The organism is Nocardia altamirensis NBRC 108246 (assembly GCF_001612685.1).
Classification (GTDB): Bacteria; Actinomycetota; Actinomycetes; order Mycobacteriales; family Mycobacteriaceae; genus Nocardia; species Nocardia altamirensis.
In genome coordinates, this window is the sequence record NZ_BDAY01000007.1 from 173,015 (window position 1) to 226,338 (window position 53,324).

The 53,324-nt window shown below is 66.6% G+C and carries 47 protein-coding genes, 1 pseudogene and 1 riboswitch (1 of these 49 cut by a window edge); of the genes and pseudogenes, 29 read left to right on the top strand and 19 right to left on the bottom strand.

Annotated elements, in window-relative coordinates:
• The 8 genes and pseudogenes from NA11_RS04220 to NA11_RS04255 form a co-directional block, all read left to right on the top strand.
• A pseudogene (locus tag NA11_RS04220) lies at positions 1-1,860 on the top strand (amino acid adenylation domain-containing protein); its annotated part reaches 8,946 nt to the left of the window's first position; the annotation flags it as partial.
• 56 nt (positions 1,861-1,916) lie between these two features.
• Positions 1,917-2,035: riboswitch (SAM riboswitch) on the top strand.
• A 121-nt stretch (positions 2,036-2,156) separates the two neighbouring features.
• Entirely contained in the window at positions 2,157-2,963 is an 807-nt protein-coding gene (locus NA11_RS04225) for a 2OG-Fe(II) oxygenase (protein WP_167837561.1), read from the top strand.
• Complete coding sequence (locus NA11_RS04230) at positions 2,963-3,682, top strand: tRNA-dependent cyclodipeptide synthase (protein WP_069160449.1); 720 nt, start codon at positions 2,963-2,965, stop codon at positions 3,680-3,682. The genes NA11_RS04225 and NA11_RS04230 overlap by 1 nt, the downstream gene beginning before the upstream one ends.
• Positions 3,679-5,118 (top strand): MFS transporter, encoded by a 1,440-nt coding sequence (locus tag NA11_RS04235; protein ID WP_069160383.1) that lies wholly within the window; start codon positions 3,679-3,681, stop codon positions 5,116-5,118. Before NA11_RS04230 ends, NA11_RS04235 begins: the two co-directional genes overlap by 4 nt.
• A 157-nt stretch (positions 5,119-5,275) precedes the next feature.
• Positions 5,276-6,409 (top strand): zinc-binding dehydrogenase, encoded by a 1,134-nt coding sequence (locus NA11_RS04240; RefSeq protein ID WP_069160384.1) that lies wholly within the window; start codon positions 5,276-5,278, stop codon positions 6,407-6,409.
• 101 nt (positions 6,410-6,510) lie between these two features.
• Complete coding sequence (locus NA11_RS04245; RefSeq protein WP_069160385.1) at positions 6,511-7,140, top strand: TetR/AcrR family transcriptional regulator; 630 nt, start codon at positions 6,511-6,513, stop codon at positions 7,138-7,140.
• Positions 7,137-7,814: a VC0807 family protein gene (locus tag NA11_RS04250; protein ID WP_141717398.1), complete on the top strand. Its 678-nt coding sequence runs from the start codon at positions 7,137-7,139 to the stop codon at positions 7,812-7,814. The genes NA11_RS04245 and NA11_RS04250 overlap by 4 nt, the downstream gene beginning before the upstream one ends.
• Before the next feature lie 69 nt (positions 7,815-7,883).
• A complete protein-coding gene (locus NA11_RS04255; RefSeq protein ID WP_069160386.1) occupies positions 7,884-8,504 on the top strand; it encodes a hypothetical protein in 621 nt (206 codons plus the stop codon).
• Here the strand turns inward: NA11_RS04255 and NA11_RS04260 are convergent.
• The 3 genes from NA11_RS04260 to NA11_RS04270 are packed head-to-tail and all read right to left on the bottom strand — an operon-like array spanning position 8,501 to position 11,767.
• A complete protein-coding gene (locus NA11_RS04260) occupies positions 8,501-9,451 on the bottom strand; it encodes a quinone oxidoreductase family protein (RefSeq protein ID WP_069160387.1) in 951 nt (316 codons plus the stop codon). The two genes, NA11_RS04255 and NA11_RS04260, sit on opposite strands and share 4 nt — an antisense overlap.
• 24 nt (positions 9,452-9,475) lie before the next feature.
• Positions 9,476-10,507 (bottom strand): zinc-binding dehydrogenase, encoded by a 1,032-nt coding sequence (locus tag NA11_RS04265; RefSeq protein WP_069160388.1) that lies wholly within the window; start codon positions 10,505-10,507, stop codon positions 9,476-9,478.
• Between the two features lie 12 nt (positions 10,508-10,519).
• A complete protein-coding gene (locus NA11_RS04270) occupies positions 10,520-11,767 on the bottom strand; it encodes a YhgE/Pip domain-containing protein (RefSeq protein WP_069160389.1) in 1,248 nt (415 codons plus the stop codon).
• Between the two features lie 47 nt (positions 11,768-11,814).
• On the opposite strand from NA11_RS04270, the gene NA11_RS04275 reads away from it, so the two are divergent.
• Positions 11,815-12,414 carry a TetR/AcrR family transcriptional regulator gene (locus tag NA11_RS04275; protein ID WP_069160390.1) on the top strand — a complete coding sequence of 200 codons (600 nt, stop codon included), beginning with the start codon at positions 11,815-11,817 and terminating at the stop codon, positions 12,412-12,414.
• Positions 12,415-12,458: 44 nt separating this feature from the next.
• On the opposite strand, the gene NA11_RS04280 is transcribed toward NA11_RS04275, so the two are convergent.
• Positions 12,459-13,880 (bottom strand): lipase family protein, encoded by a 1,422-nt coding sequence (locus NA11_RS04280; RefSeq protein WP_084654121.1) that lies wholly within the window; start codon positions 13,878-13,880, stop codon positions 12,459-12,461.
• Between the two features lie 161 nt (positions 13,881-14,041).
• Here NA11_RS04280 and NA11_RS04285 point away from each other — a divergent pair, with 161 nt between their 5' ends.
• Positions 14,042-14,827: a class I SAM-dependent methyltransferase gene (locus NA11_RS04285; protein WP_245745715.1), complete on the top strand. Its 786-nt coding sequence runs from the start codon at positions 14,042-14,044 to the stop codon at positions 14,825-14,827.
• A gap of 72 nt (positions 14,828-14,899) precedes the next feature.
• Here NA11_RS04285 and NA11_RS04290 read toward each other — a convergent pair whose 3' ends face one another.
• The gene (locus tag NA11_RS04290) at positions 14,900-15,835 is read right to left on the bottom strand and encodes a GlxA family transcriptional regulator (RefSeq protein ID WP_069160392.1); all 936 of its coding nucleotides are present in this window, start codon (positions 15,833-15,835) and stop codon (positions 14,900-14,902) included.
• Between the two features lie 72 nt (positions 15,836-15,907).
• Here NA11_RS04290 and NA11_RS04295 point away from each other — a divergent pair, with 72 nt between their 5' ends.
• Positions 15,908-16,243, top strand: a complete 336-nt coding sequence (locus NA11_RS04295; RefSeq protein WP_069160452.1) for a cupin domain-containing protein — start codon at positions 15,908-15,910, stop codon at positions 16,241-16,243.
• 54 nt (positions 16,244-16,297) lie between these two features.
• On the opposite strand, the gene thrS is transcribed toward NA11_RS04295, so the two are convergent.
• From thrS to NA11_RS04315, 4 genes are all read right to left on the bottom strand, one after another.
• A complete protein-coding gene (thrS, locus tag NA11_RS04300) occupies positions 16,298-17,575 on the bottom strand; it encodes a threonine--tRNA ligase (RefSeq protein WP_369691109.1) in 1,278 nt (425 codons plus the stop codon).
• A gap of 210 nt (positions 17,576-17,785) precedes the next feature.
• Positions 17,786-18,301 (bottom strand): hypothetical protein, encoded by a 516-nt coding sequence (locus tag NA11_RS04305; protein ID WP_069160393.1) that lies wholly within the window; start codon positions 18,299-18,301, stop codon positions 17,786-17,788.
• A gap of 87 nt (positions 18,302-18,388) precedes the next feature.
• Positions 18,389-19,105, bottom strand: coding sequence for a maleylpyruvate isomerase family mycothiol-dependent enzyme (locus NA11_RS04310; RefSeq protein ID WP_084654096.1), 717 nt, complete (start codon positions 19,103-19,105; stop codon positions 18,389-18,391).
• Positions 19,102-19,314: a hypothetical protein gene (locus NA11_RS04315; protein ID WP_141717399.1), complete on the bottom strand. Its 213-nt coding sequence runs from the start codon at positions 19,312-19,314 to the stop codon at positions 19,102-19,104. Before NA11_RS04315 ends, NA11_RS04310 begins: the two co-directional genes overlap by 4 nt.
• 529 nt (positions 19,315-19,843) lie before the next feature.
• Here NA11_RS04315 and NA11_RS44620 point away from each other — a divergent pair.
• The 3 genes from NA11_RS44620 to NA11_RS04330 all read left to right on the top strand — a co-directional run bounded on the left by NA11_RS44620 (position 19,844) and on the right by NA11_RS04330 (position 23,585).
• A complete protein-coding gene (locus NA11_RS44620) occupies positions 19,844-20,227 on the top strand; it encodes a hypothetical protein (protein WP_141717400.1) in 384 nt (127 codons plus the stop codon).
• A gap of 172 nt (positions 20,228-20,399) precedes the next feature.
• Positions 20,400-21,287, top strand: a complete 888-nt coding sequence (locus tag NA11_RS04325) for an alpha/beta hydrolase family protein (protein WP_245745716.1) — start codon at positions 20,400-20,402, stop codon at positions 21,285-21,287.
• 192 nt (positions 21,288-21,479) lie between these two features.
• The gene (locus NA11_RS04330) at positions 21,480-23,585 is read left to right on the top strand and encodes an acyltransferase family protein (RefSeq protein WP_084654123.1); all 2,106 of its coding nucleotides are present in this window, start codon (positions 21,480-21,482) and stop codon (positions 23,583-23,585) included.
• A gap of 1 nt (position 23,586) precedes the next feature.
• Here the strand turns inward: NA11_RS04330 and NA11_RS04335 are convergent, their stop codons facing one another.
• Positions 23,587-24,033, bottom strand: a complete 447-nt coding sequence (locus NA11_RS04335; protein ID WP_069160396.1) for an SRPBCC family protein — start codon at positions 24,031-24,033, stop codon at positions 23,587-23,589.
• Positions 24,034-24,043: 10 nt separating this feature from the next.
• Entirely contained in the window at positions 24,044-26,647 is a 2,604-nt protein-coding gene (locus NA11_RS04340) for an AAA family ATPase (protein WP_069160456.1), read from the bottom strand.
• A 106-nt stretch (positions 26,648-26,753) separates the two neighbouring features.
• Between NA11_RS04340 and NA11_RS04345 the strand changes: the two genes are divergently transcribed.
• From NA11_RS04345 to NA11_RS04360, 4 genes are all read left to right on the top strand, one after another.
• The gene (locus NA11_RS04345; RefSeq protein WP_245745717.1) at positions 26,754-27,227 is read left to right on the top strand and encodes an ester cyclase; all 474 of its coding nucleotides are present in this window, start codon (positions 26,754-26,756) and stop codon (positions 27,225-27,227) included.
• A 74-nt stretch (positions 27,228-27,301) separates the two neighbouring features.
• On the top strand, positions 27,302-28,417 hold the full coding sequence (locus tag NA11_RS04350) for an AAA family ATPase (RefSeq protein ID WP_069160397.1): 1,116 nt from the start codon (positions 27,302-27,304) through the stop codon (positions 28,415-28,417).
• A 159-nt stretch (positions 28,418-28,576) separates the two neighbouring features.
• Complete coding sequence (locus NA11_RS04355) at positions 28,577-29,227, top strand: TetR/AcrR family transcriptional regulator (protein WP_069160398.1); 651 nt, start codon at positions 28,577-28,579, stop codon at positions 29,225-29,227.
• Positions 29,224-30,387 (top strand): NAD(P)-binding protein, encoded by a 1,164-nt coding sequence (locus NA11_RS04360; RefSeq protein WP_069160399.1) that lies wholly within the window; start codon positions 29,224-29,226, stop codon positions 30,385-30,387. Before NA11_RS04355 ends, NA11_RS04360 begins: the two co-directional genes overlap by 4 nt.
• Positions 30,388-30,405: 18 nt before the next feature.
• Here NA11_RS04360 and NA11_RS04365 read toward each other — a convergent pair whose 3' ends face one another.
• The gene (locus tag NA11_RS04365) at positions 30,406-30,957 is read right to left on the bottom strand and encodes a hypothetical protein (protein WP_069160400.1); all 552 of its coding nucleotides are present in this window, start codon (positions 30,955-30,957) and stop codon (positions 30,406-30,408) included.
• A 297-nt stretch (positions 30,958-31,254) separates the two neighbouring features.
• On the opposite strand from NA11_RS04365, the gene NA11_RS04370 reads away from it, so the two are divergent.
• From NA11_RS04370 to NA11_RS04380, 3 genes are read left to right on the top strand one after another with little or no spacing between them, the layout of a single operon-like run.
• Entirely contained in the window at positions 31,255-31,968 is a 714-nt protein-coding gene (locus NA11_RS04370) for a response regulator transcription factor (RefSeq protein ID WP_069160401.1), read from the top strand.
• 11 nt (positions 31,969-31,979) lie between these two features.
• On the top strand, positions 31,980-33,491 hold the full coding sequence (locus NA11_RS04375; RefSeq protein ID WP_218023242.1) for a sensor histidine kinase: 1,512 nt from the start codon (positions 31,980-31,982) through the stop codon (positions 33,489-33,491).
• A gap of 2 nt (positions 33,492-33,493) precedes the next feature.
• Complete coding sequence (locus NA11_RS04380; RefSeq protein WP_069160458.1) at positions 33,494-35,383, top strand: ArnT family glycosyltransferase; 1,890 nt, start codon at positions 33,494-33,496, stop codon at positions 35,381-35,383.
• Positions 35,384-35,386: 3 nt separating this feature from the next.
• Here NA11_RS04380 and NA11_RS04385 read toward each other — a convergent pair whose 3' ends face one another.
• On the bottom strand, positions 35,387-36,034 hold the full coding sequence (locus tag NA11_RS04385; RefSeq protein WP_141717401.1) for a TetR/AcrR family transcriptional regulator: 648 nt from the start codon (positions 36,032-36,034) through the stop codon (positions 35,387-35,389).
• A 20-nt stretch (positions 36,035-36,054) separates the two neighbouring features.
• Entirely contained in the window at positions 36,055-37,302 is a 1,248-nt protein-coding gene (locus tag NA11_RS04390) for an FAD-dependent oxidoreductase (RefSeq protein WP_069160404.1), read from the bottom strand.
• 412 nt (positions 37,303-37,714) lie between these two features.
• Here NA11_RS04390 and NA11_RS04395 point away from each other — a divergent pair, with 412 nt between their 5' ends.
• Positions 37,715-38,263 (top strand): hypothetical protein, encoded by a 549-nt coding sequence (locus NA11_RS04395; RefSeq protein ID WP_069160405.1) that lies wholly within the window; start codon positions 37,715-37,717, stop codon positions 38,261-38,263.
• Between the two features lie 15 nt (positions 38,264-38,278).
• On the top strand, positions 38,279-39,970 hold the full coding sequence (locus NA11_RS04400; protein WP_141717402.1) for an nSTAND1 domain-containing NTPase: 1,692 nt from the start codon (positions 38,279-38,281) through the stop codon (positions 39,968-39,970).
• A 58-nt stretch (positions 39,971-40,028) separates the two neighbouring features.
• On the opposite strand, the gene NA11_RS04405 is transcribed toward NA11_RS04400, so the two are convergent.
• From NA11_RS04405 to NA11_RS04415, 3 genes are all read right to left on the bottom strand, one after another.
• Complete coding sequence (locus tag NA11_RS04405) at positions 40,029-40,580, bottom strand: cysteine dioxygenase family protein (RefSeq protein ID WP_069160407.1); 552 nt, start codon at positions 40,578-40,580, stop codon at positions 40,029-40,031.
• A 101-nt stretch (positions 40,581-40,681) separates the two neighbouring features.
• Entirely contained in the window at positions 40,682-41,590 is a 909-nt protein-coding gene (locus NA11_RS04410) for a LysR family transcriptional regulator (protein ID WP_069160408.1), read from the bottom strand.
• A gap of 72 nt (positions 41,591-41,662) precedes the next feature.
• On the bottom strand, positions 41,663-43,159 hold the full coding sequence (locus NA11_RS04415; RefSeq protein ID WP_167837562.1) for an FG-GAP repeat domain-containing protein: 1,497 nt from the start codon (positions 43,157-43,159) through the stop codon (positions 41,663-41,665).
• 157 nt (positions 43,160-43,316) lie between these two features.
• Here NA11_RS04415 and NA11_RS04420 point away from each other — a divergent pair, with 157 nt between their 5' ends.
• Together NA11_RS04420 and NA11_RS04425 are read left to right on the top strand one after the other, a co-directional pair.
• A complete protein-coding gene (locus tag NA11_RS04420) occupies positions 43,317-44,411 on the top strand; it encodes an AraC family transcriptional regulator (RefSeq protein WP_069160410.1) in 1,095 nt (364 codons plus the stop codon).
• 119 nt (positions 44,412-44,530) lie between these two features.
• A complete protein-coding gene (locus NA11_RS04425) occupies positions 44,531-45,529 on the top strand; it encodes a sigma-70 family RNA polymerase sigma factor (RefSeq protein WP_069160411.1) in 999 nt (332 codons plus the stop codon).
• On the opposite strand, the gene NA11_RS04430 is transcribed toward NA11_RS04425, so the two are convergent.
• A complete protein-coding gene (locus NA11_RS04430) occupies positions 45,526-46,926 on the bottom strand; it encodes an MFS transporter (RefSeq protein WP_069160412.1) in 1,401 nt (466 codons plus the stop codon). The genes NA11_RS04425 and NA11_RS04430 overlap by 4 nt on opposite strands.
• 221 nt (positions 46,927-47,147) lie before the next feature.
• Here NA11_RS04430 and NA11_RS04435 point away from each other — a divergent pair, with 221 nt between their 5' ends.
• The 3 genes from NA11_RS04435 to NA11_RS04445 all read left to right on the top strand — a co-directional run bounded on the left by NA11_RS04435 (position 47,148) and on the right by NA11_RS04445 (position 49,808).
• Positions 47,148-47,984, top strand: a complete 837-nt coding sequence (locus NA11_RS04435; RefSeq protein ID WP_069160413.1) for an SMP-30/gluconolactonase/LRE family protein — start codon at positions 47,148-47,150, stop codon at positions 47,982-47,984.
• Positions 47,985-48,170: 186 nt separating this feature from the next.
• Positions 48,171-48,881: an isoprenylcysteine carboxylmethyltransferase family protein gene (locus NA11_RS04440; RefSeq protein WP_069160414.1), complete on the top strand. Its 711-nt coding sequence runs from the start codon at positions 48,171-48,173 to the stop codon at positions 48,879-48,881.
• 408 nt (positions 48,882-49,289) lie between these two features.
• Positions 49,290-49,808, top strand: coding sequence for a GNAT family N-acetyltransferase (locus tag NA11_RS04445; protein ID WP_069160459.1), 519 nt, complete (start codon positions 49,290-49,292; stop codon positions 49,806-49,808).
• 249 nt (positions 49,809-50,057) lie between these two features.
• Here the strand turns inward: NA11_RS04445 and NA11_RS04450 are convergent, their stop codons facing one another.
• Complete coding sequence (locus NA11_RS04450; RefSeq protein ID WP_141717404.1) at positions 50,058-50,942, bottom strand: hypothetical protein; 885 nt, start codon at positions 50,940-50,942, stop codon at positions 50,058-50,060.
• A gap of 383 nt (positions 50,943-51,325) precedes the next feature.
• Here NA11_RS04450 and NA11_RS43730 point away from each other — a divergent pair, with 383 nt between their 5' ends.
• A complete protein-coding gene (locus NA11_RS43730) occupies positions 51,326-51,850 on the top strand; it encodes a CAP domain-containing protein (RefSeq protein WP_084654104.1) in 525 nt (174 codons plus the stop codon).
• Positions 51,851-53,324: the final 1,474 nt, after the last annotated feature.

Here is a 53,324-nt window from a genome sequence, read left to right on the forward strand (position 1 = left end):
CACACCATCGACCAATTCATCGAGCGATTCCGCCGTGTCCTCGAAATGGTGGTGCACTACCCGGCAATAGCGGTGTCCGACCTGGGCGTATTGCTGCCCGGCGAGCGCAGACAGCTGCTGGCGGAATGGAACGACACCACCGCAACGCCCCCGGTGACGGCACTACCCGACCTGTTCACTGCACAGGCCGCCGCAACCCCGGACACAACGGCCGTGATCTGCGGCGATGTCGAACTGACGTACGCCGAACTCGGCGACCGAGTCGATCGGCTGGCGCACTGGCTTATCGCGCAGGGTGTCGGTATCGAAGACACAGTGGCAGTACACCTACCCCGCTCAGCCGACACCTTGGTCGCACTGTTAGGCGTGCTGAAAGCCGGAGCCGCCTACCTGCCGCTGGACACCGAATACCCCGAATCGCGAATTCGGTACATGGTCGAGCATGCGAAACCGACGACAGTGCTCGACAGTTCGGCGATGTCGGCGGCACAGGACCATCCTGCCGACGCGCAACCCTTCCCCGCCATCGCCCCGGACAATGCGGCCTACATCGTCTACACCTCTGGTTCGACCGGCGAGCCGAAGGGCATCGTCGGCACGCATGCAGGCCTGGTGAATTGCCTGGCCTGGTTCCACGCGCTGTTCCCGTGGACGCCAGGCGAGGTCACCTGCGCGAAAACCTCGGTGAGTTTCGGCGATTCCCTCACCGAAATCCTGCGCCCGCTGACCCGCGGCGGCACCGTCGTGGTCGCCGAGCAGATCCGCGACCTCGTCGAGCTGGTCACCCTGATCGAGCGGCACCAGGTGCGCCGCCTCGGCCTGGTGCCAAGCCTGTTGGCTGCCTTGATCGCCGATGACCTCTTGCCGCGCGCCGCGGCATGCAGGGTATGGATCAGCAGTGGTGAGCCGCTACCGGTTTCGGTGGCGGAGGGCTTCTCCGCCCAGTTGCCGGACAGCGTGCTGGTGAACCTCTACGGCTCCTCCGAGATCAGCGCGGACAGCACCTGGGCCGAGGTCGGCACGATGCCGCACGCTGACGAGATATCGGTGCCGATCGGTCGGCCGCTGGACAACACGCGAGTGTATGTGCTGGACAACGCATTACATCCGGTCCCGCGCGGCGTGGTCGGTGAGTTGTATGTGGCCGGTGTCGGTTTGGCGCGCGGCTATCTGAATCGGCGAGCGCTGACCGCCGCCCGCTTCGTGGCCGACCCCTTCGCCGTGGATCCGGGTGGACGGCTCTATCGCACAGGAGATTTGGTGCGGTGGCGCGCCGACGGGCACCTGGTACACCTCGGACGTGCCGACAATCAAATGAAGATACGGGGATTCCGGATCGAGCCGGGCGAGGTCGAATCGGCACTGGCGGCGCACCCTGCGGTAGCGCGGGCAGTTGTCGCGGCACGCGAGACCAACGCAGGCCATCAGTTGGTGGGCTACCTGGTGCCTGCCGATCCCGGTGTGGCGGTCGACGTGTCGGAGGTGCGGCAGCTCGTCGCGAGTCGCCTGCCCGACTACATGGTCCCGACCGCGCTCACGATCCTCGAGGAACTGCCGCTCAACCCCAACGGCAAGGTCGATCGCGGTGCCCTGCCGGAACCCGAATTCACCGGCGCCGCCTACCAACCACCCCGAACCCCCAGGGAAGAGCTGCTGTGCGCCGTATTCGCCGAGGTCCTCGCGGTCGATCAGGTCGGTCTCGACGATTCGTTCTTCGACCTCGGCGGACACTCCCTGCTCGTGGTCCGGCTGGTGCGCCGGATATCGGAGCGCCTGGGTGTCGAGATAGAGCTCAAAGCCATATTCCAGGAACGAACCGTCCGCGACATCGCCCGCCGATTGGGTGCAACGACCACGTAAAATCAACCCGATTCTAAAGCGTGACAACACTTCTGGCGTGCGCGATTCTTGTTTCAGGTCAAGAGTGCCAGCGTCAAGTCCCCGGCTAGCTGGCCGGCAACCCTCCATCCGCGGCGGGGTGCCCCGGGTCAAGACCAGGCCGAGCCGCGTATCGCGGTCCGGGCAAGCGCGGGCTCCGTCGTTTTCTGGGGCCCTGACGGTGGGATCGGGGGTCGAATCATGTCTATGTCGGCTAGCTCCCGCCGCACGCCCGGGCCGGTGGCCGGTCCATCGAGCGACAACCAGAGGGGAACGACATGACTACGGCCACGCCATCTCTCGGAGACCGCGTGTTGGACACCACCAGGCAGGGATTCGACCACGAATCGCTGACCGCGCTGCTGAACGGGGAGGTGCACGCGGTGCGGCTCGGCGGATTCGTCCGGCCCGACGCGCTCGACCACTTACGAAAGGCGTTCGTCGGCAGGCAGGATCACGGCCCACTGGCCACCGATCCGCAGTTCCGGCGCATCGGCCACGCGTTTTCGGAGACGAACAGCGAGGCAGGCCGCGGGCGGTACTTCGACGAGGCGCGCGACAACCTCGAGCGCCTGCGCGAGATCGCCTCGCCCTATTCGTATCCGGCAGACGACCTGCGACTGCTGCTCGACGAGATCTGGCCGTCCGGCGCGAGCTTGCTGCGGCGCGACGGGCAGGCGTTCTTCGCCGGTGTCGCGCGCTACCAGCTCGCCGGTGTCGATCTCGAACCGCACACCGACAACGTCGGCCGAAACCTGCCGGAGGACTTCGGTATTCGCATCACGCGACAGCTGTCGGTCAACGTCTACCTGGACGTGCCGGACCGCGGCGGGGAATTACAGATCTGGGACGACTACCCCGACGAGGGAGCGTATCGGGATCGGTCCGGTGAACGCGTGTACGGGATCGATCGCGCCGCCGTCGGCGACCCGGAGCTGGTGATCGCGCCGCGGGTCGGCGACGCGATCTTCATCGACCCGCGCCGCGTCCATGCCGTCGCGCCGTCCCAGGACCGTCCCCGCATCACCATCGGATTGTTCATCGGTGTCAGCGATCCGGCCGACTCGCTGAAGGTGTGGAGCTGATGACGACGACCACGCTGCTCTCGGCGTCCCATAAGGCGGCATACGACCTACGCTCGGACGGCATCACGACCGAAGGCCGCTCGACGGTCCTGCTCGTCAGCGTCGGCGCCGAGTATCACGAGGGCGAAAAGCTCGCCGCGACCATCGATTTGATCAATCGCTCGAACTTCGGCCGGTGCGCGATCGCTGTCGCGGACACCCTGCAGCGGCACAACCTCAGTGGCGGAAGTGATATCGACCGGCACGCGCGGGCCAGGATCGCCGGCGACGAATGGCTCGCCCGCAACATCGGCTATCTGGACCAGATCGACTGCCCCACCAACGTTTTGCGATGGGACTTCGCGCTGTCCCATCCCCGCTACGGCGACCTGTACGACGCGGTCGAGCAGGCCTACGAGACAGACGAGCCCTATCGCCACGCCATCGACAGCACCATCGACCGATTCATCGAGCGACGCGTCTCCCGGGAGCCGGACGTTGATCAGGAAGCGGTCCGGGCATCGTGCCGTGCCTACCTTTTGGAGGAATGCCCGATCATCATGCCGCTGTGGGCGCATGAGGGATTCGACTATGTGATCTACCCGCAGCGGATATCCGCAGCGATGGGCCGCACGCGCGAACTGTTCGTCGAGCCGGAGCATCCGGAGCGAGTCGCCTGGCTGCCCTTGCGTTTCAAGAAGCGAAAGTCGGCATCGAACACAACGACGGGAGTGGAATGACCATAGCGATCCCCACCCAACGGCGGTTGATCGGCTTCACCGGGCTGGCGGTGGCCTCGTTTCTCGGGTGCATCGACCTGACGATCGTCACCACCGCGCTGCCTGCCATCGGCGACGATCTGCATGCCGGGCCGTCGAGTACCGAGCTCACCCTCGGTGTTTTCCTGATGGCGCTGTCGATGTTCATGGTCACCGCTGGCCGGATCGCCGATCGCCTCGGCAGGCGGCGCGTGCTGCTGTTCGGTCTCGCGCTGTTCGTGGTGGCGTCGGTGGGCGCGGCCCTGTCGTGGAATATCGGCTCGCTGATCGCGGCAAGGTTCGTCCAGGGCGCTGCCTGTGCCGTGCTGTACACGAGCACCTCGACGTTGGTGGAATCGCTGTTCCCCGAAGGGGATCGAGGCAAGGCGATCGGCTGGTTGTACTCGGTGAACGGGCTCGGCCTCGCCATCGGGCCCGTCCTCGGCGGCCTGCTGGTGCCGAGCTTCGGGTGGCAGTCGATCTTCTGGATCAACCTGCCGCTCGGGATCGCGGCGCTGGTGGCGATCGCGTACGCGGTGCCCCACATCGCGCCGGACAGCAGCGGCGGAACAGACTGGGCCGGACAGGTTCTCGTCGCCTTCGCCGTCGTCTCCGCGGTCGGCATCTTCGTGCTCGGCGATCTGGCAGGGTGGGTCTCGCCCGCGGTGTTCGTCGCAGTGGTGGTGTTCGTCGCGGCGGTCGCGATCGGGATCGTCGTGGAGCGGCGGGCGGCGAGCCCGTTGATCGATCCGGCCTTGTTCGGGCATCGACGGTTCGTCGCGGCGATCGTTTCGGACTTCGGGTTGGGTTTGTTCTATGCCGCTGCGCTGCTGGTGATTCCGACCTATCTGACCGAGGGGCGCGGGTTCGATGTGCGGTCAGCGGGATTCCTGCTGTTGCTCGTCAGCGGCACCCTCGCGCTGTCGTCGCCGGTCGCGGGCCGGTTTGTCGACCGGGTGGGCGCACACACCTTGCTGCCGTGGGGATTCGGGCTGTTGACCCTCGCCGGAGCCGGAATCGCGTTGGCCGCATTCGGTGACCAGCTGGCGCTGCTCGTTGTCGCGCTCGTCCTGTTCGGTGCGGGCTGGGCCTTGGTGCTCGGTCCCGCGACGGTACTGGCGATTTCGAGCGTGGCCCCGGCGCGGTCCGGGTTCGCGGTCGGTGCGTCGTGGACGTTCCACAATCTGGGCGGCGCCATCGGGGCGGCGCTGGCCACGGTCGTCTTCGGGCACACGCAGCTCGACGTCGCCGACGCGGTCGGCGACGCGACCGGAAACGTGGCGGCGATCATCGCGAGCACCAGCCTGGTCGCGCTGATCATCGTGTTGGTGCTGACACGCGGTCGGCGTACGGCTGCACTGGTGCCGGAAGTAGTAGACAAGGCCGAGCCCACTCCGGTCGAAGTAGGCAACGTCTAGGTCGCGGCGCGACCCCGCAGGATGCCGTGGCAATAGCTGGTACTTGCGGGGTCGCCGTCGGCTTGTGCGGCGCTGAACGCCAACGAAATCCGCGTAGTCTCGAGTCGGGCCCGCGGTATGCCCGGCGGGCCTCGACGCTCAGCGGGAGGCGGATGTGATGCGAATCGACGATGCGAGGCGGGCCCGGGCCGCGGTGCTGGAGAGCATCGGTGCGCCTCCGGTGCTGCGGGAGTTCGATATTCTGCGTCCTGGCCCCGGACAGCTCCTCGTCGCCTGCTCCTACGGCGGGATCTGCGGCACGGACCTGCATCTGCAACAGGGGCATCTGCCGATTCCGGTGCCAATAGTGTTGGGGCACGAGGGTTTAGGGGTCATCGGGGAGCTCGGGCCCGGTGTCGTCGCTGATGCGCTAGGCGCTCCCTTGCAGCCGGGCGACCGGGTGATGTGGGCGTCCTCGATCGCCTGCGGTGTATGCGTGCCCTGCCGTCAATATCGCGAACCGACCCTGTGCGAGGCGCGCCAGACCTACGGCGTGAACCGGTCGACCACCGACGAGCCGTTGTCCGGCGCCTGGGCCGATCACATCCTGTTGCAGCCGGGTACGACCGTGGTGCGGCTCGCCGATTCGGTGACCGATCTGGCGGCGATGTCGCTGGCCTGCGCGGGTCCGACCTTGATCCACGCGCTCTACGAACGCCGCCCGGTTCGCCTGGGGGAGACCGTGATTGTGCAGGGCAGCGGACCGGTCGGCCTCGCCGCGGCCGCGTTCGCCCAACTCGCGGGCGCCGCCCAAGTGATCGTTGTCGGCGGCCCGGCGCACCGCCTCGACATCGCCAAATCCTGCGGCATCGGCGATGCGCACCTCGACATCATCGGCGCCGCAGACCAATCCGCCGTCCTGGACCAGGCCAGGCAACTCACCGGCGGCCGCGGTGCCGACCTGGTCATCGAGTGCACCGGCGTCCCCGCCGCGGTACAGCAGGGCATCACCCTCGCCCGCCGTGGCGGCGCACTCCTGATCGTCGGCCAGTACACCGACGCGGGACCCACCCCGATCAATCCGCATCACATCGTCCGCCAGCAGCTGGACGTCCTCGGCTCCTGGGCCTTCACCGGCGCCCACCTCGTCGAATACGTCCGCCTCCTACCGACATTGACCAACCGCTTCGATCTGGCGAGCCTCGTCTCGGTCTTCCCGCTCGCCCAATGCGCGGACGCCATGGCCGCGGTCGCTGCGGGCAGCGTGATGAAGGCAGTGCTGGCCGGCGCGGGCATATCGGAGACCGACTGACCGATCCGGCGTCAGCGGGAACGGGCAGGTCACAGCCTGGCGGGCCGCGGTCGGCTGCAGTGCTCTTGCTCGGGTAAGCAAACAGGTCTAATGTCTTGCTCATGCAAGCAAGAAACAGTGCGGGCAAGCAAGAAGGCCGCACGTTCACCGAGACCGGGCGGCGCGCGCAGATCGTGAACGCCGCCATCGAGGTGGTTGCCGAGCGTGGTTATGCGAACGCCTCGTTCGCGAAGATCGCCGAGCGCGCCGGGCTGGGCAGCACGGGCATGATCTCCTACCACTTTCGCGGCAAGGACGATCTGATCCGCGAGGTCGTCGCCGAAATCATGCGCGTGGCACTGGAATTCGTGAGCGCCAAGCTTGACGGCGAGACCGACTACGCCGCCCGGCTTCGGCTGAACATCGTCGCCAACTTGGCGCTGCTCGACGAGTGCCCCGGCCATCTGCGTGCGCTGTCGAGCATCCTCGCCAACGCCCACCCGGACGACCGGGAGAAATTCGGCCTGGCGGACCACCTTTCCGAGTTCGCGCGGATCCAGGAGGAACGGATCCGGGAAGCGCAGCGAGCCGGGGCATTTCGCGACTTCGACCCCGCCGTCCTGGTGCTCGCCATGCGCGGCGCCCTCGACGCCGCCATCGCCCGCGCGGCCGTCGACCCCGACTTCGATACCGCCGCGTGTGCACGCGAGCTGGCCGACCTTTTCGATCACGCCACCCGGAGGCAATCGTGAGCACGACCGACACGAGTCCGCAGGCAGCCGCAGCCGACCGCACCCCGCAGCAGAAACGCGCGGCACTCCGCCGCCACCTCCTGATGCAGCTCATCCTGGAAGTGGTACTCCCACTAGGCAGTTACTACGCCTTGCGTGCGGCGGGGGTGAACCCATGGCTGGCGTTGATCGCGCCCGGCCTGCTGATCGCGGGGATTCTCGCCTATCGCGCGATCCGGCAGCGCCGTGTCGACGCGATGGCGCTGTTCACGCTCAGCCTGATCGTCGTCGGCACGGTGATGACGGTCTTGACCGGCGATCCACGCACCCTGATGGTGCGGGACAGTTGGATTTTCGGCGTGCTCGGGTTGTGGGTGCTGGCCACCTTGCTGACCCAGCGACCATTCATGCGGATTGCCGCACGGGCGATCGTCACCGTCAAGATCGGCGAGGAGGGCTACCGGCAATGGGATGCCCGCTGGGACAACGACTCCCGGTTCCGCGGCCATCTGAGGCTGCTGACCGCCGTGTGGGGCACGGCTTTCGTGGTGGATGCGGTGATCCGTATCCTGCTTGCCTACACCTTGCCGATCGATGCGATCCCACTGGTGAGCACCGTGCAATGGCTGGTCGTGCTCGCCGCTCTCATCGCCTTCCAGAACGTCTACGTCACCAGGCATGGTCTCAAAGTGTGATCCGAACGGCGGCCGGATGATGTACTTGGCTGGCAGGTTTCGATGTATCCGAGGAAAGGTGGCAAGGCGATGACTGCTCCTGAACCGCGACCGCTGGTCTTGCAGCTGCGCACGGCAGAAGCCAACGAACTGAACACCTTTCAGAAGGCCGCGGACGACGTCGCCGAGGTGCCACAGCGACTCGGCGTTGAGGCGCATGCCTTTCCGCTCCTGCATCCCGGCGTCATCTTGCAGGGGGAGCCTGCCGACGATCAGCGGCCCGATGACGAGCTCGCCACGCCGGTGCTCAACCGTTGGCTGGTAGTCCGCCACGCCACGCCGCTCGGCTCGGGCACGCTGGTCACCACCACCTGGATCGTCGTGCCGGGCCCACCGCAGAGCGCCGACTCCGACGCATCCAGTGCGGGCCCGGTCTGGCAGGGACAGGCGGTGGACCCGGTGGTCGAGTCTGCGGTGATGCCCACGTCAGGCCGCCCGCAGCCCCGGTTGACCATGTTTCTGCCTGCCGCCGCGGCGGGTTCGGCTGACGAGTCGATCGTGCCCTCGTTCCACGATCCACTCGACGGCTTCGCCTCGGGATCCGAGTGGCAGTTGACCTATCAGGTCAGCGAACTCGACTCGGCGAACAAGGTGATCCGCGGACTCCAAGGAGAAATCTCTCGCCTGCTGATCTCCATGACCGCGGGCTAGTTCGGGGTCAGGATCAGCTTGCCGGTGGTGCGGCGGGCGAGGAGGTCCTCGTGGGCTCGGCGCGCCTCGGCGAGCGGATACGCGCCGCCGACGATGGGGCGCAGCTTGCCCGCCGCGGTGAGGTCGAGCATTTCGACCAGCGGTTCGTGGAACATGCCGCGCATCGCGAGGGCCGGGGTGACCCAGAAACCGATGACGGACAGATTCCGAGTGAGCAGGTCGCCGGGGTTGATCGGTGTGGCGGGTTCACGAGAAGCCATGCCGTAGGTGACAAGTCGCCCGAACTGCGCAAGCACGGTGAGCGCCGCGTCCAGCACGGGTCCGCTCATGGCATCCAGCACGATGTCGATCCGCTTGCCGTCGTTCGCTTCGCGGATGCGCTCGGCATACCCTTCGGCGGCATTGTCGACGGCGATGTCGGCGCCGAGATCGAGGGCGAGCTGCCGCTTCTCCGGTGTGGACGCCGTGGCGATCACCCGTCCGGCGCCGAAGTACTTGGCGAGCTGGACTGCCAGCGAGCCGACACCGCCCGCCGCCGCGTTGATCACCACGGACTCGCCAGGGGCGAGTTTGGCGCTGGTGTGCAGCAGGTGCCATGCCGAAAGTCCTTGAATGAGCAGGGCTAGGGCCTGACCGTCGCTCACGGCGTCGGGCACCTCGACCGCGCTGCCGTCGGCGACGACCGCCTGCTCGGCGTATCCGCCGCCCGGTACCAGCGCGAGAATGCGTTCCCCTGCCGCAGTGCGGCCGACGATCTCCCCGCCGGGAATGAACGGCAGCGTCGTGCGGGACAGATAGGTGTTCTCGGTCATGTGGGTATCGGCGTAATTGATGCCTGCGGCGGTCACCCGTACGATCTGCTCGCTGGGGCCTGCCACGGGATTTGGCACGTCGACGACACTGAGGACCTCGGGTCCGCCGAGGGTGGAAACTTGAATCGCGCGCATGGGGCTTCTCCTGAAGAGGTTTGCTTAGGGCTTGATGACGATGCGGATGGGGTTGCCGTCGTGTTCGGCCAGGCGACGCACGCCTTCGTGGATGTCCTCGAGCGGAAAGACAGCGCTGACCGACCGGGTCAGGTCGAGCCTGCGCAGCTCGGTGAGCTTGACCAATTCCGCGAGGTTCTCATAGCTGTAGCCGAGGTGGCCGAGGACCCGGTGACGGGCCATCGAGAAGTGCAGTTCGGAGCCGAGATTCAGGTCGACGGGGGTCAGCCCGACCAGGACGAGCCTGCCGCCACTGCGCAGTGCGGCGTTGGCCTGCGGCACGGTATGCTGGCTACCGACATTGTCGATTGCGAGCTCGACACCGCCGCCGGTCAGGTCGCGCAGCTGCTGGAGCACATCGGGATCGGTGGGATCGAGAGCCTGATCTGCGCCGAAATCCAGTGCCCTGGAACGCGCTTCGGGCAGGGGGTCGAGACCGATGATCGGTGCCGCGCCCGCCAGCCTGGCGAGTTGCAAGGTGTGGACGCCGAGTCCGCCGAGGCCCCATATCGCTACGGATTCGGCAGGGCGAAGACCTCCGGTACCGAACAACGCGCCGTAGGGTGTGGCGACCGCGTCGGCGAGAATCGCGGCCTGCTCCATCGCGACGCCCCGCGGTGCGGCGATGATGGTCGAGACCGGTGCCAGGACATACTCGGCCCATCCGCCGTCGCGGTGCACGCCCATGATTTGCAGGTTCTGGCAGGTGCTCGCGTTGGGTAGATGCTGGCACGCCTGGCAGGTTCCGCACGGCTGACCACCGTGCAGAACAACGGCGTCGCCGATCTCCCATCCCGGTGTCGGTCCGCCGAAAGCGGCGATGGTGCCGGAGATTTCGTGCCCCGGCGTGATCGCGGTGAGCCCGGTGGGCACCCCGCCACTCATCACCGTCAGGTCGGAATGGCAGATCCCGCATGCGACAACCTTGACAAGCACTTCCCCCGGGCCTGGCTCGGGAGTCGGAACATCTTGTACCGAGAGGGTTTTGGACGCGAAGTCGAAACGTGCAGCACGCATGATGATTTCTCCTTAGGCCGGCGCATTGCCGGCGAGTTGAGGGTGACGGGTGAAGGCGGGGACGCGGTCGAAGAGGCTGGTGGCTATCGCTCCGATCAGTGCCCCGGCTGCGCCGATGATGGCGACGTCGACCCAGGCCGTTTCCAGTCCGGACAGCGGAGCGGAGTCGTAGTAGAGGATCGATCGCAAGCCGGTGACAATCGGGCGCATCGGCTCGATGTCCGCGATCGCGCGGAAGAACGCCGGTGTCGCCTCCAGCGGAATCGTTCCCGCCGAGGAGATCATCGCGAGGGCGATGAAGAAGAACATGTTGATCAGCGGGCCGAGCGAGCCGAACATCGCGAAAACGGTCAGTGCGCCGATGCCGACGGCGGCGATAGTGGTCGTCGAGAACAGAAACAGTTGCCAGGGTGCGGGAATGGGCATGTCGAGCAAGGTGCCTGCGACGAACTGGAGACCGGCGGCGCACAGTGGCGCGGCAAGCAACATGACCGACCATTTGATGAGCAAGGTGTGCAGTCGGGACAGGTGCGTGTAGCCGCGGCGGCGCACCTTGGGGCCCATTTCACTGGGCTGGAAGCCGATCGCCGAGTCGATGATCGGATGCATCGCGGAGGCGCCGACGAAGCCGAGCAGCACAAGCACGATCGCGTAGTAGAAGACGCTGGTGCCCAATCCGGTGTGGGCGGCAAGCGGCACCAGCGGGGCGGCGGCGACGGTGAACGGCGCCGCCAGTGCGGTTGCGGCGGAGACGGTGGTTGCTTTGGCGGCCAACGTCTTTCCGAACTGTGCGCTCACGCCGGCGACGACGGGCGCGAGTTGACCGGTGAAAAGTCCGGAGCTCAGGGCTCCCGATGCCGGTGCGGTGTCGAGATGCAGCACGGCGTGCGCCGGTGGTCCGGCCGAATCTGTTGTCAGTCGGGCGATTTCGGCGTTGAAGTTGGCGGGGATGCGCACGGCTCCGAAGATCTTGCCGCTACCCATCTGCTCCTTTTCCTCGTCGACGGTCATCGGGACGAAGGTGATGGCGTCGTGGTTCACGGCGGCTTCCACCGCGGTGCGCACTTGGTTCGCGGCGTTGTTCGCCGAGCTGGTCTGCGGCTCCACGACCATCGCGATCGGGAAGTCCTTCAGATTGCCGCTCGGATCGAGCGTGCCGCCGAGGTAGACGGCGGGCAGCGCGATCGCCAGCACGAACATCACCACCAGCGGCGGCAACCAGGTGCCGGGATGGCGGGCGAAACGGTGGGTGACCTTCATGATCCTCAACTTTACACTTGTTTATTTACACATGTTAAGATGAGAGCATGACAGTGGCACCACGCAAACGCAACGCCCGAGGGCAGGGGAGTGCGCTACGTCACGAGATCGTGCGCGCGACGATCGCGTTGATCGACGAGGTCGACCTGGAATCCGAGGTGACATTGCGCAGCATCGCGCGCGCGGCCAGCGTGTCCGCGCCCGCCATCTACGCGCACTTCCCCGATCGAGACGCGGTGCTCGAGTCGGTGACCGAGACGAGTTGGGAGGAGATCGTGCGCGCCATCGTCGCCAATTCGGACCAGGCTGTGGAACCTCGCGACCGTCTCATGCGCGGGTGCGTCGCGTACATCGAGTTCGCGCAGCGGCATCCTTTGCGCTACACGCTGATGACGCTGCGAGCGGGGGCAACGTCCGGTGCGCATGATGCGTTGGATGTGCTGACCGGGGCGCTCGCCCGCTGTCGCGGCGGCGAAACCGATGATTCGGGTGTCATCGCCGCCGGGCTGTCGGCGGCGCTGCACGGCATGGCGATGATGAATCGGATGCAGTCGTCCGCGCCGTGGATCGGGGGATATGCCGTTGCGGACGTACTCGCGGGGCTGATCGACAGCGCGATCAGTTTTCAACCTCAGGGCGCCGACTGAGCGGCGAGTGTTCGCCGCTCAGTCGCGAGTCGAAAAGCCTTGGGTCAGTTACCGATCGGGTACTGGAAGACGCCCATGGCGAAAGTGCCGACCTTGCGAAGCCATTCCGGCCAGGTCGACTCGTCGAGCATCATGGTGCCCACGTCGTTGAAGACGCAGCCGTCGGCGACCGGCACCCCGTCGAACCGATCCTTCAGCCACTGGGTTTCCTTCGCCCAGGCGATGACCATCAAGGAGAAATGCTCGCTGAAGTTGTCGCGCATGTATTCGACGCGAGCCTTCGGGTCCTTGCAGTAGGTGGCGTAGAGATCGTTGACCGGGCCGATCGGGACGATCCAGTCCGGGTTGGAATTGAACATGAAGACCGGCATGTCGGGCGTCGCATGGCCCATCCTCAGTTTCTCGAACACTGCGGCGGGGGCCAGGTCGCTGAAGACATCGGGGCTGTCGAAGAGGCCCGGCAGGTTCACGAACGGGAGCACGGCGGCGGACCACAGGCAGAACGGGGCTTTCACCACGGCCATGGCCTTGCCGAAATTGTTCATGTGTTGCTCGTAATAGGCTGCCAGTTCCGGATATTCGCGCGCGGCGGCCAGCATGCCGGACAGCAGTAGCCCGGAGCCGACATTGTTGCTCGCCATTTTGATCATCTGCACCAGGTCTGCAGGGATGCCGCCCATCACCGAGCCGACGATGTTCAATTCGGGGGCATAGGAGGCCTTCAGTTCGGCGGTGTGACCGGTGGCGATGGCGCCGCCGGAGTAGCCGAGCAGTCCGACCTTGGTTCGCGCGCCTTCGAGGCCGAGGAGCTCGAAGTTCTCGGCGGCGCGGATGCTGTCCAACGTGATTCGCGCATTGAGCGGTCCGGCGCCGAAAGCCATATAGGGAGCGTCGTAGTCGGGCATGTTCAACGCCCAGCCGAGACCGAGGGCGGTGACCGCGTTGATGAACTCGGCCGGAATGTTCAGCGCGCCGGTGATATTCGGCGGCACGGAGGCCAACTGCAGTACGTACGACGGCGAGCAGTACTGGGCCATCGAGTCGGGGGCGAACTGGAACGACAGCAGATTGCGCGGAACGCCGTTGTTGTTGCCGCGCGGCTTGGCGATGGTCGTGACTGCGGCAATCGGTTCGCCACGGGTGTTGGTGGAACGGAACGAAAGTTGCCAGGAGTCAACGTTATACGGCAACACCGAGTAGAAGGAGACGTGCACCTCGCGGGCGGCGATGATCTCGCCGGGCTGCTTCGCGGCCACGATCGCGGGATCGGGCTGGTAGAACGCCGGGTCCAGTTCCGGTGGTGACGGTGGAATCGGGAAGGGGAGCGCGGGCTGCACGGGAACCGGAGCCGGGTCCGGGTCTGCGGCTACGCTTCCTGCCGTGGCCATGAGCACCACTGCGGTGAGTGCCGCGATCGGCACGGTCGACCATCGGCGGAACAGGCTTTCCGTTTCCGCGACACGCATGGTGCACTCCTCGGCAAAAGACATCACGCGACGATTGATCAGAAGGTGCGGCACGACCGGGCCGCAAGCTGCCTCAGAATAGCTACCGGAATGTCCGTGCGGGTCACTCGACATGCCGATTCGATATGGGTTTGAAACGGCCGAACCATACAGTCGACGGCATGTCCATCCCCATCGATCGGATGCCGCGTGGCGGTCCCGACGCATCGTGGCCGAATCGACTATTCGAAACCGGCCGACTCGAATTCACCGACCGCTACGACGTTTCCGACACCGTCAAGCAGAAGGTGATCGGCACCCTCGAACGCGGCGGCGAACGATTCGGCACGCATCGGCACAATGCGGTGCGCGTCCTGAAGCAGGTGGCCGACATCGCCAACCCGAAGATCCTGGAGATCGGCGCGGGTCATGGCAGGCTGTCGGCCGAAATCCTCGCCAGGCATCCCACCATCGAAGTCACCGTCAGCGACCTGGACCCGGCCTCGGTCGACAAGATCGCCGCAGGTCCACTCGGCGCGAACCCGCGCGCCACCGTTCGTGTCATTGACGCCACCACAATCGATGCACCCGACAACGCCTACGACCTCGTCGTCTTCGCGGCGGCCCTCCACCACCTGCCGCCGAAAGCGGCCAGCCAGGTCATCGCCGACGCGACCCGAGCAGGCCGAAAGTTTCTGGTCATCGACCTCGAACGCTCGTCGACCCTCGGATTGTTCTGTACCCCAATGATGATGGGCTTCATCGCCGCGGTCTCCCTGACTGTCACCCCACCGTCGGCGCTGCCGCCGTTCCTCCACGACGCCTTCATCAGCCGACTGCGCTCCTACAGTCGCTCCGCATTCCGCGCCCTCGGCGCCGCCGCCGACCCCGCCATGGTCGTCGAATTCCTCCCAGGCAGATCCCGCTACCCACCGATGCTCGCCGTGCTGTACACGAGGCCACAGTGATCGCAGCGCTTGTCGACTTGCGGAATGCCGGAGTCACCGTCGAATAGAGCGAACCTGGATGCGGTTCGTGCGTCACGAGACTCGGAAGGCGCGGCGGTAGGCGCCGGGGGTGGTGCCGACTCGGGCTCGGAAGCGGCGGCGCAGGTTTACTGCTGACGTCAAGCCGACGCGGGTGGCGATCGCTTCGACCGGTAGGTCTGTTTCTTCCAGGAGGGTGCGGGCCTCGTCCACGCGACGGCGCAAAAGCCATGCGCCCGGGCTTGTTCCGAGCTCGTCGGCGAAGCGGCGGGCCAAGGTCCGCGGGGAGATGTTGAGGTGGGCGGCCAGATCGGTGACTGTCAGTGGGGTGTCGAGGCGCGCGTCCGCCCATTCGAGGAGGCCGTCCAGCGCGTCCGTCGATGGTGGGGGAGGTGCGTATTGCACTTGGCCGCCGTCTCGGTGCGGGGGCATGACCATGTGCCTGGCGATGAGGGCGGCGTGCGCGGCGCCGTGATCCACGCGGACGAGGTGGAGGCACAGGTCGATGCCCGCGCCGGCGCCTGCACTGGTTGCGACGTCGCCGTGGTCGACGAAGAGCCGGTCGGGTTGCACACGGATGTGCGGGAATTCGCGCTGCAACTGTGCGGCCCGTAGCCAGTGGGTAGTCGCTGAGCGGCCGTCGAGGAGCCCGGTGCGGGCGAGTGCGAACACGCCGGAGCAGATGGTGACGAGCCGTGCGCCGTGCGCATGTGCCTGCAGCAATGCGCGGTGCACCGGGTCGGACAGCGGCGCTTCCACCGGCGTCCAGCCGGGGACGAGCACGGTGTCCGCGGACGCGAGCGCGGAAAGGTCGTGCGGCACGAACATCGCGTATCCGGCGGTCGTCGGCACCGGTCCCGGTGTCTCCGTGCAGACCTCGAATTCGTAGTGCTGCGGCACACCGGCCCGCCGCGTGCCGAACACCTCGACGGCGCAGCCGAGCTCGAAGGTCGACTGCACCGGCCGGACCAGAGCCACAACTCGATGCATGGCAGAAAAGTACCCCATAGTGTCTTACTCGACACTGTTGCGGGACGAGCTGCGTGCGGCATCGTGAGTGACATGCACCCCGAGATCCTTGCGCAGGAGGGCTACACCTCCGTCTCTGTCGCCGAATCGCCTGTCCGCGAACTCTTTCCGGGGATACGGCTGCGTCCGCTGTGGCAAGGGGAGTCCGGTGCGCACGCCAACGTGCTGGAGATGGACGCAGGTACCTCGTGGCCTCGCCGCGACGTGCACGGACCCGGTCCGGAGGAGGTGTACGTGGTCGCGGGCACCTTCAACGACGGCGCACGCGACTATCCGGCCGGGACGTTCCTGCACGCCCCGGCCGGGTCGTGGCATGTGCCCGCGAGCACGACCGGCTGCACGTTGTTCCTCTTCTACCCGGAGGGGTAGTTCAGGTGCCTCGCGGAAGTGGTTGCGCCGGTGGTATTTCAGCCACCGGCGCGGCTACTCGACCCAAAGACGGGTCTCGTGCGCCTCGACCAGCGCTCGGATACTTGCCACCGCCTTGTCGGCGGATTGGGCAGGCAGCCGACGCCCGTCCCTGAGTCGCACTGCCACTTCGCCGTTCGCGATCTCGGCCGGGCCGAGAATGAACTGGTACGGCGCCAGCCGGGTATCGCGGACACGTGCACCGAGACTTCCGTCGACCACCACCTGTGCGCGCAAACCCGCATCCAGGCAGCGGTTCCGCAGCTCGAGGGCGGCGGGCTCCTCGGCTTCGGACACCGGAAGCACGGCAACTTGCACCGGGGCCAGCCAGGCCGGGAAGGCGCCGCCGTGCAGTTCGATCAAGTGCGCGACCGCACGCTCGACACTGCCGATGATGCTGCGGTGCACCATGACTGGCCGATGCTTGCCGCCGTCGGCGCCGACGTACTGCAGATCGAACTGTTCGGGTTGGTAGAAGTCGACCTGCACGGTGGACAGGGTGGCCTCACGGCCCGCGTGATCGCTGACCTGGATATCGATCTTCGGACCGTAGAACGCGGCCTCGCCCTCGACCGCCTCGTAGACCACGCCGGCCCGGTCGAGCACTTCGCCCAGAATCTTGCTTGCCCGCTGCCACATCTCCGGTGCGGCAACGTATTTCCCGCCCGCGCCGGGCAGCGACAGTCGGTATCGTGCGTCGTCGATACCCATTGCCCGGTAGGCGGCGCCGATCAGCGCTAATGCGTTACCGGCCTCCTCGGCAACCTGGTCCATGGTGCAGAAGATGTGCGCGTCGTTGAGCTGGATGCACCGTACTCGGGTCAAACCGCCTAAGACGCCGGACAATTCGGAGCGGTACATCGCGCCGAGCTCGGCCATGCGCAGCGGCAGTTCGCGGTAGCTGTGCGAGCGCGACCGGTACATCACCGCATGATGCGGGCACAGGCTCGGCCGCAGCACCACCTGTTCGCCGCCGATATCCATCGGCGGGTACATGTCGTCGTCGTAATGTGCCCAGTGGCCCGATATTTCGTACAGTTCGCGTTTGGCGAGCACGGGCGAGTAGACGTGCTGATAGCCTGCGCGGCGCTCCACCGCCCTGACGTATTCCTCGAGACTGTGCCGCACGATCGCCCCGTCCGGCAACCAGTACGGCAAGCCTGCCCCGATCAGCGGGTCGGTATCGAACAAGCCGAGTTCGCGGCCCAGTTTTCGGTGGTCGTACATGTGGGTCTCCTCCGAGTAGAGGGCGGACGGCCACACAAAAAAGCCCCGGGCGTCCGCCCGGGGCATTGATCAACAGGATTCAGCGCGCCGGGAAGTCGTCCGGCGTCGTGGCGAACTGAGCGCGCTGCATGTCCATACTCAAGATATAGCGCACCAGACAGCCCGCGGCAAACACAATTCCGTCAGTCGGCGGTTGCGGTGGCCGCCAGCACGTACAACGCTCGCTAGCACGGTGCCGGGCTCGACCACGATCGGCCGGGCCCGGCACCGTGCCAACTACGAGGGTCGCCAGACGGTGTGCTGTGGGGCGTGGTCGCCGTGGCCGTTCGTGCGCGTGATCAGCACACGATCGAGGCTGAGGCGGAAGAGGTGGGTGTTGGCTTCGGGGGGAGGGACACCGATCATGGACCGTTCGGCGACGAACAGGTCCGACAGAACTCGGCGGAAGCCTGCGTCAGCGACGTTGTGGGCTCGGCCGGTGCAGTAGAAGGCGTCTTCGTTGTCGTCGCAGGGGAACGAGTGCAGGGAGTAGCGGCCGTCGCGATGCAGGTCGTTTTGTTTCGGTCCCGGCACGATGAACACATACAACTCCTCCGAGGCGACCCGCTCGAGGGTTCCTGGCCTGGTGGCGTTCTCGGGGAACAACAGTGGGCAGATGGGGTGGAGGCGCGGACCCCCGTCACCGCGAACCGTCGCCAGGAAGCCGAGCCCGACACCGACCTGGTACAGCAATGCCCGGCCCGCGTCGGCCAGGTCGGGCCTGCTTCGGTTGAACTCGCTCCAATTTGCCATGGTTCCAAAGTGTTCCGGACAAGCCGACACACCACAATGGCCGCGGGTGGCGCCCTCTGCCGGCTGGGTCAGGACGGCGTCATCGGTTCAGAGGAAAACGCGAGCGATCTCCAACCACTGCTTCGCGTCCACGCCGACCGCGGTCAGGTCGGTCTCGGCCAGTGGCCTGCGTTGCGTGACTCGCAGACAGAAGTCGAGGGCACTGCCTTGCACCCGCTGCTCGGCCGCCGCCGGGCCCCATGCCCAGGTCTCGCCGTCAGGGCCGGTTAACTCGACACGGAACGGCTCTGTCGGCGTAGGCAATTGGGCCGCGTAGAACGAGAGCGGTACTCCGAGAACGCCCAGCGTGGCCACCTGCCGGAGTCGACTCGTCGGCGGATGCGTCACACCCACCGCGTCGTAGATGTCCTGCCCGTGTGCCCACGTTTCCATCAACCGAAGCGGGACCATCAGTGCCGCGGTCAGCGGTGAATCGAACCACGGAAACTCTTGGTCCACTGGGATGTCCCGGAGTGCGGCCGCCACCTCGATTCGACCAGCACGCCATTGCTCGAGCAGGACTGCACGCGGCTGCGCTGCTCCCGCCGCGGCTTCCAGATCGGCGTGTCGACTGCCTGCGGCTGCTACCTGCTTCACCACGGTGTCGAACGCATCCGGGGCCCCTGCAAGATAGTCGATTTCGGATCGAATGTTGCGCTGCGGGGAAGGTCGTCTTCCGCGTGTAACCCGGCGAAGTTCTTGGTCGCGGAGGGGGTATTCGATGTATCCGAGCGGCCTGGATCGATATCTGGTGCGGGTCTTCACATTTCGGCGGTGGTGCCGGGCAGCGTGCCTTCGGCGAGATGTAGTCGTTCCGCGAAAACGACCAGGTACTGCTGAGCTTCTCCCGAGAGGCCGATCGTGGCTTTGCTGAGGCGGCGCAGGCCGGGGTCCATCAATCGGGAGATCAGCTCGACGTCGGCGGGGTCGACGGGTGGTGCGGTGGTGATCAGGTCTCGAGCACTCTGCGTCACTCCCGCGGAATACGACAGTTCGTGCATTATCTTCAGCGATCCTCACGTCAGTTGTCGGTCACCGGTAGCGGCATCGTCACCGGTGCGACATCGCGGAGCTCGTCACCGGGTGCCTGCGGAGCTGTCTGTGATCGGCGACGCGGTCGTGTCGCCATCGCCACTCGCGAGACGGATCACGTCTCTGTGTCTCAAACTAACACCGCAGCGCGACGGCGACAAGGAGTAACTCGAGTGGGCTCGATCATCGAGCGCCAAAGGTTCACAATCCGGATACGTGTCAGCGGTATTCGCGAAACTATTCCGCGCGGGTAATTGCCCGAATTGCCACCGCGCCGGTCGATGCGCGACCGGGGACTTAACTCCCGTGAAGCGGAACTAACACTGATGGCTGGGTTGGTTTGCGTGCCTTAAACTCTCACATCCAACGGAATTCTATCGAAAGTAGCCGATGGGTAAACACCGTGCATCACGAAAGCCTGACGTGCCGACGCGAGTGGCAATGGTATCGACAGTTGCGTTGCTCACTGCCTTGGCCGCCGTCGACTGGGATGGCACGCAGGAAGTCGGACCGACGTCGAGTGGGGGTAATCCAGCACCAGGAAAGTCCACCAATCCATTCGCATTGCCGCTGATCCCCGGGCCGAGTGTTACCCCGGACAGCACGCGTATCGAGCCCGATTCCGTCGAGATGGAAGCGGCGACCGATGTCGGCCTCAAGTTTCGTACCGCGCAAAACCTCCGCGACATCGCGGAAACGGCCGAGGAGCCTGCGCCGCCGACCGTCGACGATCGCGTCAACGGCGCTGCGGCAGCCTGGGTTTCGGGCACCATGCAGGGCTACGACTGGTTGAAGCACGTCGAGCAGATCATTATGGCGCGGGTGATGTCGACGGCGGAGGAGCGGAACGTGTGAGGTCCGGGCTCGGCTGATTCGCGTCATCGGCCGCTCGGCTCGTGAACCCGACCCCCGGGCGGGGACCGCCCGGGGGTTGTCACTGTGGTCGGGTACCGTGTCGACGAATTGTGATCGGCGAGCACGGAGGTACCCCATCGTGGCGGGGGGTCTAGGTAGGCGCAGGTTCGCGGTGACCGCGGGACTTGCGATGGCGGCGGCGTCGGCCGCCGGATCGAAGGCGCTCGACGCCGCAACACCGGTACGAACCAGCTCGGCGGCGGTGCCGCCGGCCACCGACACCGCGGTGCGGATCGCCTACGGCCCCGATCCGGACAACTTCGGCGATCTCTACCTGCCCGCCCACAACTCCGGCCCGCACCCGGTAGTCGTGCTCATCCACGGCGGCGGCTGGTCACAGAACCGGACTCTCGCCCAGTTCGCGCCGCACGCGAAGGGATTGGCCGACGAGGGCATCGCGGTATGGAACATCGAGTACCGGCGGGTGAACGGTGCAGGCGGCTGGCCGATCACCCTCACCGACGTCGAGGACGCCGTCGCGGCGCTGGCCACCGTTGTCCAGCGGCGCTGCGCCAACCGGCTGAACCTGCGCCGAGTGCACCTGAGCGGACATTCCTCGGGCGGTCATCTGGCGGCGTGGGCGGCGGGCCGGATCGTCTCGGAGACGGGCATGGTCGAAACGCTGCCGCAGATCCGGGTGCGCAGCGCCACGCTGATGGCCGCCGTTCTGGATCTGGAACTCGCGGCGACCAGAGGACGCGACGGATTCGTGCGCAAGCTGCTCGGCGGCGGGCCCGATGAGGTGCCGGAGCGCTATCAGGCGGCCTCGCCGATCGAGCACCTGCCCGTCGGCGTCCGCACCGTTGCCCTGCACGGCGACCAGGACCGCGTCGTGGATCTGGAGCAGAGCCGCCGCTATGTCGCGGCGCTCACCCGCGCGGGCGGCGGCGCCGACCTACAGGTGTTGCGGGGCACCGGCCACGGTGAATTCGTCGACCCCGCCTCGGCGGCATGGGCGGCGACCCGGCAGACGATCCTGGACCACGTCGCGCTGCTGTAGTGCGCTCGATGTTAGCGGGAATGCCCTGTGCCGAGGATGTGGCGACTGGGTAAACCTATCGCCGATGGTTAGGAATGAGCTCCCGGCGCATGGTAATAAATTCATGGTGTCCTGTTCATCGGTCGTCCTGCCCGCGGACAGCGCTGGCAACCCGCGTTGTGGTTCCGTGCCGACACCGCCGCCGAGGCGGCGATGACCCGATGGTCGCTGCGACTCGCGCCGGGTGCAGCGCCTAAAACCCCACTGCAACGCCCGCCGAAGGCGAAGGGCTACCGACTGGACCTGGACGGTCTGCGCGGGTTCGCGATCGCGTTGGTCGTGGTGTTCCACGTCTGGTTCGGTCGGGTGTCCGGCGGCGTCGATGTGTTCCTGGTGCTCTCGGGATTCTTCTTCACTGGGTTGTTGCTGCGGCGCGCGGAGTCCGCCGAAGGTGTCGGGGTGGTGCACACCGCGCGACGGACCGCGCGGCGGCTGTTGCCCGCGATGGTGGTTGTGCTTGCGGCCGTTGTGGTGGCGACGGTGCTGCTGCGGCCGTATACGCAGTGGCCCGATATCGCGGCGCAGACCTTGGCGTCGCTGCTGTACTACCAGAACTGGCACCTGGCGCTGTCGTGGTCGGACTACTTGGCCGCGGACCCGTCGGTGAGTCCGCTGCAGCATCTGTGGTCGATGTCGATTCAGGGGCAGTTCTATCTGGCCGTGCTGCTGCTCGTTGCCCTGGTGGCGTGGTGCTGTCGACGGTGGGGATCTCCGACGGCGTTGCGGCCGGTGCTTGCCGTCACCCTGACCGTGCTGACGGTCGCGTCGTTCGCCTACGCCGAGCACGGCGTCGCAACGCATCAGGGCTGGAACTACTACGACAGCTTCGCCAGGACATGGGAGTTGCTCGTCGGCGGCCTGATAGCCCTTGCGGCGCCGTGGATTTCGCTGCCACGGGCAGTCCGTGCTGTGCTGGCTGCGCTCGGATTCGTGGCGATCGCGGCTTGCGGGTGGCTGATCGACGGCGCCAACGCGTTCCCAGGTCCGGCCGCGCTGCTGCCCGTCGGCGCCGCGGTGGCGCTGATCCTTGCGGGCAACAACGTTGACGCCGACGCGCATCCGATGCCGAACCGACTGCTCGCCACCGCGCCGATGGTTCGCTTGGGTGAACTGGCTTACGCGCTCTACCTGTGGCATTGGCCGATCCTGATCTTCTACCTCGGCGAACGCCGCACGCCGACTGCCGGATTCGTCGGCGGGTCCGCGATCATCCTCCTCGCCTTGGCCTTGGCCTACCTGACCAACCGCTTCGTCGAAGAGCGGTTGCGATTGCGGCCTAAAGCGCTCGAAACAGGCGGTCCCGCAGCGACATCCACGCGGCGCACCGGGGTCGTTGTGCTTGCGCTCGGCACCGTCGTGCTCACCGCGGCATTCAGCGCGCACATCGTGACGCGGGTGTATCCGCCACAGCCCGTTGGCTATTTGAATCCAGCGGTGTACCCGGGTGCGGAGGCGCTAGTCCGCGGTGTCAGCGGACCGCATGCGCCGATGCGTCCGTCGCTGTGGGAAGCCCCGGCCGATGCGGCGTACCCCACCCGCGACGGATGCATTGCCGATTGGGACACCCGCGACGTCATCACCTGTGGCTATGGCGATTCCAGCGCCGAACGCACCATCGCCGTTGTCGGCAGCTCGCATGCCGAGCACTGGGTGCCCGCCCTGGATGTGCTTGCGCGCGAACATCATTTCCGGATCGCCACCTACCTGAAGATGGGCTGTCCGCTGACCGTGGCCGCCGAACCGACCTACAAGGGCGAGGCCATCCCCGACTGCCGGGACTGGTCGGCCGAGGTGATCGACCGCCTCGGCGCCGAGCGGCCGGACTGGGTGTTCACCACCGGCACCCGCCCCCGCGACGACACCGGCGATGAAACCCCCACCGACTACCTCGACGTGTGGACGCAACTGTCCAAACGTCACCTCAACGTGATCGCCATCCGCGACACCCCGTGGTTGCGTCGCGACGGCGTCCGCTATCGGGGAACGGACTGCCTCGCCCAGCGCGGCGACCGCATCAGCTGCGGGATGCCCCGCGCTGCCGCCCTCGACCAGACCAACCCGGAAACCGAAGCCGCAGCCTCATTTTCGAACGTGTTCCCCGTCGACCTCACCAACGCGGTCTGTGAACCCCAGGTCTGCCCGATCACCGAGGGCAACATCCTGATCTACCACGACGAACACCACCTCACCGCCAGCTACTCCCGCTCCCTCGCCCCTGAACTCGGCCGACAACTCCAGTCGATCCTCGGCTGGTGGTGAATCAGAGTCGGTCGAGGACCTCGCCCAACTTCGACAGCGTCTGCCGCCACCCGCGTTCCATGACGTTGCGCTGCATCTTCTGGCGCTTGTCCTCGATGTTGAAACCGCTGTTGATCAGCAGCAGTCGGGTGCCGCGCCCTTGCGGCTGGACGGCCCAGGTGACCGTCCAGCGGGTCGGGTTCGGCCCGCGGAGGTCGACCCAGCTCCAGGTCATGGCCGCACCGGGGGTGACGGTGAGGACCTCGCAGGCGATTTCGGCGGGGGGATTGGTGGGCACGGTGAAGATGAAACTGGTTCCGACCTGGGCGCCGTCGAAGCCGACCGAGGGGAGCAGCCACTGTTCGACGACGGTCGAATCGGTGAGCGCGTGCCAGACCGTCTCCGGTGGCTGGGGGTAGAACCTGCCGAGTTCGACGCGTGTGGGATCAAGTTCGGGGTCGATACTCATTCGGTCTACGTTATCGAATGGCAGGCAGGTCGCGGAGTTGCCGACGCGAGCTGATGTCGAGTTTCCGGAAGATGTTGCGCAGGTGCGCATCGACGGTGCGGGGGCTGAGGAACATCTGGGCCGCGACCTCTTTGGAGGTGGCGCCGCCCGCAACCAGACGAGCGATGTGCACCTCCTGCACGGTGAGTGCGTCGGCGGCCGACGCGGACCTGCTGCGGGCGCGTTCGCCGGTGGCCCTGAGCTCGCTGGCCGCGCGCGCCGCGAACGCTTCCGCACCGAGGCCGGCCAGCAGGTCGTGGGCGAGCCGTAGCTGGGTTCTGGCGTCGAGGCGACGCCCCTCCCTGCGCAACCATTCGCCGTAGACGAGGTGGGCGCGGCCGAGATAGGTCGCGAACGGACCGGACGCCAGCAGCGAGATGGCCTGCAGGTAGGCGTCTTCGTCGTTGTCGACGAGGCCGCGCGCGTAGGCGACCATGCCGGCACCCCAGGACGGTGTACTCGCAGAGGAGCGTTCGGCCAATTCCTCGAATGCCTCGCGTGCCGCGTCGGTGTTGCCGCAGTGCACCGCCGCCTCGATCAGCTCCGGCAATGCCAGCCCGGCGAGCCCGAGATCGCCGGTCGCGACCGTACTTTCGGCGGCGCGCAGCGCGGTCGGATAGTCGGCGAGACCGTTGTTGAGCGTGGCGGTCGCGTACTGCACGCTGAGGCTCATATGCGGGCCGACCTCGGCGAACAGCTTCTCGGCCTGCGCGCGCCGACCAGCAACCGCCGCAAGATGGATGCGTGGATAGACGAGCGGAGCCGCGCCGGTGGCCTCGGCGATCGCCTCCTCCTCGGAGATCATCTCCTTGGCGGCGCCCAAGTCGCCGGTGTAGGCGGTGGCGGTCGCGAGCATGGCCAGCCCGATCGGCAGCAGATGGAAGGAGCCCGACTCGCGGCCTGCCGCGACGACGTGGGTGGCGATGTCGCGCATAGCGTCGGCATTCCACAGTTCCACTGCGAGCAGGAATCCGAGGGTCGGCCAGCGCACCGACAACGTGCTGTCCCACGCCGCGACGAGCGGGTGCAGCAGCTTCGCGCCCGCCCGATGTCCTTCGACGTGCAGCGCGATCATGCCGTCGAGGATGTTGTCCGCGTCGCTCGGCTGCTCAGCCGGGCGTGGCGCCGTCTGCGCCGCGGCGATGACCGCGTCCAATCCGCCTGTCAGCATCGCCATTTCGATCGCGTCCAGGTAGCACTCGCGGGCCATGGCCGGGTCGCGGTCGGCCAGTTTGGCTGCGGCAAGGAGCAGATGGTCGACCGGCAGCTCGCCACCGCGGAAGCGGGCGAACGAGATTCGGCCACGCAGCAGGTCGACGCGCGGATCCGCGGGATCGACGGTCGACAGCAATTCTGCTGCCGCGCCGAAACTTCCGACGGACACGGTGGCCTCGACGGCGGCGAGCACCCGCTCGGACCGCAGGCCTTGGTCGAGGGTGAGCGCGGCCGCGCGCGTCAAAAAGGCTGCGGCTGCGGCCATTCCGCCGCGTGCCCGCGCGCGGTCCGCCGACCGAACCAGTGCGGCGGCCACGTCCTCGTCCGGTCCCGCGCTGGCACGGGCCCGATGCCAGGCGACCCGGTCCGGGTCGGCGACCGCGTCGCTCACCTCGGCGAGCGCGCCGTGGGCGCGCCGCCGCTCCGCATCCGTCGCGGCCCAGTAGACCGCCGATCGCGCCACCGGGTGCACGAACCGCACTCGGGTGTCGAACTCGACCAGCGACGCATCCGCGGCAACCGTTCGGTCGATGCCGAGCAGCGCCGCCGCCCGCCAGAGCAGACCAGGATCACCGATCGGTTCGGCCGCGGCCACCGTCAGCAACAGCCGCTCCTCGGGGGCGAGCGCCGCCAGCCTGGTGCGAAAGCTCCGTTCGGCGAGCTGCGGGGCGGGCAGGTCGAACCCGCCTGCCAGCCCGGCCAAGCCTGCCGTCTTGGCCAACTCCAGCAGCGCCAACGGATTACCGCGCGCCTCGGCCAGGATGCGGTCGCGGACCCGCTCGTCCAACGACGTGTGAATCTCGCGCGCCAGCACGGTCCGCGCTTCGGGCTCGCTCAATCGCTGTACCTCCACGTGCGGCAGCCGATCCAGCACCGGAATGCTTTCGCGCGCCGCGAACACCATCGCCACGCGTTCCGCGCCGATGCGCCTCGCCACGAACGCCAGCGCCCGCGCCGACGCGTCATCGAGCCACTGCGCGTCGTCGACGAGGCACAGCAGCGGTCGGTCGCGCTCGAGCAGCAGGCCCAACGTGGCCGCACCGACCAGGAACTCACTCGGTGTTCCTGACTCCATGCCGAACGCGATGCGCAGTGCCTCGCGATGCGGCGGCGGCAGCGCGTCGAGGTGCTCGAACACCGGAGCGCACAGCTGGTGCAGGGCCGAGTACGGCAGCTCCGTCTCGAATTCGGCGCCTGCGGCCCGGATGATCAGGAAGTCGTCGGTCCGCGCCAGCTGGTCGAGCAGCGCACTCTTGCCGATGCCGGGCTCCCCGCGGACCAGCACGGCACCGCCGCGCGATTGCCGCGCCTCGTCCAGCAGCGCTAGCAGTCGCGCCGTTTCGTCCTGTCGCCCGACCATCTCGCTCACAAGCAAGGATCTTGGTGCATCGCGGCATTACTGTCACAACGGGAGTAGGTGAAAACTACCGACGCGAGTGGACCCACACCGCTGCGAAATTAGTGGCATGAACGCACCACAAAGCAATGTCACGATGGCGACCACCGCAACCGACGCCGACCAGGTATCACACGAGCGCCTGCTCGACGACTGGCTGGCCGTTTGGAACGGCGACTATACCCCGGCCGATCAGATCATTTCCCCCGCCTTCTTCGTCCACGCCGCCATGCTGGACGGCAGTGACAGCGCCGCGATCCGCGGGCCGGAAGGCTTGGTCGCGTGGGTCGCGCAGCTGCGCGCGGCCTTCACCGAGCTGGTGTTCGAGGTGGAGGTCGGGCCGATTCTCGACGCCAACTATCTGGTGCTGCGCTGGATCGCCACCGGCACCTACGGCGGCGGATTCCCCGGCGCGACAGCGGCTCCCGGCGCGCAGGTCCAGTTCACCGGCACCGATCTGCTGCGCGTCGAGCACGACATGCTCGCCGAGTATTGGCTGAACTCCGACGTCCATGCGCTGCTCGCGCAGCTCGGTATTGGCTGAGCCCGTCTGAAAACCGGTTGAGGGGGTCGCGCACTGCGACCCATGATGGGAGCTCGCGAGACAGAGGAGTTCGGGTGCGGCCGTTGCCAGTGCTGTGGTTGACGGGCGCACCCGGAGTCGGCAAGTCGACCGTTGCCTGGGCTATGTACTCCTGGGCCAAGGACGAGGGGCGGCCCATCGCCTATATCGAAATCGATCAACTGGGCCTGCTCGCGCCCGCGCCGAGCAACGACCCGCAATACCACCGGGTGAAGGCCGACAACCTTCGCGCGGTGCTCGACACCTTTCGCAGCCACGGTGTCCAGCAAGTGATCGTGTCCGGTGTGGTCGACCAGGAACGCGGGATCGACGGCTACTTCGCGACCGCGTTGGACATCGAGTTCACGCTGGTCCGATTGCGCTGCGACCGTACGGAATTGCGCCGCCGGTATCTTGGGCGCGGCTCCAGCGAGGAACGGCTCGAAGAGCTGATGTCGGTCGCGGACGCCTACGACCAGAACGCGGTAGGGATACCGTTCGACACCACGGCGCTGGCTCCGCACGAGATCGTGGCGAAACTGAGCGAGCTGGTATGCGTTGCGGGCCAACCGCATTCCACCGCCGCGACGCCGGCGGAGCCACCGACCACCGGTGCACCCGCGCCAGTCCTGGTGCTGGCGGGCCCTACTGCGGTGGGTAAGTCGACCGTCGGCTTCGAGGTGCTGCGGATGCTGTGGAGCCGTGACCTGCCCGCGGCCTACATCGATGTGGACCAGCTGGGGTTCTGCGATGCGGAGTTCGCCCGAGAAGCGATGTCCGAGAACCTCATCCGGCTCTGGCACGGGTACCGCCAGGCGGGCGCCCGCGCGCTGATCGTTGTCGCACGCGGTATTCCGCGCCCCTATCTGCAGGCGCTCGCCGACCAGAGCGTCACCCTCGTGCATCTGACGGCTTCGCCGAGCGGGCTGGCGAAGCGGATCGCCTCGCGTGCGCACGGCCACCCCCACGGCGACGGCCCTGGCTTGGCGGGTGATTCGCTGATCGGAGCATCGGCCGAGCAACAGGCCAGCACGCTGGACCGATCCGCCGAGGAGACCATCGCGGTGCGTCAGGACGGCGACGGTGCCCTTGTGGTCGACACCGACCACGAGACCAGCTCGGCACTCGCCGCGAGGCTGGCCGACCTGTTCCGGCTCGATCTCCGCGCGTAGCCGGGACACTTCTCGGCTGCCTCGTCGGCAGCGAAATAATCACCTGCACCGGCAATCTCGCCGCAACGCGACCTCCCTTCGTCATCGACGTCGACCTCTTGTGTGGCGGCCCTTGCGCTCGTACTCTCCGAAAGTAAGTAGTTACTTACAAGGGCGAGCATGAGCGGATCGACCAGGGAACGGATCATCGGTGCGGCGCTGCGCCTGTTCGGCGAACAGGGGTTCGCGCGGACCACGGTGACCCAGATCGAGCGGGCGGCGGGCCTTTCCGGTGGGGCGGGCGGGTTGTACCGGCACTTCCGGTCCAAGGACGAACTGCTGGTCGAGGCGGTCCGGTCACGACTGACCGAGCGAGGCGAATGGGCGCCCTTTCTGGCCCCGGATTTCTCGATCATGTCCTGGCTGGATTCGCTTGCGCCGCAAAGCTCCACCGTGGACAAGCTGACAATGCTGTTCCACATCGGCCTCGGCAGGCTGGAGCACGACCGTGACATCAACCGAATCCTGATGCGCGACAACTCGATCGGCACCGACGTGCTCGAGGTGTTCCGGCGCGAGGAGTACCTGGTGTTCGTCAAGGCGGTGCTGCGCGGACTGCTCGAGCTCACCGAACCGGATGCGCGGGACCAGGACTGGGAAGCCGCGTCCGCGGTGTTCGTCGGCGCGATCGCGCACTACTGGCTGATCAGCGACACCTTCGGCGGCGAGCATCCCACGGCGGTCGATCCGGACCGCTATCTGCGGGCCATCGCCGAGCTGGTCGTCGCCAGGCTGCGGTGGACGGATACACAGGGAGAGGGACAGTCATGAGCAAGCACATCACCGTGATCGGGGGCGGCCTGGCCGGGCTGACGGCAGCGATCGCGGCCGCGGAGGCCGGGGCAACCGTCCAGGTGTACGAGGCGCACCAGACTCTCGGCGGGCGCGGGCGTGCCACGGCGGCGCCCTATGTCGTCCACGAGGGTGCGCACGTCTTCTATGCCGACGGACCGCACTATCAGTGGTTGAAGCAGCACGGTTTCGTCGCCGATCTCGGCTGGCCCGGGCTCGGCGGCTGGGCCGGGCTCGGCTTCCGTGCCGGTGGCCGCCTCCGCAAGCTGCCGCCGCTCGGGATGGTGCGCGCACAGCTGCGCGGCAGGCTGACCGCACCGGTGGATGCCGACTTCCGCAGCTGGGCGACCTCGAAATGGGGTGAGGCGACGGCCGAGCAGCTGGCCAACGCCATCAGCGTGGTGACCTATGACGCCGACACCGGCAGGCTGTCCGCGGCGTTTGTCTGGGACCTGGTTCGGCGCGTGTTCGGCGTCAACGTTCCCGCCGTGCGCTGGGTGCGCGGCGGCTGGCAGCGGGTCATCACCGATATGGCCACCCGCGCCACCGAACTCGGTGTTGTGATCGAAACCGGTTCCCGCGTGGACGAACTGCCTGCCAAGGGCCAGGTGATCATCGCCACCGACCTGAACGCGGCGCGGAACCTGCTCGGTGACAACAGCCTCAGCTGGACCAGCGGGCACGCGGCGCTGCTCGATCTCGCGGTGCGATCCTCGCGTCGCGACCGGACGCTGGTGTTCGATCTCGACGAGGGCGGCTTCCACGAGAGTTACACGATGCAGGGCAACACCATCGCACCGCAGGGCGAATCGCTCTACCAACTCCAAATGCCCATTCGCACTGGCGAATCCACTGCCCACGCGCACATTCGCCTGGAGCGCTTCGCCGACATCGTCGTTCCCGGTCGCCGCGATCGCACGACCTTCCAGCGCACCGCGACCGCGAAGGGCCGCACTGGTGCGCTGGACCTACCCGGCCAGACCTGGCGCGATCGTCCGGCGATCGATCGCGGGCACGGCATCTACCTGGTGGGTGACATGGTCGCCGCGCCAGGCATGCGCGGCGAAATCTCCATCAACAGTGCCCTGCACGCGGTACGTGCGGCAACCGCAACCCATGGCGCGGAGACGCTTCGCTGAACGAGGTCCGCGGTGCGATCACCAGACGAGAGTGGTGTCCGCCGTGCGTACTCCGCCGAAAAACCGCTTCCCGGTGTCACTTCCATCATGGTTGTACGCGTCGATGATCTCCGCCAGCTCCTCGGCTAGGGCCTGCAACGCCGGACTGGCTGCCGCGATACCGCCGTCGTACACCCACCCCCACTCCGCGGGCACGCCCTCGATCGTGATCACGATCCGACCATACGACGGCTGGTCGACGGAGTAGCTGATCGCCGCGGGCGCAGCGCGCACCGGGCTGCTCACCTCGAGCTCCGTCGGCAGGCCGGGCGCGGAAAACGTGCGCGCGAACGCCAGGTCCGCGCGAATCATCGCCACGATCTCCGGCAGATCGGCATGCCGTCCCACCTTGTCGTACTGTCTGCCAAAGGTCCGGTCGCCGACCGGGCGCAGCCCCGCAGCGTCACCGGCCTTGCGCAAGAGCCGCAACAACATTCGCTCCGCCGTCGCCCGCTCCTCGGCCCCGGTCGCCGGATGGTCGATCAGTGCGCGCAGGTGCGCGATCCGCGAACCCGATCCGCCAGCAGCCATGCGGCCATGCTAAAGCAGCGGCGGGCCACGAGGGTCTGTGCCGCAACTGGCGACTAGCCAGCTACTACGGACCGGTCGAAACTGCGGCGAGTGCAAGGCGGAGCTGGCAGATCGCTGTGAGTGAATCGCTGACCCGACCTCGCGCGCCCCATCGGTCGGTCCAGCGCCCTACGCTGGAACGATGCCGAGAATGCCGCATCGTGTGCCGCCGAAGCTCGTCGTTGCTGGGGCGTCGGCGTCTGGTGGGATCGGGGTCGACTCGGGCCGGTCGGCGGCTGAGAGCGAGCCGGCGATCCGATGACTCCGGACCGGGACAAGCCGCAGGCCGCGACCGTTCTGGTGGTCGACGACGAGACCAATATCCTCGATCTGCTCAGTGCCGCACTGCGGATGACCGGGTTCCGGGTGCACGCCGTGACCACCGGGCGGGCCGCGTTGGCGGCAGCCGCCTCGCATCCGCCGGACATCGTCGTGCTCGACGTGATGCTGCCGGATCTCGACGGCTACACGGTGGCTCGACGGCTTCGGGAGGCCGGAAATCACGTGCCTGTGCTGTTCCTGACCTCGCGGGACGCGGTCGAGGACCGGATCGCGGGGTTGGTGGCCGGTGGGGACGACTATGTGAGCAAGCCGTTCAGCCTCGAGGAAGTGGTGTTGCGGCTGCGCGCCATTCTGCGCCGCACCGCCCCGGACGAGCCCGACGATCGGGTGTTCACCTACGCGGATCTGCGGCTGGATGTCGACGCGCACACGGCAACCCGTGCGGGAGAAGAGATCTCGCTGTCGGCCACCGAGTTCAACCTGCTGCACTATCTGATGGCCAACGCGGAGAAGGTGGTCAGCAAGCAGCAGATCATCGATCGAGTGTGGACCGGTCACGCCGGAGACGGGCGGGTGGTCGAGACGTTCATCAGCCAGCTGCGGCGCAAGATCGATACGCGAAACCCGCCGCTGATCCACACGATTCGCGGTGTCGGTTACACCCTGCGGCAGTCCGGTCCGCAGCGGTGAGCGTGCGGCGCATGACGCTGCGCACCCGGCTGCTGCTCGCGCTGCTGACGGTCGCGGCCATCGGCATGGCGGCGTTCGGGCTGTTGAGCGTGACGATGTTGAGCCGCCTACAGCTGGAAAGGGTTGACTCGCAAGTCGATCGGGTCGCCATCGACGCCACGTCGCCCAATCGGCCCGCACCGCCACCGGTGGAGCCCGAGTACGATCAGCTGCCGTCCGAGTTCCGGATGATGTTCTTCGACATGGACGGCACACCCCTCGGGACGCTCGGCGGCCCGGTGACCGGCGGCACGATTCCGGCATTGCCGCCGATGGATGCCGCGTCGGTGCGCAGCCGCGGGGACAGTCCGGTGACCGTCAAGGACGAGAAGACCAAGGCGCGCTGGCGAATACGCACAGTGGTCCAGGCGCCCACCGAGTGGCAGCCGTCGGCCGGTACCGCCGCGGTCGCCATGTCCCTGTCGGCGACCGATGAGTTGTCGAGAAGGCTCAGGATCATCGAGGTCACCGCAGGTGCCGGGCTACTGATCGTCATCTCGATCATCGCGGCGATCCTGGTGCGGCTCGGGCTGCGGCCGCTGACCAGGATCGAGCGCACCGCCGAGGCGATCGCCGGGGGAGATCTCGATCGCCGTGTCGCACAGACCGATTCGCACACCGAAGTGGGCAGGCTCGGCACCGCGTTCAACGTGATGGTCGAGCGGCTGTCCTCGGCGATCGGTCAGCTGGAGGATTCGGAGCGACGGATGCGGGCCTTCATCGCCGACGCCTCGCACGAGTTGCGGACTCCGCTGACCTCGGTGCGCGGCTTCGCCGAACTGTATCGGCGCGGCGGTGCGCAGACCGACGCCGACGTCGAGGTGATGATGGGTCGCATCGAGGGCGCCGCCATCCGGATGGGCATGTTGGTCGACGACCTGCTGTTGCTGGCCAAGTTCGATCAGGAACGTTCGCTTGACCTCGGCGAGGTCGATCTGGTCGCGCTGGCCGAGGAGGTGGTGCGCGACGCCGCGACCCGCGCGCCGACCCGCGACATCGGCCTCGAGCGTCCGCCGACGCCCGTCCGGATCATCGGCGATGTGCACCGATTGCGGCAGGTCCTCACCAATCTTGTCGACAATGCGGTGATCCACACCTCGGCACCGGCGCGGATCACGGTCGCGGTCTCGATCATGCCCGCGTCGGCATTGCCGCAGGCGGTAGCCGAAGCGGGCGCCGAGTTGCCGGATATATCCGAGTTCGTCGTCCTCGACGTCAGGGACGAGGGTCCCGGCATCGCCGCCGAGGACGCCGAGCGCATCTTCGACCGGTTCTACCGTGCCGCCGAATCACGGTCGAGTACTGCGGGTTCCGGGCTCGGACTGGCGATTGTCGCGGCCATCGTCGGTGCGCACGGTGCCAGGATCCAGCTGCTGAGCGTGCCCGGCGCGGGCTCCACCTTCCGAATCCTGTTCGGTGGCACCTCACAGCTACCTCACAGCGTCGACTCAGGGGAGCCCGACACTGCTCGACCAAGATCGTGATCATGACGCTGACCACCGACCGGCCCGAGTCGGCGGCCAGCCCGACGACGCGCCGTTCCGCGCGGGCGCTGTTCCTCGGGCCGCCGACCCAGCCACGCTGGACGCGTCCGAGCTTCGCCGCGCTGCTGATCGCGACCGCCATGCTCTATCTATGGGGCCTCGGCTCGTCCGGGTGGGGCAACGAGTTCTACGCCGCCGCCGCGTGGGCGGGGACCGAGGACTGGGCGGCGCTGCTGTTCGGTTCGGTCGACCCGGGCAACATCATCACCGTCGACAAACCGCCCGCCGCGATCTGGGTGATGGCGCTGTCCGGGCGGCTACTCGGGTTCAGCATGTTTTCCGTGCTGCTGCCGCAGGCACTGATGGGTGTGGGCGCGGTCGCCTTGCTCGCCGCGACAGTGCGCCGCTGGCACGGGCCCGCCGCCGGGCTCCTGGCCGGAGCGGTGCTGGCGTTGACACCCGTTGCGGCGCTGATGTTCCGCTACGACAACCCCGACGCGTTGCTGGTGCTGCTGCTCGTTGCCGCCGCCTACTGCGTCGTGCGGGCGACCGAAACCGCGAGCACCCGCTGGATAGCACTGGCCGGTGTCGTCCTCGGCTTCGCGTTCCTCACCAAACTGCTCCAGGCGTTCCTGGTGCTGCCCGCCTTCGGGCTGGTCTTCCTGATCGCCGCGCCGGTCGGAATATGGTCGCGGATAAGGAAATTGGCGATCGCCTGCGCGGCGATGATCATCTCGGGCGGCTGGTTCGTGCTGCTCGTCGAGTTGTGGCCCGCGTCGAGTCGCCCGTATATCGGCGGATCCACCAACAACAGCCTGTGGGAACTGACCCTCGGCTACAACGGTGTCGGCCGTCTGCTCGGCGGCAGCGGAAACTCCAGAGGTGCGGGCTCAGGCGATTTCCCGCACTTCGGCGGCACTCCAGGCATCACCCGCCTCCTCACCCAGAGCGCGGGCGCCGAGATCTCCTGGCTGCTGCCGGTGGCATTGCTCGGATTGCTTGCGGGCCTGTGGACTTTTCGTCGCGCACCGCGCACGGATCGCACCCGTGCCGGACTCGTCCTCTGGGGCGGCTGGCTGCTGCTCACCGCGCTGGTCTTCAGCTTCATGAGCGGCACGTTCCACGAGTACTACACCGTTGCGCTTGCGCCGGCGATGGCCGCGTTGGCCGCCATCGGCGTCCGGGAAATCTGGTGTCGTAGGGAGAATTTCGCCGCCCGTTCGATGCTCGCACTGATGGCCGCAAGCGTCGGGCTGTGGAACTTCGTGCTGCTCGACCGGACCCAGGACTGGCTGCCATGGTTGCGCTGGGTACTGCTGATCGGATCCTTCACTGTCGCAGCAGCATTCCTCGTTGCCGGGCACTTCCGCACGTTCACCGTCGTCCTCGCGGCCACCGGCCTGCTGTTCGGCCTCGGCGGCACCACCGCGTACACGCTGGAGACAATCTCCGTCCGCCACAGCGGCGGAATCATCAACTCCGGCCCACCCCAGGACTCAGCGTTCGGGCACGGTGACGATATCGCGGCCAACGCGGCACTGAACGTGCTCCTGCAGAACACCGACACTCGGTGGGCCGCGGCCACCATCTCCTCCAGAGTCGGCACCCAATTGGAGCTCAGCAGCGGCAAATCGGTGATCTGCCTCGGCGGCTTTCTCGGCGGTGATCCCGCGCCGACCCTCGCGCAGTTCCAGTCCTACGTCACCAGCGGCGCGGTCCGATACTTCGTGGCGACCGGCCGCGGCAACGCCGAGGAACCCGAGTCATCTACCGACGCCCTGCCATGGGGTGTCCCCGCCGACTCCGTCACCGCCGCGATAACCGCTTGGGTGAAGGCCAATTTCACCGCAACCACCGTTGGCTCCACCACCGTCTACGACCTGACCCACTGACCGTCAGCTTGTCGCACGGAGTGACGGACCGGCGAGCTGTTCGACTGCGATGGCAACGAATTCGGTGAGCGTGTCGAGGGGGTACCGATCGGATTCGGTGGCGACCATCCGCATGAGCTGCTCGCCGACGGCGAGCAGGGACGCGGCCAGGAGATCCGGGTTCAGCTCGGCGAGCCCCGGCCGCCGCTCGCGTCCCCATTCGATGAGCGCCCGCAGGTTGGCGCGGGCGAATTCGCGCGCGTTGGCGGCATATTCGCGCACCTCGGGCGGCGCGTCGTCAGCGGCGGCGATCAGCAGCAACGCCGAGCCGGGGCGCTCGGCGACGGTGCGGAGCATGTTGGTGGCCGCCGCGACGAGGACCGTGTCGAAGTCTGCGTCGTCGGTGAAGGCGGGCATCGCCTCGGCCAGTGCGTCGATGGTGCGCTGCTGTTCACGCTCGAGCAAAGCCAGCAGCAGCGGCCCACGACCCGGATATGCCGCGTACACCCTGGGTTTGGCGAGCTGGGCTTCGCGCGCGATCGCCTCCATCGTTGCGGCCGAATAGCCGTCACGCGTCACCAGCCGCAGGGCTGCGTCGAGCACCTGGACGCGGCGGACCTCGATCTCCATCCGAGGTTGGCGTTTCCGCGGCGGTTCGGCGATAGCAGACACGAGGTCCACCGTATGCCGTGTCAGTACAGGTCTCGCATACCGAGGGGCGGTAGCGCGATCTGCAGCGGAGCGTTGGCCAGCCACGCGCCTGCCGGCCAGCACAGCGGTGCGATCTGGGCGGCCCGATCACGACGGAACTCGGTCGAACGGTCGGCGGCGCGCATGATCCGCAAAGCCCGGGAGGACAGGTCGCGATTGCGAATGCCCCACTTGCGGCGGTGGTCTGCCCATCGTTCGACCGCGCGACGGCCGCGAGCCGGGTCCGCAACAGCGCGTGCGACGGCGGTCGCGGCGTCGGTGGCATCGAAAACACCCGAGTTCAGGCCACGCCCACCCCACGGTGCGAACAGGTGGGCAGCTTCGCCGGCCAGCAGCACCCTGCGGTGTTCGTCGGTGTAGGAACTGGCCACGGATTGATGGAAGCGGTAGTGCGACACCCAGCTGACATGGTCGCCGTACCAGGGATCCACCACTTTGGCGGTCCACTCGCGCACGCCATCGGGGCTGGACATGTATTCGACATCGTCGGTGGGCAGGCATTGGATGTCGATGCGCATGCCACCTTTGAACGGCATATGCATGACATTGCGGCCGCCGAGTTCCGGGCGCTTGTAGTGGAAGAGGCAGGACGCTTGCGGCGTCGACCCGTCGGGGTGTTCCTCGACGTCGACGATGATGAACGTGGTGTCGTCCGGCCGGCCTTCCAAGGTTGCACCGATATCGCTTCGCACCTGCGAGCGGGCACCGTCCGCGCCGATGACATAGGCCGCCGACAGTGTTTCGCCGGTGCCGAGTTCGAGCTCGACCGCGTGTGCGGTGCTCTGGAGCCGGACCAGCGGAGACTCCCAGCGGAACTGCACCCCGTTGGCCACGCACGCGCGGTAGAGGTGCACCTCGGTGACCCGCTGCGGCAGACTCGTGCCCAACAGCTCACTGCGCAGCAGTCGTCCGGCCACGCCCTGTCCGGTGCGGTGGTGGAAGACCCGTCGGTCTCCGTAGTAGGTGTCGTATCCGAGGATGCTGAGGCCGGATGCCGCGACGTTGCGTCCGAGTCCTGGCACGATCGCGTCGAAGCGAAGCACGGTGGGGAGGAACAGCCCGATGGCTCGGCTGCCTGGCCGTACCCGATCCTGCGGCTCGGCCTCGAGCACGATGACCGGCAGGCTGTTCCTGGCCAGTGCTAATGCCGCGGTCAGCCCGACTGGTCCGGCTCCGACGACCACGCATTGGTTGCGCACCGGCTGTGCTGCTGGTGAGTGCTGCGGCATGTTTACGCTCCTGACTAGGGAATATTCATACGTACTCTACCGTAAGTACGGCCTCGTAACTATGTTTCAGGCAAACGTGGCCTGACGCGTCGACGGGCTGCTGGAGTGGAGTCTGGGTACCTCCCTGCTGCTGAACCGCGCCGGGTCGATATCGAGTGACGGATACGCCGTGGTGTGAAACGGCATTCGGTCACCTATTGGTCGGTCGTTATGGCGCTCTTTGCGAGGTTTGCGCTACTGTTGCTGTGCGCCCGGCCATTACCGGTCGCTGCTGCTCAGACCGCCGCTGCGGCGGGTCCGTGCGGCGGTTTCGACAAGTGCGGACGGCTCTCTTCGCCTTTCCGATTCGCGGCGGCTTGCCCACCGTGAATCGCCACTCCATCAAAGGAACACAACGAAGAAGGAGTACTTGATGACCACCGAGTCGAACTCCACCGCCACCGAGGCAGGCGCGCAGGGCGCGGGTATGCACATGGAATACCTCTACGGTCCGCAGTGGCGCGACGTGGTGCGGATCATCGAGCGTGCCGCGCAGCTCACCGATGACGAGCGCGCAAAGCTCAAGGCGCAGGCCGAGCAGCAGTTGCAGTCACAGATGGCGTCCGTGTCGGGTGCGGGCGGTGGGTTGGGCGCCGGGCTCGGTGGCGGGTTGGCGAACTTGCTCTCCGGCCTCGGTCAGCTCTCCAACGACTCGCAGCCCGCCAAGATCGCTACCGAGACGGCAAAGGAATTCGGCCGCACACGCAACGTGCAGGTGGCAGGAATCGTTGCCGGGCAGGCGGTGTCGTCCGCCGAAGGCGTCGAAGGACAGCTTGCGGGACTGCTGGGTTCGCTGGGTTCGCTGACCACGGTGAGCCAGGCGGCCACCGCCGCGGTGCTCGGCGACCTGGTCGGCCAAGGAAAGTTCACCAAGGACGTCTACGACGCGTTGATGACGCCGTGGAGCAGCTCTGTCTCCTGAGCGGTGAACGACAGCATGACCCAGCAGCCTCCCGACCGGTCGAGCTGGCGGGCCGACGACACCACCAGTGGTGACGGCTTCTCCGCCCGCTTCGACGCCCTCTTCACCGTCGTCGGCAACCCTCCGGTGAAATCGGTACTGCGCGCGGCGAATGCGCGCGTCCGACCAGGCGCCAGGCCGATCACCGCGCAACGGATCAGCGACTGGCGCCGCGGCAATCGCGTACCGGCCACGTTCGACTCGGTGCGCCCCGTCCTGGACGTGCTCATCTCGGAAGGCCGTCGCCGGGCCGCCGACGACCCGCGCATCGACAGGTCCCTGCTCGATCCGGCCCGCTGGCACGCCGAGTGGAAGGCGGCGCGAGCCGAGCCGGTCGTTGTCGACGCCAATCGACAGCCCTATTGTGGACTTTCCGCCTATCGAGCCGACGACGCCGAGCTGTTCTTCGGTCGCGACAAGGCGAGATTTCAACTGCACCAGCTTGTTTCGGCGGCGGAGGAGAGCGGTACGACGGCGCTGGTCCTGCTGCTCGGCACCCGAGGCGTCGGTAAATCGTCCCTGCTCGCCGCCGGGCTGCAAGCCGATCCGGGGCTGCGCACGCCGATCCGTATGACCCCGAACGACGATCCGGTGTTCACGCTGCACACGGCGCTCGCACGCACAGCGTCGGCGGGTCGGCGACTGTTGCTGATCGATCAGGGCGAACGCCTGTACACCCTGTGCACCAGAGAGGAGCTGCGCAGGCAGTTCCTCGCCGAGCTTGCGGCGCTGGCCGCGCCGGATGCGCAACCGCCGACCACGATCGTCCTCGCGGTCGATACCGCGTATCTGCCTGAGCTGTCGCAGAACTCGTTGCTGATGACGGCCGTGCGGAACCAGTCGATGGTGCTCGAACCGATGGGGGATCCGGAACTGCGCGAAGCCATCGTCCGGCCTGCCGCGTCCGCCGGGCTGCGGGTCGAGGACAGCTTGATCGAGATCCTGCTGCAGGATCTGACCATCCTCGATTCACAGAACACGGTTCGACTTGCCACGCTGTCGTATGTCCTTGCCGCGACATGGGAGAACCGGCGTGGTCGGACCTTGACGCTGGCCGCCTATCGCGAAACCGGCGGTGTGACAGGGGCGTTCGCGGATCGCTCCGAACTGCTCTGGTCCGGTCTGAGCGACTTCGAGCGTCAGGTGGTGCGCTATGTGATGACCGCGTTGACCATCGCCGGTCCGGCGGCTGTGTATTCCCACCCCGTTCCTGAGATCGTCTTGCTCGAGGAGTCCGAGGATCCGAGCTACACCGAAATCGTGCTGGCTCGGATGATCAAGGACCGGATCGTGGTGCGGCGCAACGCCGATATCGAACTCGTGCACGATCTGGTGCTGACCGCCTGGCCTCGGATGGTCGGCTGGCTCGCCGAGGAGAAGGAATTCGCACCGGCGCGGCAGCGGATCGAGGCGGACGCTCGGCATTGGGTGCGGGAGGACCGCCCAGACACCCTGTTGTACACCAGAACCCGACTCGAGGATGCCGCCGAACTGATCAGGCGACCGGGCTCGACGAACCGGCTGACCCGGGAGTTCGTCGCCGTATCGCTGGTTCGGCATCGCAAGCAGGTGCTCCGGCGCCGGGTGATCCTGGCGGCGGTTGTCCTGCTCGCGGTGTGCCTGCTCGTGCTGACGACCGTGGTCATCACGCTGCAGGTGGCCGGCTAGCGCGGGTGAATTGGGTTTCCCTGCTGATTGTTCGGTCGTCGCTCGACTGTCGACGGTGTCAGGCGTCCGCGATGGGCAGTTCGTATTCGCGGCGGACGCTGGTGCCGAGTTTGCCGATGTTGGCGCCGTAGATGTGGATCGAGATCACCGTCGAGGCGCCAGTGTTGCGGACCAGGTGGATGTCGCCGGGTGGGGCGAAGCCGCAGGCGGATCCCGCGTCGTTGACGACGTCGGCGACGACGACGAGACGGGCGGTGGGGCCCGCGCCGCGGAGCTCGAAGCGTTGTTCGGATTCGGCGCCCTCGTAGACGCCTGCGACACACCACGCGACGTGGTCGTGGATCGGCGTTTGCTGGCCGGGCCGCCAGACGATGGCCACCACCGAGAAGCTGCCGTCGGGTTCGGTGTGCACGAGGTGCTGCCGGTACCGGTTCGGGTCGCCCTCGCGGTATTCGACGGGCAGCAGGTCCGGCTGCTGGAGGAACCGCTCGAGCCGGTCGGCGACGAGTTGTGCGGCCTCGGTCGGCGGGCGTTCGAGCTGGACGACTTCCCGTACCGCGCAGACGAGATCGGCGAGGGTCGAGGTGCTCAGGGTGCTGCTGGGGGACATGAGATCAGCATGCGACGCAGCAACTGTTGCGGTCTACTTAGACATTCTTACCGATCTCAAAGTTCTGCTTATGGATGGAACATGTTGATGGGCAGGCGCTTTCATCGAGAACTCATCGCATTGGCGGCACTCTGGATGGCGTCCATCATCAGCCGGGTGACCGGGATCTTCTGGTGGCCCGACAGCGTGTAGGCGGCCACCGTCCTCGAGTCGGCCGGAATCACCGGGCGGCTCACCACTTTCGGATGACGGATGAAGGACTGCACCATGTTCGGCATCATCGCGATGCCCGTCCCCTCGGCAACCAGGCTCTGCACGGCGAGGTTGTCGTCGGTGGTGAAGTCGATGTGCGGTGCGAAACCGGCCGCCGCGCACGATTCGATGAAATGGCTTCGGCAGCGCACACATCCCGCGATCCAGCGTTCGTCGGCCAGCTGCGCCAACTCCACCGTGCGGCGCCGCGCCAGCGGATGTCCCTTGGGGAGCAGCACGATCAGCGGGTCGTCCAGCAATGAAACCTTGTACAGGTCATCGGCTTCCGGCTGTTCGGTCGGTGCGTCGTAGGTGAAGGCCAGCGTGATGTCGCAGTCTCCGCGGCGCAGTGCCTCGACCGAATCGGGTGGTTCCGCGTCGAACAATTCGATCCGGATGCCGGGATGTTTCGATTTGATCGACGCCACTGCCGACGGAATCAGCGTCGCGCAGGCGCTGGGGAACGCGCAGACCCGCACCCGGCCGGATTTCAGTCTGGTGATGGCCGTCATCTGCTGCTGTGCCGCCGAGATCGTGCCGAGGATGTCGGCGGCGTGCTTGGCGAGCACCTCACCCGCGTCGGTCAGCCGCAGCCCTCTGCCGACCCGGACGAACAGCGGTGTGCCGACGGATCGTTCGAGCGCCTTCATCTGCTGGCTGATCGCGGGCTGGGTGTAGCCGAGTGCCCTGGCCGCGGCGGCGAAGGAACCGGTCCGCACCACCTCGTCGAAAACCCGGATGTGCCGTGAGTCGAACATGGCCCAACCATAAGCATTTCTGTGGTGCCCCATAGCAATTCACGGCGGTCGGCCATGGGGCGCACGAGATCCTCACGGACGAGAGTTGATCAACACCGATACGCCGCCGGGAACGAGCGAGATGGTGCCGACCGAGACGCTCGGTACGTTTCCGGTGACGAGGTCGGGCTTGCCGTCGGCGTTGAAGTCGGCGGTGGCAATGGAATTGGTGCCGACGAACCATTGGGCGGCACGGTAGCCCTGCGGGCCGAGCAGGGTCGGTTGTGCTGCGCCGGTGGTGGTGTGGTTGGCGAAGACCGCCACGTCATAGCCTGGGAGCGGAAAAGCGTTGTTGGCGGCGATGTCCGCGGTGCCGTTGCCGTCGAAGTCTGCGATGGTGACTCCTTCGGTCACGGTGCCCATCGTGGCGTGTGCGGCGGTAACCTCGCCGATCAGGTCGGTGCCGACGTCGGCGCCGAATTCCGCGGTGGTTGCGCCGGGTTCGGTTCGGTTGAGCCGCACCGTGATTCCTCCGGTGGTGCGAGCCGCGACCAGATCCAGCCGACCGTCGGAGTCGATGTCGCCGAGTTCGACGCCGGTGGTCGTGACGACCCACTCCTCGCTCATGATGAAGGTCGGGCGGGCGGTGCCGGGTGGCGTGGTGTTCACCAGGACCGCCACGTTGCTGGATCCGGTGTGGGAGGCGAGCACGTCGACGCGGCCGTCATTGTTCACGTCACCGACCGTGAGTCCCTCGGCCACCAGGCCGCCCAGGAACTGTTCCGGGCCGGCGAACGTCAGTGGTCCGCCGGGTGCGGTGGTGTTGAGCAGGACCGAAACCCCCAGCGACAGTGGAACTCCGGCATCCCCACTGACCAGATCGACTCGTCCGTCGGAGTTGATGTCGGCGGCACGGACGAGTGTCGGTGCCACGCCGGTCGCGAAGGTGACCGGCGCGGTGAAGCTGACAACCGGCGACCCCTCAGGTGTCGTGTTGCGCAGCACCGAGATGCCGTTGGCGCCGAGATCGCCGATATTGGCGGCAATGATCTCGGGTGCGCCGTCGCCGTCGAGATCAGCGACGTCAACCCCGGTAGGCGCCACGCCGGCCTGGTAGCTTTCGGCACGGGCGAAGGTCGGCGTCGGCGCTCCGTCGGGAGTGGTGTTCAGCAGAACGGAGATACCGGCCAACCCCGGCACGGTCAGACCGGCGAGTGTCGCGGACACGGAGTTCGCGGTGACGACGTCTGGGCGGCCGTCACGGTTGACGTCGCCGGTATCGACGAGCCACGGCACGGTGCCGACATCGAAGTAGTACGGACCTGCGAATCCGGTAGCGCCCGTGGCGGATCCGGACGGTGGTGCGGCGACGGCGCCGGGCGCTGCGAATGCTACCGAGACCGCGATCGCCGACGCGATCGGCCAGAATCCCCTGCGCCCCGCATCCCGGGTGCGCTCGATGTAATCGATGATGATCGAATCCTTTCTCCTGGAGATCCGAGACCGCCCGGGCCGTCGGTGACATCCACCCTTCAGCTGTCTCGGACAATCGGATTCTAGGGAGCGGATCGGCGCCAGAAACGGCCTCACATCGCTGTTCGTCCCTGTTGGCCGGAAAAGCGCATCATGTGGCTGACCGTGCGAATCGCCGCGAACGCTGACCACGCTTGGGTCATTTTCCGACGTCTCAGAAGCAACGTTGATACATTGCGCCAACCAGGGCGGCAACGGCTTCGATGGGGATGCGGTGCACGTGTTCGATTGGGATCTTGTTCGCAGCACATCCAGCGTGCATGTGCTGATGCAGCTGGCGGCCGAGCGCGGCATGTCCGCCGCGGCCTGCCTGTCGGGTACGACGCTGGCACCGGAGGCCGTGATCGACCCGAACGCGGAAGTCTCGGCGCGGGAAGAACTTCGGGTGCTACGCAACCTGCTCGCGCGGTTCGGTGACGAGCCGGGGCTCGGGGTCGAGACCGGGCGCCGATACCACCTTTCGCTGTACGGGCCATGGGGCCTGGCCCTGCTCAGCAGCCGCACGCTGCGGGACGCGGTCGAGGTGGCGTTGCGCTATGTGGACCTGGCGTTTGCCTTCGGGCGACTCGACTTCGACGAATCCGATGAGCTGGCCAGGATTCGTTTCGACGACTCGGAGATTCCGGAGGACCTGCGCTCCTTCCTCACCGAACGGATCATGGCCGGCATCCACACCATCGGTCAGGACATGTTCGCCACCGGCCTGCCGATGGCCGCGGTGCGGTTCCGGCATCCCGCACCTGCCGACACCGCGCGCCACCGTGCGGTGTTCGGGTTCGAACCCGAATTCTCCTCGGACATCAACGAACTCGCCTTCGACGCAGGTTATCTCGATATGGCCTTGCCGCAAGCCAACGAATGGGCTCGCGCCACCTGCGAACAACTCTGCCGGGATCTGCTCAGCACCCGCCGCGCCCGGATGGGGGTCGCCGGGTCCGTTCGTGATCTGTTGGTGCGCAACCCCGGTCAGCTTCCCGATCAACTGACCGTCGCCACGCTGCTGTTCATGAGCCCGCGCACGCTGTCGCGACGCTTACGTGACGAGGGCACCTCGTTTCGTTCGCTCGTCGAGGAGGTGCGGCAGGTGATGTCCGAAGAACTGCTCACCCGCACCGACATGACCACCGAGCAGGTGGCGGCACGACTCGGATATGCGGAGTCCGCTTCGTTCATTCGCGCGTTCCGACGCTGGAAGGGCTGTCCGCCGCAGGAGTTTCGCGGCCGTGAGTTGGCTGCGCGGACGCCGGTACGGCGGGAGCTGATCGCGGTCCCGAATACCGGCAACGTGATGAGCGGTTCGCTGCGATAGCGGCCGAGCGCCACAGCTGTGCACGGCCTACCGGACGCGCGGCCTCGGGTTGTTGTCTGTCAGCGGGCATACGCTTGTCACGACAATGGGGCCGGCGTCCAAAGCGGAGAGGGGAATCGGTGGGCCTGAGCGAGGTGGAGCAGGTCGCGATCGCTCGCGGCGATGAAGTCGTGTTCGGGGAGCTGGTTGCGCCGTTGCATGGACAGCTCCATGCCCATTGCTACCGCATGCTCGGTTCGGTGCATGACGCCGACGATGCGATGCAGGACGTCTTGCTTCGAGCGTGGCAGGGGCTGGCGGGGTTTCACGGTCGTAGCTCGTTGCGCACGTGGATGTATCGGATCGCGACGAACGTCTGTCTGACCATGATCGAGCGGGGCAAGCGGCGGGTGCTGCCGATGGAGTACCCGTCCTGGCTCGATCAGGATTTCGCCGACAGTGCGATGCCGACGGAATCGGCGTGGTTGGAGCCGTATCCGAATACCGCCGACGAGGCAGGGCCGGAACCGAGGTATGAGCGGCGGGAGAGTTTGGAGCTCGCCTTCGTCGCCGCGATCCAGCATCTGCCGGGAAACGAGCGGGCCGCACTGCTGCTGTGCGAGGTGGTCGGCTACTCCGCCCGTGAGGTCGCCGAGTTGATGGAAGTCACGGTGCCCGCGGTGAACAGCGCGCTGCAACGCGCCCGCCGCTTGGTCGGCGAGCGCGTGCCTGAGCAGAGTCAGCAGACCGCATTGCGGGCGCTCGGGGACGCGCGCGTTCGTGAGCTGGTCGATCGTTACGCTTCCGCGCTGGAGCGGGCTGATCTGGATGCGCTGATCGGCATGCTGACCGACGGCGCGACGTGGTCGATGCCGCCCTTCCCTGCCTGGTACCGCGGTCGGAGTTCGATCACCGCCTTTCTGGTGGCAGGTCCGCTGCACGGTCGGTGGCGGCACCTGCCGACGTGGGCGAACGGGCAGCCCGCACTGGGTTGCTATGAGTGGAATGCGGAGCGCGGCGCCTATGTGGGCACCGTGCTCGACGTGCTCACCGTGCAAGGGGATCGCATTGCGGCGGTGACCGCGTTCGTCGATCCGGCGATCATCGCGCGCTTCGGGCTGCCTGCCGTGTTGGCCTAGGTTCGTAGCGCGGCCGGGTCCGGCGAAGCGGTGTCGGAGTGGGCTTTTCGGGTGACCGCAAGTGCCACCATGGCAGCGGCTAGGGCCAGGGCAGCACAGACGACCATCGCAGGAGCGAAGCCATCCAGAAAGAAGGACGGCGACGTATAGCCACCCAAAGTGCTGAAAACCGCGACAAGCAGCGCGACTCCGACCGCCCCGCCGAATTCCTGGGTCATGCTGTTCGCGCCCGAGGCCTTGCCGATGGCGCTCGGCGCGACGGCGCCGAGCACAACGTTCTGTACCACCGGAATCGCCAAGGAGGCACCGATTCCCGTCACCGCAAGCGGCACGGCCAGGCTCAGGTAGGACAGGTCGGGGGATGCGATCAACGCAATCCAGAGCAATCCAACGGCATTGATCGCCAACCCTGTGCACAGCACTGAGCGGTCGCCGACGCGTTCGGCGAGAAGACCTGCCAGCGGGGCGATTACGAGCAGCGGGGCGGTCCACACCACCAGTCGGATACCCGCTTCGAGCGGCGTGTAGCCGAGACCGACCTGCATCAGCTGTGCGAGGAAGAACACCGAGCCGTACAGCGCGGCGAAGAGCAGCACGCCGACCACGGTGCCCACCGAAAAGTCCCTGGATCGAAAGAGATTCATCGGGAGCATCGGAGTCGCCGCACGGAACTGCCAGCCGATGAACACGAGCACAAGTACCACGCCGACGCTCGCTGCCACGAGTATCTCGGGACTGGTCCAGCCGATGTCGTTGCCGCGGATGAGCGTCCACACCAGTCCGATCACGCCCGCGGTCACCAGCACCGCTCCTCGGACGTCGAGAGCCACACCGGGGCCATGGCTTTCGGCGACGCGGCGATGGACCACCACGATCAGCACTGCTGCGATCGGCACGTTGACCCAGAAGATCGCCTGCCAATTGACCAGGTGCGTAAGGATTCCGCCGAGGAGCGGGCCACCGATGGTCGCGAGGCCGGTCAATCCCTCGAACATCCCCAACGCGCGGCCACGGCTTTCGGCGGGAAAGCTCGAGCTGAGCAAGGCCACCGCCAACGGCATGACGAGCGCCGCGCCTGCCCCCTGCACGCCGCGTGCGGCGATCAGCCACCCGATGGTCGGCGACAGCGCGCAACCCGCGGAGGAGAGGGCGAACACGGTCAGTCCGATGCTGAAGACGCGCCGCCGCCCGAACTGGTCGCCGAGCGCCGCGCCGGTCATCAGGAGACCGGCGAAGCTCAGGCCGTATGCGGTGACGGTCCACTGCAACAGACCGATCGAGACCTGCAGATCCGACTGCATCGTCGTCAGCGCCGTCGACACGATCAGCAGATCGAGCGCGACCATGATGGAAGCGATCGCGGTGACACCGAGGACCCAGCGCTGCGTGGCGGTCATACCCATCAGCCGACCTCCGCGCGATCGCTCGGCTTCGCGGTCGCTCGTCGTCGCGAGGTGTGTTCCATGGTCGTGGCTCCTTTGCAGGTCGGTTCATGTGGGAGCGCCCACACCAATAGAGACCCGCAAGGCACCCTCAACTCAGCAACACGTGCCGCGGGCGATGAGTTTCCGACCCACACGACGTCTGTACAACTACACCGAAGAAAGGCAGGCTGCCCGTGCACACACCTGAGGTTTTGCTGGAAGGGGTCGTGTTCGGCGAATCCCCGCGCTGGCATGAGGGACGACTCTGGTTCTCCGACTGGGGCGCCAATCAAGTGATCGCGCTCGACGCCGAGCATCGCGCCGAGGTCATCGTGAACGTTCCGTCGTTCCCGATGTGTATCGACTTCCTGCCCGGCGGGGAGCTCCTCGTCGTCGACTCGGCGCAGCAGCGCCTGCTCCGCCGCGATCCGGACGGAACACTCGGCACGCACGCCGACCTGGCCGCGATCTCGGACAAGCCGTGGAACGACATCGTCGTCGATGCCGGTGGCAACGCCTACGTCAACAACATCGGATTCGACTTTCCCGGTGGTGAATTCGCCCCTGGCATCATCGTTCGTGTCACGCCCGACGGTGTTGTTCGCCAGGTTGCCGACAACCTCGCCTTTCCGAACGGCATGGCGATCACCGCGGACGGCGCCACGTTGATCGTCGCCGAGTCGTACGCGAATTGCCTCAGCGCCTTCGACATCGGTGCCGACGGCACCCTCACCAACCGCCGCGTCTGGGCTGAAACTCCCGGCGATCATCCCGACGGGATCTGCGTCGACACCGAAGGCGCGGTCTGGTACGCCGATGTCGGGAACAGTCATTGCGTTCGGGTGACCGAAGGCGGTGCGATATCCGACACCGTCAAGTGGGACCGCGGCGCTTTCGCCTGCACCCTCAGCCGGGATTCCGAACCACGGCTCTATGTTGTCGGTCAGAACTTCGGCGACTCCGAATCCGTTGGTCCCACAGGGCAAGTCGTCGCATTCCCGGCACCAGCCCCGGGAGCCGGTTGGCCCTGACCCGTCCACCCGATCCGCCAGCCCGTGCCCGAGACGGTGACGCCGTCTTGAGATATGTCGAATCATGTTGTGGCGGCGGGGTTTTGCGTGTGCAGGTGCTGGTCGGCAGGGCGTCAGTCTGTTAGCCTCGATGGAGGCACGCACCGTCGCATTCGATGCTGCCGCCTGCTGTCGTCGGAGTAGACAATGAACAGGGACTATCGGCGCTTTGCGGCGTACTTCGTCTTATCGGTAGTGCTGGCCGCCGTGATGGGAGTTGTTTTCTTCCTCACGGCTTGGACGCTGAGCTACTGGCAGGCATGGGTCCTGATGGCGGCGATGATCGGCAGCATAGGAATGGTGCTCTTGGTCTCGCTCGCGCGTGGTGAACCGGTACCGGTGCCGCGGCGATCACCGAGTCGATCGCAGGTCGAAACCGAGAGTGGACCGCAGGGGCTGCCGCGGAGTCTGCGGATCGCCGGACCCCTTGTGGCGCTTGCCTTCGTCGCCGCGTTGGTCGTCCCTGGCTTCGACCGTCGGTTCGGCTGGTCGTCGGTTCCGCCGTGGATCAGCCTTGTCGCTGTTCTCTTCTTCGCCGCAGGCTGGGTGATCAGCTTGCGCGTCCGTCAGGAGATGGTCCGCTGGTCCTCCGGGCCAGAGGAGGTGCAGGACTGGCAGATCATGTCGACCGGCTCATTTGGCGTCGTCCGCTACCCCTTTGCGACCGGGTCCCTCCTCTACCAGGCCGCGATGCCTGTCGCCCTCGGATCCTGGTGGGGTCTAGTGCCCTTCGCTGTCACATTGATGCTGAACGTAGTGGTTCTCTTGTACGCGGAGAGGATCATGCGGGAAAAGGTCCCCGGCTACGCCGAACGCCTCGACAAGGTTGACTACCGTTTGGTCCCGTATGTCTGGTAAGCCCTACCAGGCGCTCCGCCGTCAGGGCTGAGACGCGGCACAGTTTGGTGGCGGCATACGCTCCGAAGGGGGCTGTGAGCGGCGCGAAGTCCGCGGGGCCTGGTGGCCTCTCGAGTGGATTTCAGATTGCCGAGTGGCGTGACACGGTTCGACCGTTCGCACAGGTTAGTATCGCTGTGCCCATGAGAACGTGGCGGCGTTCACTGGGTGTACGGGGAAGCGGCCCGCCCAGCAGTGTGTCTGCACTGCTGGGCGGGCCACGTACCGGCTGTCGCTGGTGATCGCCTCGACGGAGTCCCGCAATCGGCGCTGAGCGTACGCTCGCCGTCTGGTCGGTGGCGGAAGATACAGTCGTGGAAGACGTTCGGTGACGCACGGTGGCCAAGTGCGTTGGTGGATGGAGCGGCTGTGTGCAAAATTGTATGTGGGGGCCGGGACAGCGCGATCGAACAGTTCGAAGCGGTGGTCGAGCTGTATCGCGTCGTGTTCGGTGGGCCGCCGTATTTCGAAGGGGCGGAACATGTTGCGCGATTTCGTGAGCTGCTGACGACCGAGCTCGATCGGCCGGGGTTCACGCTCGCGCAGGCGCTCGACGGCGACGCCCTGATCGGGATGGTGTACGGCTATCCGATGGTGTCGGGGGAATGGTGGACCGACGCGCACATATTGCCGGACCCGAAGCTCGTCGCGGCCGGAAAGCTCGCGGTCATGGAGTTCGCGGTGCATCCCGATCATCAGAATCGGGGGCTCGGGCGTGCGCTGATGGACGAGGTGTTGCGGGGGCGGCCCGAGCCGTTCGCGGTGCTCTGCGCCAACCCGGGTGCGCCGGCCAGGGAGATCTACCGTCGGTGGGGGTGGCGCGAGGCAGGGCGCCGGATGACGAACGGTGATGATCCGGTCGACGTGCTGTATCTGGCACTGCCCTAGTGCTGCAACGGCACTCGCTGGTCAGTGAGGGTTTGCGGTTGCCATCCGCGCCGGTTAGGTCGGCTGGGGCGTGAGCGATTTCGGCGGACCATCCTCAGGACAACGACTGTGCGTCCGGGCCGAGCATGAATCCATGCCCTCGTTCAGATGGGTTGGTGGACAGTCGGATTCGACGAGTAGGTCATCTGTTGCCATGACGAGACTCCCATCGGACCGGGTGGTCCGATGGGAGTCTACGAGGCGTGCAGATCAGGCGGAGGCCAATGCTGCGGCGCTGAGGGGGACGAGCACGGGGGCGAGGACCGAGCTGCCCGCCCCGGCGATCGAGCTACCGCTCCCGAGGGCCGCGCTGCCGGGTTCGAGGAGCGAGCTGCCGCTACCGAGGACTGCGCTGCCGGTCCCGAGGAGCGAACTGCCGGACTCCAGGCCTTGGGTGAGTGCTGCTCCCACCTTCAGTGCGTTGGTGACGTTCGCCAGCAATGACGCGAGATCCGATGCCGGAGCGGCTGGTTGGGTCTTGGTGGTTGGGGTGCTCTGTGTTGCGGGGGTGCTTTCGGTGGTGGGGGTGCTCTGTGTTGCGGGGGTGCTTTCGGTGGTGGCCGTGTCGTCGGCGGTGTCGCTTTCCGTGCTGGTCGGTGCGGCGGGCGTCGTCGCCCCGGTGTCGAGGGTCGCGCTGCCGGTCCCGAGGCCCTGTGCGAATGCCGCTCCCGCGTTCAGTGCCGCGGTGATGTTGGTCAGCAGTCCCGTGAGATCGATAGGCGGAACAGCTATTTGAGTGCTGGGCTGAGGGCCTGGCTCGCTCTGTTGACGCGGGTTGGGCGCGATCTTGCGGCCGGGTATGGCCGTCATCGGCCGCTCGAACGGCGTGAGGGGCAGTCCGGGCCTGCTTGCCTCCTCGCGGTCGGTCGGCTGATCCTTCTTGTGGCGTGGTGCGGCCGCGTCGGCGGCCGGCTTGATCGGATGTATCGGCTCGTCCGCTGCCAGCGAATGCTGTGTGTCGGTCTTCGGGGTGACCGGCTCTGGGGGTAGTTCGGTCAGGGTGGCCGTCAGCATCGTCGCTTGATTCTCGGGCGACGGCCCGTGCTGGGTGGCGATTCCGGTGGCGATCAGGGCGGTCATAGAGAGCATGGCCAATCGCACCGAACCTTGCGGGTTCCGCCTTGCGTTGTGTTTGCCCATCAGTGGTTGTCCTTAGTGACGGATCGATCGTTTCAGTTGTGGCCGCATGTCGGTGTCGCCGGATCCGTCGCCGCTATTCGCGCACGTCCGCCCACGGTGTGCGTAGTAGTGGAGATCGAATACGTCCGGCGTCCTGAGCTGCGCCCAATTTCGGATGTCCCGCATCGTATCGGACCGTTGATCGTCTGCGCGCCATTATTGCTGCGAATCTTCCGGGCGGTAGCACCCTGATTGCCACTATCCGCCACGGTGTCTCGAGCAGGCACTGTGACCTTGCCTGTGCTCGCGCTACAGTGCTACTGTTATTCAACCGTAATACGAACCAAGGGGTTTGAATTATGCGTTTTTCATCACCTTTCAGCCGCGCCTCACTTACTTGTCTCGTCATCTCTTCTGTTTCGGCCTGGCTTATCGCCTCCGGCCCGGCGGTGCTGGCGGCGCCGCAGGATCGGTCGGCCGCAGGATCGGTGGTCAGTCTCACCAACGCCGAGCGCGCGAAGGCGGGATGCCCTGCCTTGAAGGCGGAGACGCGACTAACCCAGGCTGCGCAGGCGCACGCGGAAGACATGGCCGCCCGTGGCCGGTTGGATCACAACTCGTCCAAGGGCAGTCCAGGTGACCGGATCAAGGCGGCGGGTTACCAGGCCAACACCTGGGCGGAAAATATCGCCTCGGGCCAATCCACTCCGGCTGCTGTAGTCAGTGCGTGGATGCGCAGTCCAGGGCATCGGGCGAATATTCTCAATTGTTCGCTCCGTGATATCGGCGTTGGATTTGCCAAGAGCAGTAAGGGTACGCCTTATTGGACGCAGGACTTCGGTACATCCAGAGGGCAGGGGACTAATCGGTCTCCACGGCAGTGAATAGTTGGTGTTTTTGGGAGTCGGGTGTGAATTCATTGTCGGTGGGAATTTGATTTCGGATTCTTGGGATGGTGATTTGCGCTTGGTGTGATGGATAGCGTGGGTTCCGTACTGGGAGCGGGGCCTCTCCGTAGCGATAGGTCGGCTGGTTGCCGACCTATCGCTACCGGTGGTTGTGGTGGGAGGTCGGTGGCCGAGCTCAGTGCGGGCTCGGGGTCTGGTTTCTAGGGAGAGGTTGTGCCTGCGTGGGGTGGTGCCGTGGTTGGGGGTGATCTGGCGACGGAGGCTGCTGGGTCGTTGGGTCCAGTGAGTGCTGCCGTCTCGGGTTGGGTGGGGCTGGTGCGTGGGTGCGGAGGTGATGTGTGTGTGGTGCACGGGTGTGGGGGTCGGTGCGCAGGGGGAGGGTTGGTGTGCGGGGTTGGTTGGTGCGTGGGGCGGAGGTAGGTGCGTGGGTGGTCGGACGCCGGGCTCGGTGCGGGCTCGAGGTCTGGTTTGTAGGGAGAGGTCGTGCATGCGTGGGGCGGTGCGGAGGTTGGGGTGATCTGGCAACGGAGGCTGGGTCATTGGGTTCTGTGAGTGCGGCCGTCCCAGGTTGGGTGGGGTTCATGCCTTGCGATGCAACAGCGCGTGGGTTCGACAGGAGTTGGTTAAGGACGTCGGCAGGTGCGGGAACTGTGCCGTTGGATGCCGAGTTCGGTGGCGAGTGTTCGAGTTTCGGTGGCGGGTATCTGAGGTATCGGCGCCGACTCGCACGCGAGGCCCGCTCACCCGCGTCCACCCGACAGGTCGGCTGTCGTGAATAGGCCAAGCTCCTCCGCCAAGTCCCAGTCGGTAAGCGGCAGTCTGACGAGTGGGACCTGGTGGAGGCGACACGCCGTAAACGCCTCCACCATGTCCCACTGATGAGCCGCTACCCACGCGAACGGGACATGGCTGCACCAACTCTCACGCCGGACCGCCTCTGAGGTGGCGGGGCCCCGCATCGGCGTGAGAGAAGTGGTTGCCGGGCCCGTCGGCGTGAGGGAAGTGGTTGCCGAGGCTCGTTGGCGTGAGAGAAGTGGTTGCTGAACCTTATTGGCGTGAGAGGAGTGGTTGCGGCACGGGTCGCGACACGCGCCAGTTCTCTCACGCCAACGCTTCTAGATCGCTTGAAGGTCTCTGAGCCGGACCACCGGCCGATGCCCCAGGGACGGTTGCGACCCCATCGACGGTAGTCAAATGGTTGCTGATGCCCGTTGACGGGAGTCGTATGGTCGCAAGACCCGCCGAGACGCCCACCATTGGACTCCCGTCAACTTCCCAAGATCACTTCCCCACAAGATCTTTGGACCGAACCTCCAAGCCGTGGGCGAGGAACTTGGCGGAGCGCCGAGCCCTGGATCGACGGGAGAGAAATGGTTGCTACCCGTTGAGCGGAGAGAAATGGTTGCTGACCACCGTTGAGCGGAGTCTTATGGTTGCAACACGCCGCACG

Bases quoted from the DNA above. Each gene is read 5' to 3' on its own strand.
- NA11_RS04335 (WP_069160396.1), bottom strand. From the start codon at position 24,033: ATGAGTATCGACCCCGAACTTGATCCCACACGCGTCGAACTCGGCAGG.
- NA11_RS04410 (WP_069160408.1), bottom strand. From the start codon at position 41,590: ATGTTCGACTCACGGCACATCCGGGTTTTCGACGAGGTGGTGCGGACC.
- NA11_RS04405 (WP_069160407.1), bottom strand. From the start codon at position 40,580: ATGTCCCCCAGCAGCACCCTGAGCACCTCGACCCTCGCCGATCTCGTC.
- NA11_RS04380 (WP_069160458.1), top strand. From the start codon at position 33,494: ATGACGCTGACCACCGACCGGCCCGAGTCGGCGGCCAGCCCGACGACG.
- NA11_RS04340 (WP_069160456.1), bottom strand. From the start codon at position 26,647: ATGGTCGGGCGACAGGACGAAACGGCGCGACTGCTAGCGCTGCTGGAC.
- NA11_RS04360 (WP_069160399.1), top strand. From the start codon at position 29,224: ATGAGCAAGCACATCACCGTGATCGGGGGCGGCCTGGCCGGGCTGACG.
- NA11_RS04355 (WP_069160398.1), top strand. From the start codon at position 28,577: ATGAGCGGATCGACCAGGGAACGGATCATCGGTGCGGCGCTGCGCCTG.
- NA11_RS04400 (WP_141717402.1), top strand. From the start codon at position 38,279: ATGACCCAGCAGCCTCCCGACCGGTCGAGCTGGCGGGCCGACGACACC.
- NA11_RS04240 (WP_069160384.1), top strand. From the start codon at position 5,276: ATGCGAATCGACGATGCGAGGCGGGCCCGGGCCGCGGTGCTGGAGAGC.
- NA11_RS04265 (WP_069160388.1), bottom strand. From the start codon at position 10,507: ATGCGTGCTGCACGTTTCGACTTCGCGTCCAAAACCCTCTCGGTACAA.
- thrS (WP_369691109.1), bottom strand. From the start codon at position 17,575: ATGCCCCGGGCGGACGCCCGGGGCTTTTTTGTGTGGCCGTCCGCCCTC.
- NA11_RS04395 (WP_069160405.1), top strand. From the start codon at position 37,715: ATGACCACCGAGTCGAACTCCACCGCCACCGAGGCAGGCGCGCAGGGC.
- NA11_RS04345 (WP_245745717.1), top strand. From the start codon at position 26,754: ATGAACGCACCACAAAGCAATGTCACGATGGCGACCACCGCAACCGAC.
- NA11_RS04365 (WP_069160400.1), bottom strand. From the start codon at position 30,957: ATGGCTGCTGGCGGATCGGGTTCGCGGATCGCGCACCTGCGCGCACTG.
- NA11_RS04375 (WP_218023242.1), top strand. From the start codon at position 31,980: ATGACGCTGCGCACCCGGCTGCTGCTCGCGCTGCTGACGGTCGCGGCC.
- NA11_RS04270 (WP_069160389.1), bottom strand. From the start codon at position 11,767: ATGAAGGTCACCCACCGTTTCGCCCGCCATCCCGGCACCTGGTTGCCG.
- NA11_RS04370 (WP_069160401.1), top strand. From the start codon at position 31,255: ATGACTCCGGACCGGGACAAGCCGCAGGCCGCGACCGTTCTGGTGGTC.
- NA11_RS04430 (WP_069160412.1), bottom strand. From the start codon at position 46,926: ATGACCGCCACGCAGCGCTGGGTCCTCGGTGTCACCGCGATCGCTTCC.
- NA11_RS04390 (WP_069160404.1), bottom strand. From the start codon at position 37,302: ATGCCGCAGCACTCACCAGCAGCACAGCCGGTGCGCAACCAATGCGTG.
- NA11_RS04245 (WP_069160385.1), top strand. From the start codon at position 6,511: ATGCAAGCAAGAAACAGTGCGGGCAAGCAAGAAGGCCGCACGTTCACC.
- NA11_RS04290 (WP_069160392.1), bottom strand. From the start codon at position 15,835: ATGCATCGAGTTGTGGCTCTGGTCCGGCCGGTGCAGTCGACCTTCGAG.
- NA11_RS04260 (WP_069160387.1), bottom strand. From the start codon at position 9,451: ATGCGCGCGATTCAAGTTTCCACCCTCGGCGGACCCGAGGTCCTCAGT.
- NA11_RS04255 (WP_069160386.1), top strand. From the start codon at position 7,884: ATGACTGCTCCTGAACCGCGACCGCTGGTCTTGCAGCTGCGCACGGCA.
- NA11_RS04285 (WP_245745715.1), top strand. From the start codon at position 14,042: ATGTCCATCCCCATCGATCGGATGCCGCGTGGCGGTCCCGACGCATCG.
- NA11_RS04330 (WP_084654123.1), top strand. From the start codon at position 21,480: ATGACCCGATGGTCGCTGCGACTCGCGCCGGGTGCAGCGCCTAAAACC.
- NA11_RS04235 (WP_069160383.1), top strand. From the start codon at position 3,679: ATGACCATAGCGATCCCCACCCAACGGCGGTTGATCGGCTTCACCGGG.
- NA11_RS04230 (WP_069160449.1), top strand. From the start codon at position 2,963: ATGACGACGACCACGCTGCTCTCGGCGTCCCATAAGGCGGCATACGAC.
- NA11_RS04280 (WP_084654121.1), bottom strand. From the start codon at position 13,880: ATGCGTGTCGCGGAAACGGAAAGCCTGTTCCGCCGATGGTCGACCGTG.
- NA11_RS04440 (WP_069160414.1), top strand. From the start codon at position 48,171: ATGAACAGGGACTATCGGCGCTTTGCGGCGTACTTCGTCTTATCGGTA.
- NA11_RS04305 (WP_069160393.1), bottom strand. From the start codon at position 18,301: ATGGCAAATTGGAGCGAGTTCAACCGAAGCAGGCCCGACCTGGCCGAC.
- NA11_RS43730 (WP_084654104.1), top strand. From the start codon at position 51,326: ATGCGTTTTTCATCACCTTTCAGCCGCGCCTCACTTACTTGTCTCGTC.
- NA11_RS04295 (WP_069160452.1), top strand. From the start codon at position 15,908: ATGCACCCCGAGATCCTTGCGCAGGAGGGCTACACCTCCGTCTCTGTC.
- NA11_RS04275 (WP_069160390.1), top strand. From the start codon at position 11,815: ATGACAGTGGCACCACGCAAACGCAACGCCCGAGGGCAGGGGAGTGCG.
- NA11_RS04225 (WP_167837561.1), top strand. From the start codon at position 2,157: ATGACTACGGCCACGCCATCTCTCGGAGACCGCGTGTTGGACACCACC.